This is a genomic window from Cellulophaga omnivescoria, assembly GCF_001999725.1.
Taxonomy (GTDB): Bacteria; Bacteroidota; Bacteroidia; order Flavobacteriales; family Flavobacteriaceae; genus Cellulophaga; species Cellulophaga omnivescoria.
Genome location: NZ_MDDP01000024.1, coordinates 1 through 57,671, shown reverse-complemented (window position 1 = coordinate 57,671; position 57,671 = coordinate 1). Strand labels below are relative to the sequence as shown.

Here is a 57,671-nt window from a genome sequence, read left to right as displayed (position 1 = left end):
AATATGTGCAAAATCTGCTAATTGTCTGTTTTTATTAAGTAAGTTATCTGTTAGGACTTCTAATCTCTCTTTTGCTTTTAATATTTTATATTCGGAGTGTTTTTGTTCTGTAATATCTCTTATAGCAACAGAAATAAGTAATCCTTCTTCTGTTTCTAGCGGAGACAAGCTTATTTGTATAGGTATTTTTTCGCCATTTTTGTGTAACGCATACAATTCTTTACTTTTTTCAGTTTCACTCGTTTTAATATTAGTAAAAAAATTATTGTTGTTACTTTTGTATGTATGCATAAACTTCTCTGGTATAAGAAGTTCTACAGGTTTATTTTTTAGATCTATAGAAGGATAACCAAATAACTTTTCTGCTTGTTTATTGCTAATTTGTATAGTACCTTCTTCATCTACAATTAACATTGCGTCTGGAGCAGACTCTAGTAAGCCTCTAAATTTTATTTCGGCCATACGTAACTGCGTTACATCTTGGCAGGTACCAATCATTTCTATAGGTTCTCCCAGCTCATTGGTAATAAGTTCTCCTAATAAGTGTACTGTTTTAGTGGTGCCATCTTCTAATACAATACGGTGTAAAACATCTGTAAACTTATCTTCTTTTACTGTTATCTCAATAAAATTAGATACTTCTTTACGGTCTTCAGGATGTATATGATTAAAATAAGTGTCAAAAGTTACCTTTTTTAATATTTTAGGGTCTCTACCAAAAATATTATACATATTTGCAGACCAAATAATTTCATTACTAATCATATTCCAGCTCCAATTACCCATCATAGTAATTTGTTCTGCGTAATTTAAAAGCTGATTTTTTTTAAGTAGTTCTGCTTCTGCTTTTTTGCGGTCTGTTATATCATAAAAAATGCCTAAAATGCCTAAGTATTCATCTAAATCATTTTTTAATGGGGTTAATGATAGTTCTACAGGAAAAAGAGTTCCATTTTTTTTCCGAAATGTCCACTCTCTAGTATCTTTAATATCTTGTAAACCCAATTCATAAAAAGGGTTAAAATTTTGTATATGTTCTTTGTTAAATTTAGATGCAAATTCTTTACTGAAACTTGCTAATTCATCTTTCAATAAAATAGATGTTGGGGGTAAATTACCAATAACTTCTTCTGCTGAGAACCCTAAAAGTTTTTCTGCTCCAGAATTAAACTGCATCACATCTCCTTGTTTATCTATAGAAACAATAGAAACTGCACTGGAGTTTATTATAGACTTTAACTCACTATTTACGGAGTGTAGTTGGGTTTCTGTTTTTTTTATTTCGGTAATTTCCTGAAAAATTCCGTAGACACGGGTAATAATTCCATTTTCTTTATCTGCAAGTCCAATTTTACGTGCCCATATTTTTTTTCCTGTTATGGTTTCTAAAGCAACTTCTTCATCAAAACTATCACCATTATTAATAAGGTTAGTCATACACTCTTTTATATTTTTTCTATGAACTTTGTCTTTAAAAAGAGTAATGGTTTCCTTTAAGTTTATTTTATTTCTATTTTTTAAATCTAAAATATCACTAGTAATTTTATCTAAAGTATAATCTTTTGTGGTTAAGTTTAGTTCCCAAATACCAATACGCGCCACATTATTAATACGTTCTAGCGTATTTTTAATTTTAGGGTTTTCTTCAATTGCCTTATGCATTTTAAATTAATTTATAAACTTTTTAAGCGTTATTGCTATTCCTTTGGGGAGATTCAATATTCTAAAAATAGCTATTTTAATGAAATTAACACTTATTGTATCTAATAAATGTTTTTCTTTTTATGTTTTTTCGATAAAACACATTGTAATTTATTAGTTTATTTTACATATTATACATCTATTTTTATGTTCCATTAAAACTATAATTGCACTATTTTCTATTATCATATTAATAAAAAAAGTATAATGATAATTAAAAATATAAAAACTATTTGTTATTTTAGGGCTTAATTATCAGCTATTTACTTTTAATACTCCAAAAATTATGCAATGCCCTTGTTCTCCTACGCAACTTTATGAGAATTGTTGTAAAAAAGCCCATTTAGATATAACAAAAGTAGAAACCGCAGAACAGTTAATGCGTTCTAGATATAGTGCATTTGTGTTAGCTAATATTGATTATTTAAATAGGAGTCATTACAGTAAAACAAGGCCTAAAAAAAGAGAACAAAATGAAATTAAAGAGTGGGCAAACTCTGTGCATTGGATAAAATTGTCTGTGTTAGATTTAGAGAAAGGTACTAAAACAGATGCTACAGGAATAGTAGAGTTTAAAGCATATTATATGGAGGATTCTAGCATTATTATTTTACACGAAAAGTCTAATTTTTGTAAAGAAAATGGGCATTGGGTGTACGTAGATGGTAGGTAGTTTTATGCTATTTTTTTGTGTTTTACACTACGTAATATTTTCTGAATATCTAAATTATCTTTTTGAGGAATTAAGTAGTTTTCTAGTTGTTCATTACTTGTTATAATTTCAGTATTATTTATAAATCCATAGCCCATATAAGTGCCGTTTTTTAATAACACAAAAGCTTCTTCATCTTCTGTTCTTCCTTTTTCTTTATAGACTTCTATTTTTGCTATTTTATGTATATGTTGTATTGCATTATTAACTTTTATATTATATTCTTCAGGAGTTTCATTTTCTCTGCAAATACCGTTGCAAGCACTAATTTTATGGTGGTTACAGGCTTGTACGCCTTCTTGTAAATGGCAATATTTAGGACATAAATTGAATAAAAAACATAGTTCTTCTACATAAGCTCTGCATTGCCTTACGTTAGAAAAAACTTTTAAAGGGTTAGGGCTATTTTTTAGTGTATTATAAGCTAAATGTATTATACCTTTACGATCTGTATAGCAAAAAATAGCATAGTTTTTTAAATTTCTTTTGGCTAATTGGTTATACTCGGGATAATGTTGTTTTATAGCGGCATCCTCCATAAGTAATGCAATAAGTTCACTGCCAGATAGCTCAAAGTCTATATCTGCTGTTTCTCTACACATATCTAAAGCCTTTTGTGTTTTACTGTAAAAATGAGATAGGACCCTTTTTTTTAAATCAACAGCTTTACCTATGTATATAATTTTCCCTTTTTTATTTTTAAAATAGTAAATACCAGGAGTATTAGGTAACTTATTAAAAACCTCTGTTGGAAGGTGAGATGGAAGTGTCCCTTCTTTAGATGTCTTTTTTAAAAAACTATTAAAAACGGTTGTAGCATTTTCTTGTTGCAATAAAATTTTAAATAAAGTTACAGTAGCTTCAGCATCACCTCTAGCTCTGTGTCTGCCTTCTATGGTTATGTTTAAGTCTTTACATAATTTACCTAGGCTGAAGGATTTGTGACCGGCTAATAATTTCCTGGATAGCCTAACAGTACATAACTTCTTTCTTCTAAAATCCTTGTCTACAGCTTTAAACTCGTTACGAATAACATTATAATCAAAATTAACATTATGAGCCACAAATATGGTGTCTTCTGTAATATCTAATACTTGTTGGGCAATTTCTGCAAAGGTAGGAGCATTTGCAACCATTGCGTTGTCTATACCTGTTAGTGTAGTTATGTAATAAGGAATTACATCTTCTGGATTTACTAAAGACGTAAACTCATCTACAACCTTATCTCCATTAAACTTAAATATAGAAATTTCGGTAATTTTATTAGTTTGGCCGGTAGTTTCTACATCAATAATTGTGTACATCATTTTAAAGATTTTTCTAATGCTTTTAACTCTACACCAAGTGTATTAAACATTGTAATTATGCTACTTATTTTAAGCTCTTCTTCTGTATATTCTTGAGTGTTAATACTACAGGTAAATTCCCAAATCTCTAACACTTCATCAATAGCTACTTCATAAGGCTCATATGCGTTGTTGTCTGATACTAATTTTAGAGTATTGTTTTTTTCAATTTGATTATAGACTCTTTTGTAAACCATACCATCATTAAGTGTAACTAAAACATATGTTTTGCCACTGGTAATATCTCTTCTGTCTTCTATAAATTTGCCAATTACAAATGCGCCATTTTTCATAGGCAACATAGAGTCGCCCTTAATAGGAAAAGCTCTGTGTTTACCTGTGGGTAAAAAAGGAAGCTTAATTTTAGATAATTGCTCTATATACTCGGGATCATCATAGCCAGCTAAATAACCAGCAGAAGCGGCAACAGGTACAATTTCTATTAAATTTTCATTGCTATCATCTACTTGTATAGGAAAAAGTACACGTTGGTTGCCAATTTCTATAAAAGATGCGTCTGTAGCTTTGCTTAGATCATTACGTACCAAGACATCTATAGGTAACTTAAAATAGTCAGACAATTGTATAAGAGTTTCAATAGTAGGAGCAGAACGACCTTCTTCATAAGAACTTACACGGGCCCTTGTTATACCTAAATCTTTAGCTAAACCCTCTTGTGTAGCACCTTTTAAGCTTCTTAAATGGCGAATATTTGTAGCAATAAAAATCATAATGCTACAAATGTAAACAATAAATGCAATTAATTGTAGCTAAATTGTAAGCTAAAAAAGTTTATTTATAGTTAAATTATTTTAGTTGTTTGATTTTTAATGGCTTATATAATTTTGTTTTTTAATGTTCTCCGTAGCCAACATCATCCATTTTACCTTTAAAAACTTTGTATTGTATAACCATATAAATTGCAACTAGTACGGCAGCAATTGCAAACCAGTGAACACCTACAGAAAGTCCGTATTCATCTGCTGCAACATTATATAAAGTTAAATCTGGATTTATATTATTTGTAGATGGCAAAACCTTGGGAAATATTGAAGCTACAGTAGATGTTAATCCTCCAAATAAAAACAACGTAGAAAATACAAATCCCATTCCATGCTTTTTAAAATGTTTTACCTTAAATAAACCAAATAGGCCAATAAAAGCTATTAAAGGAAATATGCATAACAAAGGTTTGTCTATAAAATTATGAAAAGGATCTGGCTCTATAATGTGCCATACAGATATGGATATAATTACTAATGCAAGTAAAACTATATTTAAATTAAAAACTACTTTTTTTAGTTTTTCATTGATATCAGAATTAGTTTTAAATATAATCCAGTTTGCACCGTGTATTGTAAGCGCAACTACACCAATAATACCTAAAAGCAGGGTGAACCAATCTATAATACCTAGTTGTTCTGCGTGCGGACTAAAACTAGGGTTCCATAATGGTAAAAAGAAATAGTGTGCTTCATGCGTAGAAACACCATCTACAACATTGCCTAAATTTACGCCTCTAACAACATTACCCAATGCTACACCAAAAAAAAGTGCTAATAGTAAACTTGCAATTCCAAAAGCCTTATCCCATATAGTTTCCCATATTTTATTGTGTATTTGTCCCCGAAGTTCTAGTCCTATGGCTCTAAAAATAAGCAACCATAAAATTATAATTAATGGCAAATAAAACCCACTAAATGACGACGCATACAAAGTAGGGAAAGCAAAAAATAAAACACCACCAGAGGCAATTAGCCATACCTCATTAGCATCCCAAAAAGGACCTATTGCATTAGTTATTGCTTTTTTATCCTTTTCTTTTTTTGCAAAAAATAAATGTATAATTCCTGCCCCAAAATCATAACCATCTAAAATTACATAAATGGCAAGCATTGTCATTAGTATTATATACCAAAATAGTTCCATAATTAGTGGTTGTTTAGTTGTGGACCTTTATTTATAATTTTTCCTGCAAGCATTAAAAATAGCAAGCCAAGTAGTAAGTATAGGCCAATAAAGCCTAATAATGTAAAAAGTGTATTACCAGATGAAACTGTTGGCGAAGCCCCATCTGCGGTACGTAATAAATTGTATACAAGCCAAGGTTGCCTACCTAATTCAGCAGTGTACCAGCCTGTTGTATTGGCAATGTAAGGAAACGGCAACATAAACATTATAGACCATAATACCCATTTAGTTTTGTAAAGTTTTTTACGAAATAATTGTACAACAGCAACTAACATTAAACCAATAAAAATTGTGCCTAACCCTACCATAATATGGTAAGCATAATATAAGCTAGGTATGTTTGTAGGGTGCAAGTCTTTACTAAACTCATTTAATCCCTTAATTTCTGCATTCCAGTCTTGGTATGTTAAAAAGCTTAATATGTTGGGTACCGCAATTTTATTGTCTAATTTTTTTTCAAGCATATTGGGTTGTCCAATAAGAACAATTTCGGAGCCACCTTTTTCGGTTTCAAAAATACCTTCCATAGCGGCAAAAGTAACAGGCTGGTGTTTAGCCACATTTTTTGCAACTAAATCTCCTGTTGGGAAAGCTACCAATAGGCTAGATATTAAGCCAAAAATAACACCAGTTTTTAAAAATAACTTACCAAATTCATTGTGTTTATTATTTAATAGATAGAAAGCACCTATAGCAGCAACTACAAAAGAAGATGTTACTAATGATGCCGCTTGGTTATGTAGGTATGAAGGTAACAACCACGGGTTAGAAAAAAGCGCGCCAAAATTATTTAAAACAAACTTACCATTTTCTAAAATTTCATACCCAACAGGATATTGCATCCAGGAGTGCGTTGCAATTATTAAATAACCACTTGCCCAAGAGCCTAAAAACACAAGAAAACCAGTAACAAAATGCAGTTTATGACCTAAAAGTTTTTCACCAAAAATAAATAGGCCTAAAAAAGAAGATTCTAAAAAAAATGAAAACATACCTTCCATAGCTAAGGTTTGCCCAATAATACCACCTGTAAGCTCAGAAAACTTAGCCCAATTGGTGCCAAACTGAAATTCCATAGGAATACCAGTTACAACACCCATAGCAAAGTTAAGTGCAAAAATTTTCATCCAAAATTTAGCAGCTTCATTATATTTTAAAGTATTTGTTCTAAGAAATTTCCATTTAAAATAGACAATTATTAAGGATAAGCCCATTGTTAATTGCGGAAATAAATAATGAAATGTGATAGTAAACGCAAATTGCATTCTATCATAAAATAGCATGTCCTCCATATGCTTGTAAGTTTATGCTATAAAAATACAACACAGATGCTAAAAACTATGTAACATTTATTACAAATAAGTGTAAGAATTAAAAGTATTTATTTTTCTTTTTTTGTAATGATAAAAAACAATTCTTTCCCTGCTCTAGGTTTTATAGAATTGTAGGCTTCTTCCATAGTTTTAATCTTAAAATATGGAGTAAAATAAGTAAGATACTCTTCTTTAGAGCCACCAAAAGGAGGTTCGTTATCATTTAACGGTAGGTTAAAGAGTAACCCCGCAACTTTGCCATTTGTATTTAGTAAATTATAGGCTTTTAAAACGTATTTAGATCTTAAATTAGGGTTTATGGCGCAAAAAAAAGTTTGTTCAATAATTAAATCAAACTTTATGTCTAAATCAAAAAAATTAGAGTGGAGTAGGTGTTCTTTAGGAAAACTTGGTACTCTAGTGCTAAAATTATTTAATGCTGTTTTAGAAACATCTACAACATAAATATTTTTAAAATTGTTGTTATGTAAGTATTCTGCCTCATAACTATTTCCGCCACCAGGTATTAAAATACGTGTTTCTTTATTTTTTAATTGGTCAAAATAATTTTTTAAAGGTGTAGAAATTTCACCAATATCCCAACCAATATCGCTTTTTTTATACCTGTTGTCCCAATAATCTTCAGTAAGGTTCATTAGCTAGCTTGTGTAATAATAGATAGTAATTCGTTTTTTTGTAACACTCCAGACTGTCTCCAAACTTGTTTACCGTTTTTAAAAAGCACTAAAGTAGGCACGCCCTTTACTTGATATTTAGAGGCTAATGTTTGGTTTTTGTCAACATCAATTTTAATAATTGAAACCTGATCCTTTAAACTTTCTTTTACATCCTTTAAAATTGGGCTCATTGCTTTACAAGGGCCACACCATTCTGCATAAAAGTCTACTAAAACAGGGATGTCTTTATTTATGATTTCAGAAAATTTGCTCATACACAAAAGTTATAATGTTATGTAAGAGATAAAGTTACAATATGTCTAAAAATTACGTTAGTAATGAAGCTTAAAATTTTTATAAAAAAAAGCGATTTAGTGAAAACTAAATCGCTTTTTAGAGTTGTAGCGAGAACGAGAGTTGAACTCGTGACCTCCGGGTTATGAATCCGACGCTCTAACCAACTGAGCTACCTCGCCAGGTGTTTTTTTTAACGGGTGCAAATATATGTATCTTTTTTCTGTTTATCAAAATAAATTTTGATAAAAATATTATAGCTGTTTTAGTTTTATTATCATAAAGAAATATATATATTGCCTTTTCTAAACATTACGAGAATGAGCGATAAAATTAACTATGAACTAGAGTTTGTGATACAGTCCTCACCACAAATGCTTTACCAATATATATCTACACCATCAGGCTTATCTGAATGGTTTGCAGACAACGTTAACTCAAGAGGAGAAAAATTTACATTTATTTGGGACGGATCTGAAGAAGTTGCTAATTTGTTAAAGAAAAAAAGCGACGAATTTATTCGTTTTGCTTGGGAGGATGATGATGACGATTGTTATTTTGAACTTCGTATTAAGGTAGATGATATTACATCAGACGTTTCTTTATTTATTTCTGACTTTGCAGACGAAGATGAAGTAGAGGAAGGTAAATTATTATGGACAAATCAAATTTCTAGTTTAAAACAAGTCTTAGGATCTGCCTAGAAATTATGAAATAAACAATATCTTTGGCCTTGAATTTTTTTCAAGGCTTTTTTTTATGATAAATTTTAATGGAGAACTAGTAGAAAATAACACTTTATTTTTAAATGAAGAAAACAGAGGATTGCGTTATGGCGACTCATTGTTTGAAAGTATGCGTGTTGTAAATGGAAAAATTTATTTTTGGGAAGATCATTATTTACGCCTTATGGCTTCTATGCGAATTTTGCGTATGGAAATACCAATGAACTTTACAATGGAGTATTTAGAAGAGCAAATTTTAAATACTATTGAAGCTAGTAATTTGTTAAATGAAGCATTAAGAATAAGACTTACGGTTTTTAGAAACAATGGAGGTTTGTATTTGCCACAAACCAATAATGTTAGTTTTATTATAGAGACAAAAGTGTTAGAGAATGCATTTTATGTGCACTCTAATGAGCATTATGAGGTAGAACTTTTTAAAGATCATTATGTAAATACAGGTTTATTGTCTACATTAAAGTCTAACAACAAACTTATAAACGTTTTAGGAAGTATTTACGCTAAGGAAAATGGCTATAGCAACTGTTTGCTTTTAAATAACCAAAAACAAGTTGTAGAGGCTTTAAATGGTAATTTGTTTTTAGTTAAAGGAAATACAATAAAAACACCACCACTAAAGGATGGTTGTTTAAATGGTATTACACGTAAAAAATTAATTGCTAGTTTAGAGAAATTAGATAATTACACATTTAAAGAAGACTCTATTTCTCCTTTTGAATTGCAAAAGGCAGATGAGCTTTTTATAACTAATGCCATTACGGGTATACAGTCTATTACAAAATATAGAAAAAAGGAGTATTCTAATACAGTTGCAAAAGATTTACTAGGAAAGTTAAATGCAATAGCTAGATTATCTTAATTTAAGGCAGGGTTTTCTGGAGCATTAGACCATAAAAGATAATCACCACCTAATTGGTCCATTTTTTCTTTCCAAAGATTATTGGTGCATTTTTCTAAAATTTCGCTTTTTAATTCGTTTGTGGCTATAATCCAAGATTTAGAAGTTAGTTCATAATCTAATTGCATAGAATCCCAACCAGAATATCCTAAGAAAAAACGAATGTCCTTTTGGGTTATGATATTATTGTTTATGAGCCCAATTATTTTTTGAAAATCGCCACCCCAAAAAATACCATTAGATATTTCTATACTACCTTCTATAAGTTCTGGTACTTTGTGTATAAAGTATAAATTGTCTTGTTCTACGGGACCTCCGTTGTATACTTTAAAAGAAGGTTTAATGTCATCTACAAGGTCGTTAATGGTGTATTCTAGTGGTTTGTTTAAAATAAAACCTACAGAGCCATCATTATTATGTTCTGCTAATAATACTATAGACCTATTAAAAGACACATCACCTGTTAGTGAAGGTTCTGCTATAAGGAGGTTTCCTTTTTGGGGTTGGTTAATTGGCATATAATGGTGTTTATTCAATTAAATTAAATAAATTTTATGAGATATAAAAGATTACCACAAAAAAAAGCGCTTCTAACAAGTAGAAGCGCTTTTATATTTTACTAAAGTAAAGCTTAGTTTACAGAGTTGCTTAACTCAGTACCTGCTTTAAATTTAACAACGTTTTTAGCTGCAATTTTAATAGTTTTTCCAGTCTGTGGATTTCTACCATCTCTTGCCTCTCTTCTAGTTACAGACCAAGATCCAAAACCTACTAAAGAAACTCTACCACCTTTTTTAAGTGATCCTTCTACGTTTCCTAAAAAAGACTCTAATGCTTTTTTTGCTGCTGCTTTAGTGATGCCAGCGTCAGCTGCCATAGCATCGATTAATTCTGTTTTGTTCATAATTAAATTAAATTAATTGTTGTTTTTAATAACTTATATTCTTCTAACAAATTTATATGGATTTAACGTTAACGCAAGTAAATTGCAGGGAAATACATCATTTTGTTAATAACTAAGACTGTTTGTTAATAAAGTAGGGCTTTTTCTACGTGTTTTTATGCTCAAAATTGGCTTAGCTAGTCTAAATATGCGGTTTCTTTTAATTGTAAACCGTTTAAAACATCGCTTGTTTTCATTCTTTTCTTGCCAGAAAGTTGTATTTCTAACAGTTTTATGTAGCCATTAGGTACAGCAACTTTAATTGTTTTTTTATCAAAAACTAGTTTTCCCGGTTGTAAACTGTGTGTTTCTTCTATTAATTCTGTAGCGTAAATTTTTAAAACTGTTTTGCTGTTATCGTTATATAAGGTTGTCCAAGCTGCCGGATATGGGCTTAGACCTCTTATTAGGTTATAGGTTTTGGTAGCGTTTGCTGTCCAATCTATTTTACAAGTGTCTTTATGTATTTTGTAAGCCAGTTTTAAGTTGCTACTATCTTCTTGTTTTTTTGTAGTTACATTTTCATTTTCAATTAAGGCAACTGTTTCTATAACTAAATCCGCACCCAAATGCATTAACCTGTCATGTAATACGCCGGCGTTTTCTGTGGTAGAGATGTTTGTTTTTTTGTAAAGAATAGTTTCTCCTGTGTCTATTTTATCATCAATAAAGAAAGTGGTAACGCCTGTTTCTGTTTCTCCGTTTATAATTGCCCAGTTAATTGGAGCAGCACCACGGTATTGTGGTAATAAAGATGCGTGTAAGTTAAAGGTGCCATATTTTGGCATTTGCCATACAACTTTAGGGAGCATCCTAAATGCTACTACAATTTGTAGGTTAGCTTCAAGAGCTTTTAACTGTTCTACAAATGCAGGATTTTTTAAGTTAGTAGGCTGTAATATGTTAAGGTTATTTTTTTCTGCATATTGTTTTACCGCAGATGTATGTATTTTTCTACCACGTCCAGCTGGTTTGTCTGGAGCAGTAATTACACCAACCACATTGTATTTGTGTTGTATTAAACTATCTAATATGGTAACGGCAAAATCTGGCGTGCCCATAAAAACAATACGTAAATTGCTCATATTATTGTAATGTATATTTATTTTCTGTGTTTATATCTATTTTATCATCCTCTAATAAAAGTTGTAACGCTTCTATAATGGTCTCCTGTTTGTAAGGTAATAAATGTATTAATTCTCGTGAACTTAAAGTGGAGCTCTGTAATTTTTTAACTATATCTGTAGCTATAAGTTCTAAAACAGAACTGCTAGTACTAGGACCTTTGCTTAGGCAAACATCACACTTACCACATTTTTTCTTTTTTTCACCAAAATAGGCTAGTAGTTGTACATTTCTACAGATTCTATCATTATTAATATAATGTAGTATTGCTTCTATATTATTTATTTTAACCTGCTGTAATTCTTTTACTTTTTTAGAGAATGAATTTATGGTTTGGTCATCCTCTCTTGGTACTAAAAATGTAAGTTCCAAATCGCTATTTTGAGCGGTGTAATTAATAATTTCATCTTTTTTAAGCTTATCTAATGTATCAAGAATTGTAGATTCATTAATACTAGTTTTTTTTGCTAATAAAGATGTGTTTATTTTTATTGGGTACTCAAAAATACCACCATAGGTTCTTAAAAGTACTTGTATAATAGGAACAAGTTTATGGTGTGTACTTAAGTATTGGTTAAGTGTTGGTTTAGTGGCTATAAACTGTACTGTGGCTTGCTTATTATAGTTTTCTACTAAAGAAATTATAGAATGCTGATCTAATATTTTTAGTGCGTTATAAGTTAGCATTCCTTTTAGCTGATATGTATTGCAAAAATTATTAAAGTTTAATTGAAAAGTTTCTTGTGTATCCTCACCATATGATATTTGAAAATAGTTGTTTAATTTATTATAGAGTAGTTTTAAAAAGGCTATACTAGGTAAAACACTTAAAAACTGTTGTTTTACTTGGTTTTGGTCTTCTTTATTTAATAATAAAATAGCGTTAGCTTCTTGTTGGTCTCTGCCAGCTCTACCAGCTTCTTGGTAGTAATTTTCTATACTATCTGGTATTTGATAGTGTACAACCAATCGTACATCTGGTTTATCTATACCCATACCAAAGGCATTTGTTGCAACAATAATTTTAGTTTTATTGCTAAGCCAGTTGTTTAAAACTGTTTTTTTATCCTTTTTAGGTACTCCTCCGTGAAAAAAAGTAGTAGTAAAACCGTTTGTGTTTAAGTAGTTAGATATTTGTTCTGCTAAACGTCTTGTTCCAACATAAACAATAGCACTATTGTTAATTTGTGTGCAAAGTTGTTTTAATTGGTATAACTTATCTTCTGTCCATATAACTTTATAGGTAATATTGTCTCTAGAAAAAGAGTCTTTTATAGTTAATGAGTTCCTAAACTGAAGACTTTCTGTAATATCTAAAGCAACTTTTTTAGTAGCGGTAGCGGTTAAAGCAATAACAGGTACAATAGGAAAAATGTCTCTTAATACACTACAATTTTGGTATGCAGGTCTAAAGTCGTTTCCCCATTGAGATATACAATGAGCTTCATCAATAGCAATTAGGTTAACGTTCATTTGCTGTAACCGTTCCTTAACCAAATCTTGCTGTAAGCGTTCTGGAGACAAATACAAAAATTTGTAATTGCCAAATACACAATTGTCTAACAGGTTGTTTACTTCTTCAAAAGAAATACCTCCGGTAAGTGCTAGTGCTTTTATGCCTTTTTCTTTAAGGCTATTTACTTGGTCTTCAATTAAAGCAATTAAAGGAGAAACTACAATGCAAATACCATCTTGTAAAAGAGCAGGTATTTGGTAGCAAACAGATTTTCCTCCGCCGGTAGGTAAAAGTGCTAAAACATCTTTTTGTTCTAGAACTGCTTTAATAATTTTTTCTTGCGAGCCCCTAAAGCTGGTATAACCCCAGTATTGTTGTAAAATATCTTGCGGACTCTTCTGCACTAGCTAATATTTAGAGTTTTTAATATAAAATTAGTTCGTTCTTCCACAGTACCAGTAGGTACAATAATAGGGGAATAACCAAAATCTCTGTATGTTTTGTCTAACAAATTATGCAATCTTTTTGCCTCTTCAAAATCTTCATACCTTTCATTGTCGTTAGAGTGAATTTCTTCCCAAGGCGGAAAAATAAATACTACATCGTACTTGGTGTTTGTACAAGCTTGGTTGTAATTATCACCGTAAACAATATCAGTTCCGTTTAGGTATGCAACAACGTCTGGCACGCCTCTATCTAAAAAAACAATATCCTTGTCTAGTGCACTGGCACTATGGTATTGTTTTATACGTCCTTCTAATAACTTATCACTAAATAATAAAGGATTTGTTAAAAAAAGTTGTGTAATACCTTCTTCTCTGGCAGCCAGGGTTACATCTCTAGATATTTCGTGTAAACAAGTATACCCAAGAGCATCTATTTTATTAATAACTGTTGTTTTTCCCGTACTAGGACCGCCTGTAATAACTATTTTTTTTGGTTTCAATATGCTAAATTAATGTTACAAAGATAACTAAAATACGAACGACACAAAAAGTAGTATAAAATACAGTATTACATTATATTTGTAAAAAATAAAGTATGAACAAGGATAATCCAGAAGAATTTTATGCAAGGTTAAAAGAGCAGCTAGAGTTAAACAACAGTTGGCCATCTAATTACCTGTATAAATTTATTATTCCTACAGATGTAGAAAAGTTTAAACAAATAGAAGAAGTTTTTAATAATACAGGAGCAGTTATAGAGTCTAAAAAGTCTAAAAACGGCAAATATACTAGTGTTTCAATTACTGTTAATTTAAAAAATCCTGATGCTGTAATAGCCAAATACAAAGAAGTTGGTAAAATAAAAGGGGTAATATCTTTATAAAACCACCTATAAATGGTGTTTGTTTTATTTATTTTAGTACTTTGCAGAACCTAAGCGTATAACTTCACGTTTAGAATATAAATTAGCATAAATCTTTTTTAGTTTGAATTTAGTAGAAAACTTACAGTATAATACTGAGCGAGACCAGCTCATTATTCCAGAATATGGTCGTCATTTTCAAAAAATGGTAGACTACGCAGTATCTATAGAAGATGCCGAAGAACGTAACAAAGTGGCTAAAGCTATAATTAGCGTTATGGGTAATTTGCAGCCTCACCTTAGGGATGTGCCAGATTTTCAGCACAAGCTTTGGGATCAGTTGTTTATAATGTCAGATTTTAAACTAGATGTAGAATCTCCTTTTCCTATTACAACTAAGGAAATGTTGCAAGAGCGTCCGGAGCCATTAGAGTATCCACAAAATTTTCCGAAGTACAGATTTTATGGTAACAATATTAAACGTATGATAGATGTTGCTGTAGAATGGGAGAAAGGTGATATGAGAGACGGATTGGAGTATGCTATTGCTAACCATATGAAAAAATGTTACCTTAATTGGAACAAAGACGTAGTGGATGATAGCGCTATTTTTAATCATTTATATGAGTTAAGTGATGGTAGAATTGATTTAGCTGCAAAAAATGAAACACTAACTGATAGTGGACAGTTTTTAAAGAATAAAGTTGCAAAGTCTAATACAAGGTACACAAACGGAAAAAATAATCAGAGAAATAACAACAACCGAGGTAAAAAACGGTACTAAATAATATAGTCTTTAATGGGGACATTTAAAATTGAAGGCGGACAACGTCTACAAGGAGATATTACTCCGCAAGGAGCAAAAAATGAAGCTTTACAAATATTATGTGCGGTTTTATTAACACCAGAAGAGGTGCAAATTAATAATATACCAGATATAGTTGATGTAAATAAACTTATAGCTTTATTGGAAGATTTGGGTGTAAAAATCCAAAAAAGAGGAAAAGGTTCTTATACATTTAAGGCTGATGATGTAAACTTAGATTACCTCCAATCTGACCAATTTAAAGAAGATGGACGTGGTTTACGTGGATCTATAATGCTTGTTGGCCCTTTATTAGCTCGTTTTGGTAAGGGATATATTCCTAAGCCAGGAGGTGATAAAATTGGCCGTCGTAGATTAGATACTCACTTTGAAGGGTTTATTAACCTAGGGGCAAAATTTAGATATAATAAAGAAGAATATTTTTACGGTGTAGAAGCAGAGAAATTAAAGGGCACATATATGCTTTTAGATGAAGCTTCTGTAACCGGTACAGCTAATATTGTAATGGCAGCTGTTTTAGCAGAAGGTACTACAACAATATATAATGCAGCTTGTGAACCATATTTACAACAGTTGTGTAAAATGCTTAACCGCATGGGAGCAAAAATTACAGGTGTTGGTTCTAATCTTTTAGTTATTGAAGGTGTAGATGCATTAGGAGGTACAGAACACAGAATGTTACCAGATATGATTGAAATTGGTAGCTGGATTGGACTTGCTGCAATGACCAAAAGTGAGCTTACAATTAAAAATGTAAGTTGGGACGATTTAGGGCAAATACCTACTGTTTTTAGAAAATTAGGAATTACTTTAGAGCGCAGAGGTGATGATATTTTTATACCAGAACATAAAGATGGTTATGAGATACAAAATTACATAGACGGTTCTATTTTAACTATTGCAGATGCGCCTTGGCCTGGTTTAACTCCAGATTTGTTAAGTATAATACTAGTTGTAGCTACGCAAGCAAGAGGTGAGGTGTTAATACACCAGAAGATGTTTGAGAGCCGTTTGTTTTTTGTAGATAAATTATTAGATATGGGAGCCAAAGTTATTTTGTGTGATCCGCACAGAGCAACAGTTATTGGTCACGATTTTAAATCAACCTTAAAGGCAACTACAATGGTATCTCCAGATATTAGAGCAGGTGTATCTTTATTAATTGCGGCATTATCAGCCAAAGGAACGTCTACAATACACAATATAGAGCAAATAGATAGAGGTTACGAAAATATAGATGAACGTTTAAGAGCTATTGGAGCAAAAATTACAAGGGTTTAATTAGTAGTTAACCAAAACCCTGTGCGCTGCACGGTTCTAAAAATTGTCCAACCTAATAAGAGTGTTAAAATAATTACTCTTATTAGGTTGTTTTTTTTTATAGCTTGTTTGGCTTTTTCTAAAGATCCAACACCTTTTATTATGGTTGCGTGTTTAGTTTCTATAATTACGTAATGTTGTACCCATAATGCGCAAATAACAATAGAACTTGTAATAGTGTAAAGGTCTTGTTTATGCACCAACTGTATAATTACCGAAGTAAGGTGTACTGGGCCTAAAAGTAAGGCAAATAAGTATATCTGATCTCTTTTATCTCTGTACCACTTTATGAGCTCTGCTTTAGAGTAATAATTAAAAGATGGGTAAATAATAACTTGGAGCAAGCTAAAAACAATTAGGGAGCCAAACTCAAACATAAGTCTTACAATATCAATCATTTGGTGTAATTTAGGTTTGTAATTAGCTTATGCTTAAAATACTAAAAAAAAAGTAAAATACCCTGTGTTTTTTTAAAGCTTTACTATTTTTTTACTGTAAAGTACCAAATAAAGACTCTAATTTATCTTTTCGGTACTTAAATATTTCTTCTAATTTAGGTTTTACTAAAAAAGGATGAACCATTTGGCCTAAAATTCCAAAAGGAACTTTGTAGTCTATAATATCTTCCATTTCTACACCACCTTCTATTTCTTTAATAAAATGCTTATGGTGCCATAAAGCATACGGGCCAAAACGTTGCTCATCTACAAAATACTTATTTTTTACCATATGCGTAATTTCTGTAACCCATTTGGTTTTTATACCTAAAACTGGAGTAACAATATATTGTATTATTTGTCCTTGATACATTGGCCTATCTGCACCAGATAAAATAATAAACCCCATATAGTCTGGCGTTATAGTTTTTAAGTTTTCTGGTTTTGATAAAAACTCCCAGGCTTGGTCTATGGTAATAGGTAGTTTTTGTTTTTTATGTAAAGTATATATTTTCATATTTAGTTATAAATTAAAATATATGCATTTAATGATGTAGCTATACACAACCAAATAATATATGGTAAAATTAATATTGATATATTTTTAACAATAGACTTGTACTTGTAAAACATATAAATTACTAGTAAAGTTAATGCTGTAATTAGTACTAAACCTATACTTATGTAATGTTGATTAAAAAATGCAAAATTCCATCCAACGTTTAAAAACCATTGTATGGCGAATAGTAAAATAAACTTAAAGTTTTTGCTGTGTTTGGCTAAAAAACCTAAGTAAACTGCAAAACAAAGCATAATAATGGTCCAAGCAGTACCAAAAACCCAACCTGGAGGTGTCCAAGGAGCTTTATTTAGTTGTACGTACCAATTAGATTGTGCTCCGTTATCCATTAATAAAACACCTAATGCTAAAGCACTAAAATTTAGTATTAAAAATAAAACAATATGTTTAATTAGTTTCATGTTTATCTTTTAATAACAGTGCTATTTTATCTTGTATAGCTTCGGCTTCTGCAAATTTAGCATCACTAGCACTACGGTTACTTGCAGAAAGTACATGACATTCTTTCATAAGTTTTTTGTATTGCTCTTGTAATTTCTCTAATTGAGATTTCTTTTTAAATAGTCCAAACATAATTATTTAGTTAAATGTTTAGTTATTTTTTTACTCAAAGGATTTGTGGTAGAGTAGTAGTAGTCTACAAACATACCTTCTTCATCAATCAAATATTTTTGAAAATTCCATTTTACGGTGGTGCTGGTATTCCCGTTTATGTCTTTATTTGTAAGCCAAGCATAAAGTGGGTGTTGGTTAGCACCTTTTACATCTAATTTTTCTGTCATTACAAATGATACGCCATAATTTCTCTGGCAAAAAGTTTTAATTTCTTCCTCAGTACCAGATTCTTGGCTACCAAATTGATTGCAGGGCGCACCTATAATCATAAGGTTTTCTTTGTAAGTGTCATAAAGCTCTTGTAATTCTTTATACTGACCGGTAAAACCGCATTTAGATGCTACATTTACAAATAGTATTTTTTTACCCTTATAGTCTCCTAAATTAATTGGTTTACCTTCTAGGCCAGTAACTTTAATGTCATAAATGCTGAAACTTGGCTTAACTTTTTGTTTAGATGAGCAAGAAGAAAATATAGTAAGTAATGTAATCATAACTAATAGTTTCATTTAAAGTTTAAAATTTACAATTCCACAGTCAACCTCCATAATTTGGCCTGAAATGCTCTGTGTTTTTTCACTAATTAAAAAACTGGCCATATGTGCAACGTCAGTTGGGTCTAAAAAACGTTTTAAAGGATGCCTTTCTTTAATATTTTCAATCATTTTTTCATTACGTAATAATTTTGCAGCTAAATCTGTGTCTGTTACAGTTGGCGCAATAGCATTGACACGTATTGTGGGTGCAAGTTCTGCTCCCAGAGATTTAACCAAGCCCTCTACACCGGCTTTAGCGGTAGCAATACTTGCATGATATGGCATACCTAACTTTGTAGCTACAGTACTAAAAAGTAATATGGTGGGTTGCTGCCCTTTTTTTAAAGCTGTTAAATAATGTTTAATAGTTTTTACTGCACCTATAACATTAATTTCAAAATCTTCTTTAAAATCTTCAATACTTAAACGGCCTATGGGCTTAAGATTAATACTTCCAGGGCAATATATTAGGTTGTCTATAGCCTCCAAATTAGGTAAATTATCTGTGAGAATATCACAGCTAAAATGTGTTAGGTTTTGATGCTCTAACTCTGGTGCAGTTCTGCTAATAACAATAATTTTTTGTGTGTTAATAAGCTCTTTAGTAATGGCAAATCCTATTCCTTTGCTACCACCAACAATAACAGTAGTTTTCATTAATATTATTTTAAATTAGAGCAAAGGAATACCTGTTGGACAAGTATAATTTGCCAATTATTTTTAGATATTTTAAGGTGTTTTATGGTAGCAACACTATGGTAGAGGCTGCATATTTAGCCTTTTCTCTACTTTACGTTTTATTGCAGTAAGACGCTTCATTAAATCCATAATTTCTTCGTCCTTATTTTCTTTATAAATAGTATTTAGTTCAAGAATAAGGGATTTAGCTTCACGAGAAATTTCAACTCTTTCGCTGTTAGATAATGACTTCATCTTTCTCTTCTCAAACTCTAATGCTTTATCTATAATCTCCATATTGTTAATGTTTTAAATAGTTTTGTATTTCTGTTATTTTTGTGGCGCTGTTAAACTCACCACCGTAAAAAGCAGTTACTGTTGTAGATGTATCATCTTTTACACCTCTAGATGCTACGCACAAATGTTTTGCATCTATAATTACAGCAACGTCTTCTGTTTTTAATATTTTTTGGAGCTCCACGCCAATTTGGTTGGTTAAGCGCTCTTGTACTTGTGGTCTTTTAGCGTAGTATTGTACAATTCTGTTTAGTTTAGATAAACCTATTACTTTACCAGAAGATTTGTACGCTACGTGTGCTTTACCTATAATAGGAACAAAATGATGCTCGCAATTAGAGTAAAATGTAATGTTTTTTTCAACAAGTATTTGGTTATATTGGTATTTATTTTCAAATAAAGCAATTTTTGGCTTATTTTTTGGGTTTAAACCACAAAAAATTTCATCTATATACATTTTTGCAACACGTTTTGGTGTTCCTTGCAAAGAGTCATCTGTTAAATCTAACCCTATTACATCCATAATTTGTCCAAATAGTTTTTCTATTTTCTCTTTTTTCTCTTCATCAGAAAGGACAAAGGCGTCTGGTTTTAGAGGTGTTTCTAAACCTGTAAATAAATGATCATCTCCTATATCTTCTACAGATATGTTGTTGGCTATGTTTGCTAAATTTATGGTATTTATACTCATTATATTTTATAATAATTATGGCAATAAACTACTTATTATTTATATAAAACAGTTTATTCAATATCTTTTACTTATAGTGTTATTTGTAATTTGTTTTTGTCTACTACATTTAAAACGTCCGCTAACAAATGTTCTCAGTTTTGCGTGTTTTGTTTTACGTCCCTGCACCCTTTTTCGCCACATTTTAAAACTGCTTGGTTTCATTTCTGTCCGCATTAGAGTAATAACTTCTTTTTCAGTTAATCCAAATTGAAATTTAATTGCATCAAAAGTAGTTCTGTCTTCCCAAGCCATTTCAATTATTCGGTCTATTTGTTGTATGGTTAAACTCATTTTTATGCAACTAATTTGTTAATCATTCCATTAAAAATAAACATATGAAAAGGAAGTACACTATACCAATACAGCCTACCTGCCAAACCTCGTGGTCTAAAAGTAGCAGTTTGTTTTAATATGTTTTCTTCAATCTTAAACTCAAGCCAAGCTTCGCCGGGTAACTTCATTTCTGCATAAAGGAGTAATTTTTGTTGTTCTTTGTCTGCAAATATTACCCTCCAAAAGTCTAATGCATCGCCAGAGCTTAAATCTGTAGCGCTTGTTCTTCCTCTTCGTAAGCCTATGCCTCCAAAAAGTTTGTCTAAATACCCTCTAAATTTCCATAATATTGTACCGTAATACCAGCCCGTAGGACCGCCTATAGCCCAAATTTTATTAATAGTCTTAATTTTGTTTGTAACCTTACGCTCTTTATAATCGGTAAAGCAACCATATTTTGGTACGTTTACGTATTTATGTAAATTGGCTTTTAATCTACCACTGCTAACAATAGAATCTTTCCAGCTAGATACAATGCTATTTTGTTCTATCTTCTCAAAAGCTAATTCTACGGCCTTCTTATAACTAATAGGCTCTATGTTTAAAATAGAATTAATATTGCTTGGTTTACCTATAATTTCTACCCCCATACTTTTAACAAGTGTAGATGCTAGTTTATATGATGTAGATGTTACAAAGTACAACCAGTATGATGATAATTTGGGAGTCATTACAGGTACTGTAACTATTGTTCTTTTAAGGCCTCTAACCTTTGCAAACTGTAATAGCATTTGCTTGTAGGTAAGTACATTAGGTCCAAAAATATCTATCCCTTTATTATAAACTTCCTTTTTTAATAGAGCTTTGGATAAAAATAAAAGAACATCCCTAACAGCTAAAGGTTGTGTTTTGGTATTTAGCCATTTAGGAGCAACCATTACCGGTAATTTTTCTACCAAATCTCTTATAATTTCAAAAGAAGAACTACCAGATCCCACAATAATACCAGCTCTAAATGTAGTAAGAGCATATTTGTTAGATGCAAGTGTTTCTTCTACTAACTTTCTAGAAGATAAATGCATAGATAGTTTAGGGTCATTAGTAATTCCGCTTAAATAAATTACTTGCTCTGTGTTGGTTTGTTCAATGTAATTTTTAAAATTAATGGCGCACTGTTCTTCTAACGATTTAAAATTGGTAGCAGAGTTAGACATAGAATGCATTAGGTAGTAAGCTACATCAATATCTTTAGGAATGGCTTGTAATGAACTCTTTTTTAAAAAATCTGCCTCTACAACAGTAATTAAAGGTTCGTTTTTATACCATTCTTCAGCTCTTAATTTGTCTCTAACAACACATACAACATTGTGGCCCTCTTCAATTAAAAGGGGCACTAGTCTTTTGCCTATGTAGCCTGTTGTACCTGTTACTAGTATTTTCATTTATTTTGGTCTTTGGTATTCAAATCTTATGTTTGTTTCTGGCACTGCATAAGCATCTAAACCATTAATGGCTGCCACTTTACCTTTAGATAAATCTATTAATCCATCTTGTTGTAAAAGATCTTCCTTTACATATAAATTGATAATTTCTCCTATAACCAAAATTGTATCGTTAGCAACAATATTCATTTCTTCTATAAATTTTAACTCTAATTGTACAGGAGCATTTTTTACAAAAGGGGCAGTGCAGTTACCTATATATTCTGGCTGTAAATTGGTTTTGTTAAATTCAGATATGTTCTCTGGGTATTTAGCAGATGTATGGTGTGCATCTTCTAAAATATCTTGGTGTATGTGGTTAATTGTATATGTTTTGGTTTCTATTATATTTTTGTAAGTATGTCTAGGTACTGTTGTTGGCCTACAAATAAAACCTAACAATGCGGGGTTAGAACCCAAATGTACAACAGAACTAAAAACAGCAACATTCTCTTGTCCGTTTACAGATTTAGTGCCAATTAAGTTGGCAGATTTGTAACCAGTTGCACTGTTTATTAAGTTAATTTTAAACAAATGTTCTAGTTCTTTTATGTTATTGGTGTTGTATTTTATCATTGTTTTAGAGCAATAAATAGTTGTTTATTTTAATGTCTTTAGATTTTAAATCAAACATTAAATTATAAAGTCCAAAAAATGTTCTGTTTATATAAATAAAGTGTTTAGAGCCTCTATTTCCGTTCATTTTACGCAGTTCTGTACTTTTGCTATACTTTTCTCCTAATTCTGCAATTTGATTAAAGAAAACAGGGTCCGAAAAATCAAACGTTTCATTATGGAATGGTTTTGTAAATAAACTTAACATTTCATAAAAAAGATCAGAGAAAAAAGCTATTTCTTCTTTAGTATCCTCTTCTTTTAATATTTCTAATTGATGCATTCTTTGTGAAAACAAAACATGATTATTAATAATTTCTGGTTTTGCCAATTCAAAATAGGGTATGTAAAAGTCTGTTGGCACTTCTTTTATACATCCAAAATCTAAAGCAATTAATTCTCCTTTGTTAGATATTAAAAAATTGCCAGGATGTGGGTCTGCGTGTACTTTACGTAGAGCGTGCATTTGATACATATAAAAATCCCAAAGGGCTTGTCCAATTACATTGGCTTTCTTTTGATCGCTATTATGGGCAGTAAATTCACTTAGGTGTTCTCCTTTCATCCAGTCCATTGTAATTATGCGCTCCGATGAAAATTGCTCATAATACTCTGGGAATTTTAAATTTGGTATATGCTTACAGGCTTTGGCCATTTCTTTACTTTGCTTAATTTCTAGCAAATAATTTGTTTCTTCTATAAGCTTATTTTCTACTTCCGAAAAATATTTATCGGAGTCCTTTCCTTTAATATTAAACATTTTTATGGCTATAGGCTTTACCATAGCTAAATCTGTAGATATACTATCTGCAACACCTGGATACTGAATTTTAACTGCTAGTTTTTTGCCATTGGCCTCTGCGTAATGCACCTGTCCAATACTAGCTGCGTTTACAGAGTTTACATTAAACGTATCAAAAATTTCGTTTGGAGTTTTTCCAAAATATTTTTTAAATGTTTTTTGCACCAGAGGAGCAGATAACGGAGGAACGGAAAATTGAGCAAGAGAAAATTTTTCTACATACGCCTGTGGCAGTATGCTTTTCTCCATACTTAACATTTGTGCCACTTTTAAAGCGCTACCTTTAAGCTGCTTTAAACTGTCATAAATATCTTCTGCGTTATTTTTGTTCAATCGCTCCTTGGCTTCAGTTTCAGTCTTGGTTAATTTATCTCCATAATATTTTAAATAATTAACACCAACTTTAGCTCCTGTTGTAACTAGTTTACTAGCACGTTGTATTTTAGATGTAGGTATTGTATCTATAGTTTTCATAGGCTTACAAGTTCATATTAACTTTTTCTTTATAAATAAACTTTCCTAAGTCTATAATGCTTTGCAAAGGTTTAGTGTCTAGCAAATCAAACGTAGTATTAACGCTTTTTTCAATAAAAATATCGGTTTTTTCAAAAGATGAAGAAGTATCATCTAACCAAAATTTAAGAGTAATTAATAACTGCAACCAAGCAGATTCAGTAATTGTTTTTTGCTGAATTTTTTCTAACTTTTCTTGTTTAAGGTCAATAGTCTCAATTTCTAAGGATGTAATGTATGTAGCAAAACTCTTTTTAAGTGTAGATAACATACTTACATTTTTTAGTTTGTTTTTATGTTTACTAAGTGCATAAACAACATAACTTCTATTAGCTGTAAGCATCTCAAAAAAAGTATAGTAAAAGCTTAGTAACTTAGTACGGCTATTAAAATCTTCATAAGCTTTGTCTGCCTTTAAAGCTCTTATTGTGTGGTTGTAAAACGCATTAAATACTTCTTTTTCTAATGTCTCAAAAGAATTGAAGAAATTATAAAAAATAGCTTCATCAAAATTATTGGACTTAGAGAACTTGTATACAGAAGACGGTTGCTTTTCGTTTTCTAATACATAATCCATATAAAAACTGATAATATCCTCTGCTGATATGTTCTTTTTTTTTGCCATAATTTTTGTTTTTCTTAAACAAAGATACAAAAATGTCTAACTAATTATTAAAAAGATTAGACAAAAATTTACTTATCCTGGTTTTACTGACGTTTTGAGCATTAAAATGTTATGTTTTACTTAAAAGTATTTATGGTTTTATAACTTACACTTAGTTTTGTAGCTAATTGTAAACTAAGTATTTATTGATGAAGATTAAAATAGTATTCTTATATATTTCTGCTCTGTCCTTGGGTGTGCTTTTTGGACAATTAAGTAGCACTTTGGTAGGCGTTTTGCCCGATGCTGTTTCCGAGTCTTCAGGTTTACTTTATTATGATGATATGTTAATTACTCATAATGATTCTGGTAATGCACCAATTTTATATCAATTAAATAATAAAACACTTAAGATAGAAAAAGAAATAGAGGTTGTAAATGCTAAAAATATAGACTGGGAAGATTTAGCGCAGGACCTAAATTATATTTATGTAGGTGACTTTGGTAATTATTGGGGAGATAGAGAAGACTTAGTTGTTTATAAAATTTCTAAAGAGGCTATAAAAACATCTAAAAAAGTTTCTGCTGAAAAAATTTTCTATAGTTATCCAGATAAAAAAGACAATAAGCGTAAGGGTAGTAATGACTTTGATGCAGAAGCTATGTTTTATAAAAATAATGAACTTTATATTTTAACAAAGCAGTGGAGAGGTAAAAAAACAGCCGCTTATAAAATACCTGTAAAACCAGGAAAATATATAGCAACAAAAGTAGGGGAATACAATACTAAAGGCTTGGTAACAGGGGCAACATATAATACCAAAAGTAATAAAGTAGTTTTGGTTGGCTACAATATGTTTATGATGCCATTTGTGGTAGAAGTAAACAATAGCACAAATACTAATTTGTTTGCCGGAGTTACAAAAAGAACACAATTAGATATTGGTTTTGTACAAATGGAAGGGATTGCTACCTTACCTAATGGTGGCTACTATATGTCTTCTGAGTCCTTTACAAAATTGGGAGCTAGTGCCAGTATTTACAAGTTAGATGGCAAATAGTTGTTATTTTAGTAGCAGTTTTTACTTTATAAAATTTAAGGTTTTGTTAACATTTAAAGGCTTGGGTGTGCCTTAATTTTGAAGAAACTTAAAAAACTATAAATCAAATGAAAAAAATTGCATTACTATTGGTAGCTGTATTTGCCTTAACAGGAGTACAAGCACAAATTGAAACACCACAACCTAGTCCGTTTACTAAAATAGAACAAAAAGTAGGTTTAACAGATGTTACTTTAGAGTACTCTAGACCATCTATGAGAGGAAGAGAAGTTTTTGGTAACCTAGTACCTTATTCTAAATTATGGAGAACAGGAGCAAATAAAAATACAATAATTACATTTAGTAACAATGTAACTATTGGCGGTAAAGAAGTAAAGGCTGGTTCTTATGCAGTATTTACTAAACCAGGAGAAAATACTTGGGAAGTTATTTTTTATGCAGATACAAATAATTGGGGTACACCAAGAGCTTGGGATGAGTCTAAGGTTGCTGCAACAATAAACGCAGAAGTTGTAAAAATGCCTATGAAAATTGAAACATTTACTATGACTTTTGATGACTTAACATCTAACTCTGCTGTTTTAGGTATTTTATGGGAAGATGTTTATGTAGGAGCTAAGTTTGAAGTACCAACAGATAAAACAGTTACTGATGCAATTGCAAAAACAATGAATGGCCCAAGTGCACAAGACTACTATGCTGCTGCGGTTTATTATAAAGAAGCTGGTAAAGATATTAACCAAGCAAAAACTTGGATGGAAAAAGCTATAGGTATGATGGAGAAACCTGCTTTTTACCAGTTAAGACAGCTGTCTTTAATTTATGCTAAAGCTGGAGACAAGAAAAAAGCTATAGAAACTGCTAAAAAGTCTTTAGCTGGTTCTAAAGAAGCAGGTAATGCAGATTATATTAAAATGAATGAAGACTCTTTAAAAGAGTGGGGAGTTAAATAATTTTGATCCTTAGAATATATAACCCGTAAAGCTAAATGTTTTACGGGTTTTTTTAAATTAGAAACCTAAATAAGTTAATTTTCTAAATATCTAAATCAGCATTAGTTTTCATCATTCTATCAAAACCTTCTAGCATTGTAGCAATAGAAATTACTAAAGCACAACCAAAAGCATTTAGCCATAAATAAGACATCCAGTCAAAAGCCCAGCCAAATATTACAATAACTTGTGTAATAATTGCAGCTACAAATACCGCATTTCCTTTAACATATTTAAAAAAGAATGCTAGTAAAAATATGCCTAATACGTTGCCGTAAAAAATAGAACCTATAATGTTTACCAATTGTATTAAATTATCAAACAAGCTAGCTACACAGGCAATTAATATGGCTAAAATACCCCAAATTAGTGTTAGTACTTTAGATGCTTTAACGTAGTGTTCTTCTGTTTCTCCTTGTTTAATGCTCCTTTTGTAGATATCTAAAGCGCTAATAGTACCCAAAGCATTAAGTTCTGATGCTGTAGAAGACATAGCGGCAGACAATATTACAGCCAGTAAAAGTCCTATAATTCCTTGTGGTAAATAATTTAGTATAAAGTGAATAAATACATAATCTGTATCATTTGTTTCTACAGAATCATCTGCTTGTTTAATTAAATTTTTACCAGCGTCTCTCCCTAATTTTTCTTGTGCATTTAAAGCTATTATTTCTTGCTTAGCTTTTTTTTGAGCGCTACTGTTATTTTGGTCTATTGCTACAGATAATTTATTTTGGGCAACTATTTTTTGCTCTGTTATGTACTTGTGTTCTTCCTGTAAAAGTTTGTAGTCTTCTGCGTGAATAGAGTTTTCTACTTTAGCAGTAGCAGCAGGATTAAAGTTTAAGGGAGATACGTTGTATTGATAAAATACGAATACCATTACACCAACCAATAAAATAAAAAATTGCATTGGAATTTTTAAAATACCATTAAATATTAAGCCAAGCTGACTCTCTCTTACAGATTTACCAGATAAATACCTCTGTACTTGACTTTGATCTGTACCAAAATAAGACATAAACAGGAAAAATCCACCAGTTAATCCGCTCCAAACAGTGTACCTACTTTGTGTGTCTAAACTAAAGTCTAAAATATTTAATTTATCACTTGCACTTGCAACCTTTAAGGCTTTGCTAAATGTTATATCGTCTGGTAAATAATCTAAAATAAAATAAAAAGCTACAAACATACCCAGCATAATAATAAACATTTGCTGTTTTTGGGTAACGCTAACTGCCTTTGTGCCGCCAGATACGGTGTAAATTATAACCAGAATGCCAATTAAAATATTCAAAATTCTTAAATCCCAACCAAGTACTGCAGATAAAATAATAGAAGGAGCGTAAATGGTTATACCAGCAGCTAAGCCACGCTGAATTAGAAATAAAAACGCAGCAAGTGTTCTGGTTTTAACGTCAAACCTGTTTTCTAAAAACTCATAAGCAGTGTATACCTTTAGTTTGTGATATAATGGTACAAAAACCATACATATTACTACCATAGCTAATGGTAAACCAAAGTAAAATTGCACAAAGCCCATTCCTGAGTTATAGGCTTGTCCTGGTGTAGATAAAAATGTTATTGCACTAGCTTGTGTAGCCATTACAGACAACCCAATTGTCCACCACTTAGACTGGTTGCCGCCTAAAACATAATCGTTTACATTTTTACTTCCTTTTGTTTTGTATACGCCAAAACCTACAATAAATAACAGTGTTCCTATAAGTAAATACCAATCTATTTCTGCCATACTAATTGTAAATTTTCATTATTATAAAAAAAACAATGGCATACATTAAGTTTAAAAGTAACACCCAAGAATATTCTTTTTTCCAAATAAATTTATCTTTCATAGTGTTTTATTCTTTTTTAGGAAGTGATAATAAATTGGCAAATAATTTATATGCCCCTGGTACACCGGCAGGTAATTCTCTAAAAAAACTAATTCCCGTATATACGTAATTTCCTTTTCCATAAGCAGCAATTAAAATACTACCTTTTTTTGCCTCTTCTCCTTTATCTGCCATTGCTAAAATAGGAGTAAATTCTTTACCCCATTTGTTAGGAAAGTATAAACCACGTTCTTGTACCCAATTGTTAAAATCTTTTGCAGTAATTTTATTTGGAGTGTTTACCACAGGATGATCTTTTGCTAAAATGGTAACTTCTGCAAACTCATTAGTAACTCTGTCTCTAGATAGCTCTAATGGGTAAGGAGCAAGGTTATCTACTCCTAATTTGCTGCGGCCGGCTGTATTGTATTGAATAACTAAATTACCGCCGTTTTTAACATAGTCTAATAAAAAGTGTTGTTTAAATTTTAATTCATCTACCACGTTGTATGCTCTAATACCAACTACAATGGCATCAAAACCTTTTAATGAAGCAGTGTTGATGCTGTTAGGGTCTATGGTAGAAACATTGTAGCCAATTTGCTCTAAACTCTCAGGAATTTTATCTCCTGCACCAGTAATGTATCCAATGTTTTTTCCTGTTTTTTTAATGTCTAAACGTACTACTTTGGCTTCAGACGGTAATAAAACAGATTGTGTAGGTATATGATCATAAGATATGACTACAAGCTCTTTATTCAGTTCTTTACCATTAATTTTTACAACCGGTAAAATAGAACCTTCAGATTCGCTATTTGGAGGCGTAACAGTAAATGTAATTGTTTTTGAGTCTCCGCGTTTTTTAATATTAAAATTTTGCTTTGCATTAGCTACTTTCCACCCTTTAGAAAAAGTTAATTCTATTTCGCCAGAAATATCATTTGCTAAAGCCTTAACTCTTACTGGTATTTGTTTTGAAGATTCATCAGAAAAAATAATAACTTTATCTTTTATACCAACACTAGCTTCCGGTAAAACTTCAAAAGGTCTGTACAATTCTCCTTTGTCTGGTTTAGAGTAGTGATAAACAACAGGTTTAGTAATAGTTAAAGTGTAATTGTTAATACTAAGTTCAAAATCTGCATTAAAAGCTCTTGGTGTCTCTGGTTTGCCTATTAGTTTTTTATCTTTTACAGTGTACATACCTAGTGTACCTTTTTCCATTAACCAATAAGGGCTAGTGTATTTTGTATCTGCTGGTACAGCAACATCTAAAGTTAGGTTTTGCTTTGTGTTGTTTTCTAACAAAATATTAGGTGTTAGGGTAGTATCACCAACGTTTACAGATTTTAAAACAATGTTTGCAGTGCTTCTATTTAATGCTTCTATAGATACCTTAAAGTTGCCACCAGGTGTGCTATTAGTATTATTTGCATTAGCTTCTAAATACAAACCAGCTACGGCTGTAATTATATCTTCTAGCTCTTTTGTTTTAATATTTTTCCAATGTGTATCTTTAGATTTTTGTAAAAGGTTATAGGCTTCTATAAGTTGTGGTAAATGTGCAGAGGGATTTTTAAAGTTAAAGTTTTCTTCAACCTTTTTTAGTATTTTTCCAATAGCAACGCCGCCATCTATTCTAGACCAAGTTGTATTAACACCTTCAAAAATATCATCGCTTTTAGGCATATCGCCTTTTAAAAGTTCTATATACTCATCTTGGCTTCCTCTGGTAGACACTCTACCAAAACCTTGGCATAAATGTTGACTGCTAGCAAGTGCAGCAATTTCATTATTAGATACGCCCAGTATTGGGTAAAAGACACCAACATCTAATTTCATTAGTTTGCTTTTGTCAGCTTTGTTAAAAGCTTCTTCACTACCATAAAACCACCAAGATGTATTAAAAAACATACGTTTTGGTTGCCAAGTTTCTGTTAGTTTTAATTGTTCTGGGTAGGCTTTAGGGTCATTAACCAAATCAAAAGCTTCTACACTTAACATTGCAGATGTAGTGTGGTGACCGTGTGTGGTACCAGGAGTTCTGTGGTTAAATCTATTAATAATTACATCTGGTTTATATTGCCTAATAATTTGTACAACATCTCCTAAAACTTCTTCTTTATTCCAAATAGCTAATGTTTCTTCTGGGTGTTTAGAGTAACCAAAATCATTTGCTCTAGAGAAAAATTGTTCTCCGCCATCTTTACTACGTGCACCAAGTAATTCTTGCGTGCGTAATACACCTAATTGTTCTCTAATTTCTGGTCCAATTAGGTTTTGTCCGCCATCTCCGCGAGTTAAAGATAAATATGCTGTTTTGGCTTTTACGTTGTTAGATAGGTAAGATATTAACCTGGTATTTTCATCATCTGGATGAGCAGCAATGTACAACGCAGAACCTAAAAAGTTTAGCTTTTGTAAAGAGTGATAAATTTCTGTAGACGATTTTTTTTTAGGAGCTTGAGAAAATCCTAAGTTAATGCATAATGTAAAAATTACGCAAGATACCAGTATTTGGCGCATAAATGTTAATTTTGGTTGATGCTCAAATATAACAAGTTCTACGCTTAAGAAAGTTAATTTTAAAGGTTCTTTAACACCATATTTTAACTATTTTTTGTTATTTATAGTGTCTGTTAATGATTTAAGAAAACCATTTTTTTCTTTTAATAAAAAAAATAGACACCAAAGACACCAAAACCATTACACCCAATAGGATAAAATAACCGTATTCTGTTTGTAATTCTGGCATATTTTTAAAGTTCATACCATAAATACCAGCTAAAAAGGTAAGCGGAATAAAAATTACAGAAAATATAGTTAAGGTTTTCATTACCTCATTAAGTCTATGGTTTTGTATGCTAAACATAAGGTTTAAAGAACTGTCTAATTGGTTTAAGTTAAAGTCAATTTCATCACTCATTAATCCAATTTGCTCTTTAATTTCAATAAAATATTTAATATCAAACTCAAAACAATCAATATTTTCTAGTTGATTTATAGCATCTTTAATACTAATAGTCATCCTTTTAATTTGGTTTAATTGTCTTTTGTTATTTTCAACTTTTAGTGCAAATTCTGGTGTAGGTTTGGTTTCATTTAAATTATCTAAACCAATATTAGCTTCGGTAAGTTTATCATAAGCAATATAATAATTATCTATTATAGCTTCCATTAATAGGTAAAAAAGGTAATCTGCACCTTTTTTTCTAATAATTCCTAAATTTTTTTCAATACGCTCTCTTAAATGCTGAAAATGATCTCCTTCTACCTCTTGTATGCTCCAAACGTAGGTTTCACCAACAACAAAAACCATTTGCTCAAACATTGTTTCATTACTTTCTACAGAATAATAAGGAGATTTTAATGTTAAAAAAAAGCAATCGTCTAATTCTATAACCTTATTCCTGTGGTTGTTATCTATGACAAGGTTTATTAAAAACTCGTCCATATTATTATCTGCAATTATTTTGCGTACAGCTTGTGAATGCTGAAAACCATAAATATTTAACCAAGAAATAACTGATGTATCTTTTGTGATAGATATTTCTTTTAAATCTTCTCCTTTTAATAAACTGTAGCTTTCTTTAGAATAATTAATTAAAGATGAGTTTGCTAAAAACGCTTCAATATTAAACGTTTTTTTATCAGAATAAGGATTTACTTTACGTCTGTTTTTTCTTTTCATACAGTTGCTTATTTAAATATAATCACCCTCTGTGGTATCATCATTATTATCATCTTTATTAATAATTACAACACCTTTTTGTAAAAGTAAATTATTAGGATAGGTAAGAAGTTCACCATTATCTTTTTTTAAATAAATATGATAAGCTTTAATATCTAAAATATCTACTTCCTCTGCAAAATCTCCATCTAGTATTTTTATACGGTCTCCTATTTTAAAAGGAAAAGAGAAAAACAATATTACACCAGCTGTAATATTGCTAAGTATAGACCAAGATGCAAATAATGCTACCCCTAAAACAGCAAATACAGAAGAAAATATTATACCAAGATCTTCAAAATTTACTTGCCAGATATACACAAGTGCTATAAAGCTTATGGCCATATAAAGTATGGTGATATACCTAATAATTAACTTTGTGCGTACTTTATTTATATCGCTTATTCTTCCTATTTTACGAATTGCTTTTGCTGTAACAAACCGTAAAAACAAAAAAGCTAAAACACAAATTAAGCTGTTTATTAATTGATTTTGATGTGCATCTATAAATTCATTCATAATCCTAAACTATCTCTAAAATGTAAGTCTTTATTTCTGTTTTGTTGCCAATAGGCCGTTTGTATTCTTTTGTTTAATGTTGCTTTTGTGGTTAGCATTTTTTTATTAGCACCAAAACCACTAGCGTGTGTTTCTGTAAAGCTTTCTATAGTATGCGGAAAAGCGGTGGTAAATGTAATGCTTAAATTGCGTTGTAACTCTGGATAATTTATACTGTACACTGTTAAATTATCATTATTAGTTACCGTGGCAGTAGCATTGTAAGCTTTTAGTTGCTTGTGAGAAAACCTAATGTACTGAAAAGAAGGAATAATAGTTAGTTTGCCCTTTGGTAAGGCATTTGGGTTTATTCTAATTTTTGCCCAAAGATCGTTTTCTAATATATCTTTTTTTAGAGTCAATTTTTCATCTCCTTCACTTTCAAAATAAGAATAAGAAGAAACCTCAAAATTTTCTTTATTGTTTAACTGAGAAAATACTTGTCCGCACCATTCTTGTACAGTATTTGTAATTTTTAATGAAGCAGAATTATCACCAACCGGATAAAAAGTGCTAGACATTACAGAGTACGGGTAAATACCTGTATTAAATTTTTTAGTGCTGTTTAACTTTAAAACAGGAACGCTTGTTTTGTCCGGTTTATCTGCTTTTACTTGTTTTGTAGCATTAAAAGGTTCTGTAACAAAAACCATAACAGCAGAACCTTGTCTTAATTCGCCATACCTAGCTTGTTGTAAATTGTACGATGTTATTTCTGCAGTACCATTGTACCAATACTTTTTAAATTGATTAGACAGCGGTTTTGGTTCTTTTTTTTCAATAACCTTTTCAGGAGTAACAGCAGCAACATCTAGAGTTTGTATTTTTTCTTTACACGCATTAGATACTAATAGCGTAGCGGCTATTATACCTAGTTCAACTAATTTTTTCATAACAAATACATTTTAAGTAAAATTACTTAAAATGTTATGTATTTGCTATAGTTAACAAAGTTTTATAAACTAAATGCGTAGGTAAGCCAACAACGTTAGGGTAGGAGCCAATAATTTCTTCAATAGCAATTAAGCCAATCCACTCTTGTATACCGTAAGCACCAGCTTTATCTAATGGCTTGTAGTTTTCTACGTAATATGTAATTTCTTCTAAGCTAAGAGCTTTAAATTTTACTTTAGTAATATGACTTTCTGTAATTTGTTTGTTTTTAGATGTAAAACATACAGATGTTGCTACTTGGTGCCAAGAGTTAGATAGTTTTGTAAGCATTTTAATAGCATCTGCAGCATCTTTTGGTTTTCCTAATTGCTCATTATTATGCCAAACAATGGTGTCTGATGTTATTAAAATATCTTTTTCTTGTAGAGATGCCTTAAAAGGCTCAGCTTTTAGTGCAGCTAAATAATTTGTAATTTCTTCGGCTTTTAAATGATTAGGAAAAACCTCTTCAATAGGTCTAACATCAACCTTAAAGTTAATATCTAATTCTTTAAAAAACTGATGCCTTCTAGGAGAGCCAGAAGCCAATATAATGTTGTAATCTTTTAGTTTTTCAGAAAGCATTTAGTCGTTTTTAGCGCTATAATTATCATTCCACTTGCCTTGTACTTTTAAAACCTGCTCAATAACATCTCTGGCACAACCATTACCTCCGTTTTTTTGAGATATATACTTACTAACGGCTTTAATTTCAGGTATAGCATCTTGCGGGCAAGTAGGCATACCAACAAGTTTCATAGGAGGAACATCTGGCATATCATCACCCATATACAAAACATTTGTAGGATCTATGTTATTAGTAGATAAGTACTCTTTTATAGGTTCTATTTTTAGGTGAGCGCCTAAGTAAATATCTTTAACGCCTAAACCTTTAAATCTAGTACGTACACCCTCGCTTGTTCCGCCAGAAATGATACAAACATTAAAGCCTTTTTGTATTGCAGTTTTAAGTGCGTAACCATCTTTAACATTCATTTTACGTAGTAATTCTCCGTTTTCTGTAATAAGTACAGATCCGTCTGTAAAAACGCCATCTACATCAAAAACAAAAGTGGTAATATTATGTAGGTATTCTTTATAACTTTTTTCCATAAGTATTGGTAATAGATTTGCTTATAACGCTGTATATTTCTTTATGCGTATTATTTGTTAGTTCAGTTATATGACGTTGCATAGTACCAATATCATTACGTTTTGCAGGTCCAGTTTGTGCATTGTAAGGAGATAAGGTATTTAGTTTTGCAACGGTTTCTTGTATTAAAGGTGATAAAATTGAGAAAGGTACCTTGTTTGCTTCACAAATTTCTTGCCCAATTTGATACATATGATTGCTAAAATTATTTACAAAAACTGCAGCCAAATGTATGGATTTTCGTTGTTCCGATGATATTTTATGTACACTGTTAGAAACACTTTCTGCCAGTTGAAGAAGTAAAGCTTCATCAGTCTTGTTTTCTGCTTCTATACAAATAGGTATACGCGCAAAATCTACTACTGCTTCTTTACTAAACGTTTGTAATGGGTAAAAAGATCCTTTTCTATTTTTATCATCTAAAACAGATATAGGTACGCTACCAGAAGTATGTACAACTAGTTTGTTTTGTAGTTTTAGCGCAGTAGATAGTGAAGTAATATTATCATCAGAAATTGCAATTATGTACACATCTGCATCTGGTAAGTTATTTATGTTAGTAGTTGTATTTACACTATTTTTAAAAGGCAGTAATGCAGTTTCTGTACGGTTGTACAGCATTGCAATAGATACATTGTTTAACGCACTAAATGCATTGTATAAGTGTGTGCCAATATTTCCTAACCCTATAATAACTACCCTAATCATACTACAAAAGTACAGCTAATCTACTTAAAACTATTATTCTTTACAACCAATTGTTACTGCGTGTGTGTGCCCTGCATTGGTACTTGCAGCTATAGTAATTGCATTATTGGTTTTTAAAGTTGCAAAATCTTCTGCTGTTATAGTAAGCATATGTTCGTGACCGGTTGCGCCAATTAATGTGTATACTTTTGTGGCACCGCTAATTATATCTGCCGTAGCAATTTCTAAAGTATGATTGTGATTACCTACTATGGTAATTTTAGCACCATTTTCTATGCAATTTCCTTTTGGTTCATCTTCCACATTATTGGTAGAATCATCATCACTAGAACAACTAATATTACAAGTTAATAACACCAAAAAAAGGGTGTGATAAATATACTTTTTAAGAGGTGTACTATTAAACATAATTCTACTTTTTTAACTGTTATTAAGGCTTTGTTGTTTAGTTTTGTAACTAATACAGGCTTAATTATTTGCTAATGTATTAAATAGTATTTGTAATATGAAAAAACTTGAGCTCACAACCAAAGAGAATGTATTTTTATTAGTTTCATCTTTTTATGATAAAATACGCAAAGATGAAACTTTAGGTCCTATTTTTAATGGTATAATTAAAGATTGGGACCACCATTTACTACACCTTACCAATTTTTGGAGTAATCAGTTATTTATAGAGCGTGGCACTTATAAAGGTAACCCTATAGCGGTACACAATAAAGTGGATAATTACACTAATAATACTATTAATGAGATGCATTTTGGTATTTGGTTAAATTATTGGTTAGAAACGTTAGATGAACTTTTTGAAGGAGACAATGTTACTATAGCCAAAAATAGAGCTCGTAATATGGGGTCTAATATTCACATTCATATTTTTAAAGCTAGACAAAACTTTAGTTCATAAACAGATTAAACATTAGGTTTTCATTAACACATTTATTGTTGTTTTAGGTATAAAAAAACACAAAAAGGGCGTATTTTTGCAAACCAATTCATTTACTATTATCCAAGATGATAAATTTAATTAAGAAGTTCTTTTTTTCTACACGTTTAATGTCATTTTTATTTATAGCATTTGCAACCGCAATGGCTTTTGGGACATTTATTGAAAGCTGGTACAGCACTGATACAGCAAGAATATGGATTTACAACACTGTTTGGTTTGAGGCTATTATGGTCTTTTTTGTAATTAATTTTATAGGAAACATAGCTAGATACAATTTGTTGCGTAAAGAAAAATGGGCGGTTTTATTACTACACCTTTCTTGGATTTTTATTATTATAGGTGCTTTTGTAACTAGGTATATTAGTTATGAAGGAATGATGCCAATACGTGAAGGAGAAACAGCAAACGTATTCTTTTCAGATAAAACATATATCTCTACAATTGTATATGGTAAAAAAGATGGTGTAAAAATGCAGAAAAAGCAAGAGTATCCTATTCTAGTTACTGCAGAAGCATTAAAATCTAATTTGCCTATACATACAAATTTTGATAAGACTGAATACACTATAGCATATGCTGGTTTTATAGATGGTGCTAAAGAAGGTTTAATAATTGGAGATGAAGGAAAAAACTTTTTAAAAATAGTAGAATCTAGTAGTGGTGGTCGTCATGATCATTATTTAGAAGAAGGTGTAGTGCAAAGTATACACAATGTATTGTTTGCTTTAAATAAACCTACAGAAGGAGCTATTAATATTACCGCAACAGACTCTAGCTATACCATACAATCACCTTTTGAAGGAACATTTATGCGTATGGCAGATAGGTTACAAGGTGGTGTTAAAAAAGATACCGTACAAAAACTACAATTGCGTTCTTTATACCAAATGGCAAATATGCAGTTTGTTATGCCAGATTCTTTGGTAAAGGGTAAAAACGGAATTATACGTATTCCAGATGAGGAACGTACAGAAAATATGCCAGATGCCTTAATTTTAGATATTACAGTAAACGGCAAAACGGTACGTAAAAAACTTTTAGGTTCTAAAGGAATGATGCAGTATTCTGATCCGTTTAAAATTGGTGATTTAGAATTTAGAATGGCTTACGGATCTAAAATTCATGAGTTGCCTTTTGCTATTAAATTAAATGACTTTATAGCAGAAAAGTATCCTGGTACAGAAAAAGGTTATGCGTCTTTTATGAGTAAAGTTACTATTGAAGATGAAAAACCTTTTGATTATGATATTTTTATGAATCATATATTAGATCACAGAGGCTACCGTTTTTTTCAAGCCAGTTTTGATCCAGATGAGCTAGGTACAAGATTATCTGTTAATCACGATTTTTGGGGTACTTGGATTACCTATATTGGTTATTTTATGTTATATGCTGGTTTAATGGGGATTATGTTTTTTGGTAAAACTAGGTTTAAAGACTTGGCTGTTTCATTGGATAAAATAAAAGCGAAAAAGGCAAAACTTACCACAATCATTCTTTTAGGGTGTTTATTAAATGTTACGGCACAGACAAAAACTACAGATAGTCATAATCACGCTCAAGAGCACAGTCCAGGAGATGGGCATAACCACGCAGAACTACCTAGTCAAGAGGTTATAGACTCTATAATTTTAGCTACAGCAGTATCTAAAGAGCACGCAGAGGAGTTTGGTAAATTGGTTATACAGGATGAGGGTGGACGTATGAAGCCCATAAACACCTTTACATCTGAATTGCTGCGTAAATTAAGTTTAAAGGATAAATATTTAGGTTTAACATCGGACCAAGTGTTTATATCTATGATGTCTAACCAACAATTATGGGCTAATGCACACATTATTGCCATAGATAAAAAAGGATACAATGATAGTATACGTAAAGTTATAGGAGTACCATCTGGACAGCGTTATGCAACGTTAATGGACTTTTTTGATGAAAAACAAAGCTACAAGTTAGATCCGTTTTTGGTTGAAGCTACAGCCACTAACAATCCAAACAAATTTCAGCAAGATTATAAAGATGTTAACATTAGATTAGGGCTTTTAAATAGAGCATTGAGTGGAGAAATTTTAAAGATTTTTCCTTTACTAAATGTAGATAATAATAAGTGGATATCTGCTTTAGAATACAGAAGTAATAGCGGAGAGTTTCCACCGCAAGAAGAATTGTATGATAATTTTATAAAAAACTCTATACCTTATTATTTAATAGCACTACAAAAAGCAAGAGAATCTGGAGATTATACAGAAGCTAATAAAATGTTAACTGGTTTAAAAAAGAACCAGTTAAACCATGGAGAAGAAATTTTACCCTCAGAAACTAAAATAAATACAGAGGTTATATACAATAAGCTAAACATTTTTAATGTGCTGTATAAAGCTTATGCGGTTGTGGGCTTGTTTTTGTTCTTAATTCTTATTTTTCAAATATTTAAAGACCGTAGTATTTGGCGCGTTGCAGTTTACTTTTTTAAAGGCACAATATATTTATTATTCTTATGGCATACAGCAGGTTTAATATTACGTTGGTACATATCTGGGCACGCACCTTGGAGTGATGCTTACGAGAGTATTATATATGTAGCTTGGGCTACTTTGGGTATGGGCTTACTGTTTGCTCGTAAAAGTAATTTAACCATAGCAGCAGCTACGTTTGTTACAGCTATGTTATTGTGGATAGCTCACCAGAATTGGGTAGACCCATCTATATCTAACCTGGTACCTGTTTTAGATAGTTATTGGTTAATGATACACGTTGCGGTAATTGTTGGTAGTTACGGACCTTTAACTGTGGGGATGATTCTTGGTGTTACATCATTAATTTTAATAATGCTAACAAATAAAAAGAACAAAGCTCGTATGGATCTTAACCTAAAAGAGTTAACCATAATTAACGAGCTTGTTTTAACCACAGGGTTAGTAATGCTTACTATTGGAAACTTTTTAGGAGGTATGTGGGCTAATGAAAGTTGGGGTCGTTATTGGGGTTGGGACCCTAAGGAAACGTGGGCATTAATATCTATTATGATTTACGCTTTTGTTGTGCATATGAGAATTGTACCTGGTTTACGTAGTAAGTGGTTATTTAACTTTACAAGTATAGTAGCTTTTGCTAGTATAATGATGACATATTTTGGAGTAAACTTCTATTTAGCTGGTTTACATAGTTATGCAAGTGGCGCGCAAGTAATTACACCTATGTTTATATGGTATACAGCTGCAGGTGTAGTAATACTTGGAGCTATTAGCTATTGGAGGTTTAAAGTAAACTATTCTAAATAGTTTACTTTCCGCCATTAGCTTGTAAATCTGCAATACATTGCGCATCCAAAGTGGGTATTTTACCTTCGGTAATGGAGTTTAAAAGTCCTTCGCCAGTTTCTGCAGTCCAATACATTAAGCAGTTTTCTACGTTACAATGTTTACCGTGTGCAGTATCTTGGTGACTGGTTTGCATTGTAGATCCATTATTTACCAAACCAAGTAAATGTCCAAATTCATGATTTAGCACAGTAGAAGATAGTACTGTTCTGCTTGGTGCCAATGGTTTATTGCTAAATTCTTTTACAGTATTCTCAAAAACAGCAAAAGATGTGTTTTGGTAAGCAATACCTAAAACAGATCCTTCTTCTGTGTTATTAGCATATTCTGCATCTAAATAAATACCAAAAACTGCTATTTTATCATCTGTATTGTATTGGGTGCGCAGGTTGTTTTCCATTGCAATAATATCATCTGCAGTGTAGGATGTTTTTGCAGGAACCGTTATTTCTTCTAACCTTAATTCCCAACCTTTAGACTTGTTTAGCCTTTCAGTAATAAAATTTTTAAAATTTTCTATAGTTTCATCAGTTGGCTTAAAATCTTTTACATAAAATATTTCAATAACTGTAGATTTATAAGTTGTATTAGATAATAGGTCATTAGCAGAAGAACCAACGTTTTTTCTGTTTCTTTCTTTAATTTCGTCTGTTATAATTTCATTATTATCATTTGTAAAAGAAGGAGTAGATTCGCTATCTGTAGAGCAGGCAATAAAAGAACTACATATTAAAATACTGTATACTATAGTTTTAAATGTCATTTGTTGGTATTTATTCAATTTTTTATACTGTTGTTATATTTATATACGGTGTGTAATGGAAAATAGATTTGTTAGGTTGTTTAGGTTCTAAATTTGTAACTTTGATAGACCAACTAAAAAAGAACTAAAACAACTAAAATGAAGCAATCTAAGGCAGGTTTAAATACAATTTGTACTCACACAGGAGAAGTAGAAGATAAACAATTTAAAGGGGCTGTGTCTCCATTATATATGAGTTCTTCTTACGCTTTTGAAGGTGTAGATGTAAAAAGGTATCCAAGATATTTTAATACGCCAAACCAAGAGGCCTTGTGTAAAAAAGTTGCTGCATTAGAGCATACAGAGGCTGGCTTAATTTTTGGTAGTGGTATGGCGGCAGTAAGCACTGCCTTAATGGCGTTTTTACACGCGGGAGACCATGTTGTTTTACAAAAAACATTATACGGTGGCACTTATAATTTAATACAAGAAGAGTTTTCTAAATTTGGAATAGAATACTCTTTAACAGATGGATTAAAAGCAGAAGATTTTGAAGCCAAAATAAAAGAAAATACTAAGGTTATTTATATAGAAACACCATCTAACCCTTTACTAACCATAACCGATTTAAAAGCGGTTGCTACTTTGGCTAAAAAGCACAATTTGGTTTCTATGATAGATAATACTTTTGCTAGTCCTGTAAACCAGAATCCAATAGATTTTGGAATTGATATTGTAATACATAGTGCAACTAAATATATGGGTGGACATTCCGATATTTGTGCAGGTGCTGTAGCATCATCAGCTAAAAATATAGATAAGATTTTTCAGCTAGCTAAAAATTTTGGAGGTAGTTTAAGTGATTACACCGTTTGGTTGTTAGAGCGTAGTATGAAAACTATGGGTATAAGAGTAAAGGCTCAGAATGAAAATGCCCAAAAAATGGCAGAATATTTACATCAAAATAAAGATGTAGAAGTTGTGTATTATCCTGGTTTAGAGTCGCATCCAGACCACGAACTAGCAAAGTCACAAATGAAAGGTTTTGGAGGTATGTTATCTTTTGAGCTTAAGGACGACATAAATGCTATGAACTTTCAAAATGCATTAGAACTTATAAAACCATCTATGAGTTTGGCAGGGGTAGAAAGTACTGTTTTGTCGCCAACGCAAACATCTCATTCTCTATTAAGTGCAGAAGAAAGAGAAAAACAAGGTATTAAGGATGGTTTAATTCGTTTTTCTGTTGGTATAGAAGAAGTAGAAGATTTAATAGCTGATATAGAACAAGCATTAGCTAAGGTAAAATAGATTAGAATAAAATGAAGTTAGATATATTAGTTTTTGGGGCGCACCCAGATGATGCAGAGCTGGGAGCAGGAGCTACAATAGCAAAAGAAATTGCAAATGGTAAAAAAGTTGGTATTGTAGATTTAACCAGAGGTGAATTGGGTACTAGAGGTACGGCCAAAACTAGAGATGCAGAGGCAACAGCTGCCGCTAAAATTTTAGGTGTTAGCATACGAGAAAATTTAGCTTTTGAAGATGGTTTTTTTGTTAATGATAAAGCGCATCAATTGCAAATAATTAAAATGATACGTAAATACCAACCAGAGATTGTGTTGTGTAATGCTATTGATGATAGGCATATAGACCACGGTAAAGGAAGTAAATTAGTTAGTGATGCTTGTTTTTTAAGTGGTTTGTTAAAAATAGAAACAGATTTTGAAGGTAAGCCGCAGGAAAAATGGAGGCCAAAACACGTTTATCATTACATACAATGGAAAAATATTAAACCAGATTTTGTTGTAGATGTTAGTGGTTTTATACAAACCAAAGTAAAATCTGTTTTGGCATACAAAACACAATTTTATGATACAAATAGCACAGCTCCGCAAACACCAATTACAAGTCAGAATTTTTTAGAAAGTGTTACATATAGAGCGCAAGACTTAGGGCGTTTAATAGGAGTAGACCACGCAGAAGGTTTTACAGTAGAGCGTTATGTAGCAGTGAGTAGTCTAGATAAGTTAATTTAGTTAGCTACCAGTTTTAGGAAGTTCAAAATAAAATATACTACCTTCACCCAAGGTGCTTTCTACCCAAATAGTACCTTGGTTGTTTGTTATCATCTCTTTACACAATGGTAGGCCTAAACCGGTTCCTTTTTCGTTATTTGTACCATATGATACTGCAATTGCATTATCACTAGAAAATAACTCATCTATTAACTCTGGCTTTATACCTATACCAGAATCTTGTACACTAGTTATCCAGCTGTTTTCTGTTTCTGTAGCTGTAATTGTTATGTTTCCACCGGTTTTGGTAAATTTTATAGCATTGCTTAATAAATTACGCACAACTACACTCATTTGGTTTTTATCTGCCCAAACAATAGTGTTACTTGGTATAGAATTGGTAATTTTAATGTTTTTATTTTCTGCTAATTCAGATAGTAAATTAATGTTATTATGTGCTAAATTGTACATTTTAGCATTACTAGGAGTGGTAGAACCACCATTCATTTGTGTTCTACTCCAAGAAAGTAAGTTTGTTAAAGTAAAAAATAACGCATCTACATCACTTTTTAATTTAGGTATAAAACTTAAAAAATCTTCAGTTTCAACATCTTTTGAAACAAACATATCTAGTAAACTTTGTAGTGCGGCAATTGGGTTTCTTAAATCGTGACCAATTATAGAAAATAGCTTGTCTTTAGTCTTGTTAATATTTTCAAGCTCATTTTCTCTCTTTTTTAAAACTTCTGTTTGCTCTATAAGCTGGTTGTAAAGTTTCTTTCTTGTGTTGGCTTGTATTTTTATAAGTAGTAAAATAAAGCTAAGTACAATTAATGCGGCAATTGCAAGAAAAAGATAATTCTGGTGCTTATCTATTTCTTTTTTAGCTTCGGCTTCGGTATCTCTTTTTTGTCTTTCGTATTCTGTTCTAGTTTTAAAAGCACCTAAGCTGTTGCTATTTTCTCTTCTTAAGATTGAATCTGATGTTTTTTTAAATAACTCTAAACTTTTAAGAGCTAAATCTGAATCATTATTTTTTTTATGTATTAAATATAAAGTTTCATAAGCTTCTTCTAGCTCTTCTAATAAATTAAACCTAGAGCCAATTTCTATAGCTTTGTTTACAGAAGTTTCTGCTTTTTCGGTATTGTTTAAACCTAAATAGGCTTTAGCCTTTGCATTTTCTAATGATATTATAGTTCTATCATCTGTTAAATCTTTTAAAATATTTTCACTAATATCTAACCATTTAAGTGCAAATTCTGGTTGGTTTTGCTTTATTAAAATTCTGGCTTTGTTAATGTAGCAATAAGATAGCCACTCTTTATCATTTTCTTTCTCAAAAGTAGCAATGCTATTGTCAATATATTCGGTTGCTAAGTCTAATTGATTTGTTCTAATATATATGTCAGACATATTAGAGTATGTTTCTGCAATATATATAGGGTTGCCAATTTCTTTATTAAGTTTATTAACCTCTTCGTAAAGAGCAATACTTTGTGCATAGTCTTTTTGAGTGGCGTATAAACTTGCCGTATTGTCTTTTATAAAGGAAAGTAGTACCTTATTGTTGTTGGCTTCAGCAATATCTGCACCTTCTAAGTAAGCTTTTAATGCCTCACTATTTTTACCAACATACGCATTTTCAGAACCTATTTGGTTTAAAATATTTATTTGGCCTCTAACGTAATTAGCTTCTTTGGCTAATTTTAAAGCTTCATTTAACTGTTCTATTGCTAAGTCTGAGTTTCCTTGGTAAGAGTTGTAATAAGCTAAATGAGCTATAGCATCTGCTTTACCTTTCTTGTAATTTAAATTATTACTTAATTTATAGACTTTATCTGATATTGATTTTAAACTGTCTATATTGTCGTAGGTATAGTGACTTGCTAAAGAAGTGAGCAAATCTATATACTGTTTTTTGTCTTCTTTAGTTTTTAAATTTTTGGATGCATTTTCAACTAAGGCGGTAATACTATCTATTTTTGTCTGAGAATTTACTGTAAAAGCTAAAATAAATACAATAGTAAACAGGAAGATATTTTTATGTAAATATTTATGTAAACCTATGTTCATGCTCTAGTAAAAAATGGGTAAAAATGCCTAGCAATATATTGATTACTAATGAGTTTAGCAAGTGTTTTAATCTAAAAATATAATTAACATATTAATTGTTAGTGTACATTATGAATTTAAAAAAATAGAACAGTTTTATAATGTATATTGATAATTGTCTTCTCCTTTTGGAACAGTAAAATAAAATATGGTTCCTTTTCCTAACTTACTTTTTGCCCATAAATTTCCTCCATTGTTTTCTACCATTTCTTTACTTAATGATATGCCCAAACCGGTACCTTTTTCATTGTCTGTTCCAAATGTGGTATGGCTCTGGTTAGGTGCAAAAACTTTGCTTAAATCTTCTTCACTCATACCAATACCTGTATCTTTTATAGTTACTTCTATAAATTGATACTTTTCTTGAGCATCTATAGTTATTTTACCACCTTTTGGTGTAAATTTTAGAGCATTGCTAATAATATTTCTAATAACAATGTCTATTTGGTTAGGATCAGAAAAAATTATAGTATTATCTGGAATCTCGTTAATTAAGGTAATATTTTTCTTTTTTGCTGTTTCTGCCAGTAAATTAATGTTGTTTTCTGCTAACGTATTTAATTCTGCTAATGTGGTATTTGTTGTTGCACCGTTCATTTGTGTTTGTCCCCATGACAATAAGTTGTTTAGGGTAAATGAAATATGGTCTACATCTTTAATTAATTTAGGTACAAAATCTCTAAACTCTGTTATAGCTAAGTCTCCAGATTTCATCATTTTTAGTACATCTAATAAAGCACCAATTGGTCCTCTTAAATCGTGTGCAATTATAGAAAATAGTTTGTCTTTGGTTTCATTTATTTCTTGCAGTTCTTCTTCTCTGTTTTCTAAAACTACTTGTTTTAACTGCAGTTCTGTATTTAATTTTTTGTGTGCTTTTCTACTTCTAGACATCATAAAAGTAATAATAGCCCAAATTACTAATATAGATGTACCTATATAAATAGCACTCCTAAGTTTGGCGTTTTCTAGCTTGTCTTCAACCTCTTTAGTTTCCTTTTGTTTATCTCTTTCTATTTTAGTTTGTAACATTAATAAGCTACGCTTATTTTCATTTCTAGATAGCGAGTCTGTTACCTTCTCGTACAGCTCATGAAAGTAAAGTGATTTTTCAAAATCTTTTTTATGTTTATTTATTTTGTACAGTATATCTGCTGCACTTTCTATATTTTTAATAGAGTTAAGTTCTTTAGCATTTTCGTAGGCTGTTAATGCATAAAGTTCTGCGGTATCTGTATTTTTATTGCCAAAATGGGCATAAGCTAGACCGCTTAGCAGGTTTAACTTGTCTCTATTGTTTTTAATTTGGTCGTATAAGTGAAAACTTTGGTCATACCAGCGTATAGCCCACTCATATTTCTTTTGCTTTAAGTATATATCGCCTTTAACTCTATAAGATTTAGCAATCCACCTAATATTATTGTATTCCTCAAAAATGCTTATACTTTTATTAATGTTAAACATTGCATTATTAATGTTGCCTATTTCACTTTGTAAATAAGCGTAGTTACACAATGTTTTTGCAGAATTAAAATCGTTTTTAAGTGTTAAATTAAGTTTTAAAGATTTTTTTAAAAATAATAAAGCTTGGTCATAATCTTTTTGAGCAGAGTAGAGGTTAGCAATATTTTCATTCATAACAGAAAGCATTCTGTTATTGTTGTTTTTTTCTGCTAATTCTACACCTTCTAAGTAAATAGCCAACGAGCTAGCATAGTCCCCAAAGTAATAATGAGACTGTGCAAAGTTGTTCATTATAGAAAGTTGTAAATGGCTATCATTTATTTTTTTGCTCTCTAGCAGCGCTTTGTTGTATAATATATTTGCTTTTTTGCTATTACCGGCATCAGAATAATAATTAGCAGTATGTAATAAGGCATTGCTTATACCGTAAGTGTACTCTAGCTCTTCACTTAATTTTAATGCTTTATTTGCTAAAATTAATAGGCTATCAGAATTGTAAAAGCGTAACCTTTTGGCTTTACTATTTAATGTATTTATGTATATAGTATCCTTAGGTACTATATCATTACTAACTGTAAGAATCTTACTTTTACTGGCAATTATTGTATTGCTAAAAAATAGAATACAACTAAAAACTAGCGTAAAGTATAGCTTTTTGTTAATTAAAAAATACACTTTGTTTTTAAATTCTGAAGGCATTAATTTTTTAAATAATCTTAGTGTTATAACTTAAACGTGAATTTATATGTAAGCATATGCTTTGACTAATTTATGTTGTGAAATGTCATTTTTTGTGTGTTTGAACCGTTTTTTTTAACCTATTGTCGACTTGGTAAAAATAAAGAACAGGGGTAAAATTACGATAAATATTGATAATTAGCACGTTACAATCTAATTTTTAAAATAGTGAAAATATGATGCAAAATTGTTTGATAGATAAAATAAAAAAAATTATCTTTGCATCCGCTTACAAATGGTGGATGTAGCTCAGCTGGTTAGAGTATCGGTTTGTGGTACCGAGGGTCGCCGGTTCGAACCCGGTCTTCCACCCAAAAGCAAAGCCTTGTTAATATTAACAAGGCTTTTTTGTTTTTAATTGTTACAATAAATGATACAAAAAAACCTCTACTTAATTTAGTAGAGGTTTTTTTAATTTATGTTTTATTACTTATTCAGTAGCTTTGTCTACAACTAATTTATTTGCTCTGTTAGCAATTTCCCATGCTGTATAAAAAACTAATCTGGTTCTGTTTTCTAGCAAATCGTAATTAATTTTATCTGGTGTGTCTGATGGTTGGTGATAATCATCATGAGTACCATTAAAATAAAAGATGATTGGAATGTTGTTTTTAGCAAAGTTGTAATGATCACTTCTATAGTAAAAACGGTTAGGGTCGTTTTCGTCATTATAAGTGTAATCTAAAACAACATTTGTATACTTTTTGTTTACTTCTTCAGATAAGTTATGTAATTCTGAGCTTAATTTATCAGAACCAATAAGGTAAATGTAGTTTCTATCTCCTTCACGTTTAGGGTCAATTCTACCTACCATATCAATATTAAGATTGGCAACTGTATTTTCTAAAGGAAAAATTGGGTCTACATCTGTGTAGTGTTGTGATCCTAATAAGCCTTTTTCTTCACCGGTAACGTGTAAAAATACAACAGAACGTTTTGGTCCATTACCATCTAATTCTGCTTTTCTAAATGCTTCAGCAATTTCTAATAAAGCAACAGTACCAGAACCGTCATCATCTGCACCATTATTTATTTGTCCGTCTGCAGATACACCAATATGGTCTAAGTGAGAAGATATTACAAGGTATTCATTTGGTTTTTCAGAACCTTTAATATAAGCTACAACATTTTCAGATTTTACATCTTTGTTTCCGCTTTTTAAATCTATGTTTAAAGCAGTGCTAACAACCTTTGGAGTGTTATCTGTAGCAATATCTTTTACAATTGCATTGGCCAATGTAGTATTTACTAATATAGTAGCAAATTTGTTTGGTGTAGCTGGTTTTGGAGAAATTCTTTCTCTACCACTTTTTAACATTTGTGCAAAATACTGTTGGTATCTTGGGTAATTATTTTCATCATAAAAAATAATACCTTTAGCTCCTTTTTTCTGAGCAGCTTCAACTCTTTTAGCTAAAGCTTCAGATGGGTTACCCCATGAAGATTTTTCAGTTGATCCAGACACAACATAAGTACCGTCTTCATTTTTTGGTTCGCCAACTTTGGCTACAACAATTTTATTAGTAACATCTAAGTTTTTGTAATCAGAGTAGTTTTCTTCATCAATACCAAAACCTATATAAACTACATCTGTAAAATCACCAGTTGCAGCAGTAGTGGCAACGTAATCCTCTCCAAGCTTATACTCCTTGCCATTTACACTAAGTGAACCTGTAGGAAGTTTAGAAATCTCTAAAGGAACATCCTGAAAATAGTTTCCGTCTGCTTTTGCTGGCTTAATACCTAAACCAACATATTCTTTTTTTATATATTCAATAGCTTTTTTTTGTCCTGGCTTACCTGTTTCACGGCCTTCAAATTCGTCTGATGCGTAAGTGTATAAATGAGCTTTTAGCTCGGCTTCTGTAATGGTTTTACCGTAAGTTTCCGGATTTACTTCTGTTGCTTTTTCAGACTTTTTTTCTCCTGTAGTTTTCTGAGTAGAATTACAGCTTATAGCCAAAGCTAGGGCTATAAATGCTAGTTTTTTCATATTTGGATTTTTAATTGTTCTTGTAATCTGAAAAGTACTAAAAAAAGGGGATATAGCTATACTTGTTATGTTGTTTGTTAAAAAAGTAATTTTATTGGGTTTTAATTGTGTTTTAAATTTAATTTTTATCCTTTTATAAACGTATTTTTATTTTTATTATTAAAGTTATGTGAATTAAATAATGTATGTGTGTTTGCGTAAACTGCTTTTTTTAATAGATTTTGGCATTAAATTTCCTTTTCACCTAAAAGCGAAACAATTTGTTAATCATTAGTGTTCCTTTTTAACTTTTACATTAACATTTAGTTAAGAAATTTACCTTTAGTGCAATAACTTTCTAATAAAACTGTTATTTTAACTTAAATAGTTATTTGATTTACAAATGCTTATAAAACTGTATTATAACTGGTAAGAACTAAAAAATACTTTTAAAAATAGTGTAAAATATTGTTTTTTAGAGTTTTATCTATTTTTAATTGTAAAGGTAAACTTTAGGTTCTAAATAGGTATAGTAGAGGTTTTTTTGATGAGGAAGATTATGCGGTTTTTGCAGTAAAATGAATTAAAATTAATAGCTGAAACAAAAGTTAACCAAATTTTTAAAACGTATAACCAACCTTTATTTATGAAAAACTCTTTTTCTGAACGTTTAAATTACAAAGCAGAACGTTTTTTAAGCAAAGGAGGCTCATCAATCTTTAAGAGCCTTTTAATTATATTTATTATTGTATTTGTATTTCTTGTAGGTTTACGCTTATTACTAATAAATCTTTTTCCTAGTTTAGACTATACTGGTAATATTTTTAGAGATATTTGGGTTACTTTTTTAGAAATGACCGATCCTGGTAATATGAACCAAGATAATGATGCGCCTACTTTTTTAAAGGTCTTAACTGTATTATCTGGTTTAACTGGTGTTATATTGTTATCTATGCTAATTGGTTTTATTACAACAGCTTTAGATACTATGTTGTATGATTTTAGAAAAGGTAGAGGTAAAGTTATAGAAAATAACCATACCATTATTTTGGGTTGGAATGAGCGTGTTGTGGACGTAATTAGAGAATTAATTTTAGCAAATGAAAGCGAGTCTAAAGCGTCTGTAGTTATTTTATCTAATACAGATAAAGAAGAAATGGATAACTTAATTACAAAGCGTTTGCCAGATATGATGACAACGGAAGTAATTACTACACAAGGAGATTATGCTAATATTAACGAACTTAAACGTATAAACTTAGAGTCTGCAAGATCTATTATTATACTTGCTAGTTGTTCAGAGAGTGCCACGTTAAGCAAAAAGAAAGCTAGTGATGTACAATCTGTTAAATCTATATTAGCTATAACGGCTTGCCAAAACGGAAAAAATGAACTGCCAATAATTGCCGAGATTTTTACAAAAGAAAAAAGAGATATTATAAGCTTTTTTGAAGACGATAATATTATTGCTATTGATAGCTGGAATATTATGGGGAAATTATTAATACAAACATCTTTAACAAGTGGTTTAGACTCTGTGTATAAAGAGATTTTGTCTTTTGATGGTTGTGAAATTTATTTTTATGAAGATAATTGGAACAAAGTACCTTTTGGGGAGTTAAGTTACTATTTAAAAGATGGTATTCCGCTAGGAATTTACACTAAAGAACAAGGTTTGGTGTTAAGACCTCCGGTAGATACAGTGCTTAATAATGGAGATTCTGTAGTAATTTTAGCAGAAGATGACTCTACTATATCTTTTGAAGGTAAACAGCATTTTTTTCCTAAAAAAGATAAAAAAATAATAAATGTACGTTTAGAGCAAAAGAAAAAACGAATTTTAATATTAGGTTGGCATAAAGTAGCCGAGGTTTTTATAGAAGAAGCTACAGATTATTTATTAGAAGGCTCTGATTTTGATATTTTATTTGATGAACCTACAGATGAATTAACGGCAGTAGTCACAGAAATTAGAGATTTATATCCAGACTTTAATATTAATTTACACAACTCTAATCCTTTAGATCTGCACAAGCTAGAGGAAATTAATCCTGCAAGTTATGATACCGTTGTAATTTTGTCTCAGAGTATGGAAGAGCAATCTGCAGATAAAATAGATTCTGATACTTTAATTATTTTGTTACTATTACGAAAACTTGTAGAAAGTGCAGATGGTTTACATATTATAACGCAAGTTTTAAACTCAGAAAATCAAGAAATTATTACACAAACTAATGTAGACGATTTTATAATTAGTAATAAGCTAATTACAATGATTTTAGCGCAGTTAAGCGAAGAGGCTTTAATGAAAACTTTTTATGATGATATTTTCTCTGAAGATGGTAGTGAGATTTATGTAAAACCTGCAACGCTTTATTTTGATACCTTTCCTCAAAAATTAAGTTTTGCAGATGCTATATTTTGCGCGCAGCAGAGAGATGAAATTTGTTTAGGTGTTAGAAAAGGTGATTTAAGCAAGCGTTTAAGTGATAATTTTGGTATTACACTAAACTTATCAAAAGACACAGAAATAGAACTGCAAGAAAACGACTTCTTAATTGTTTTGTCTGAAGACGAATTGTAAAAGAAGTAGTTTTAATATACAAAAGAGGAGTTTATTCTATAAAATAAACTCCTCTTTTTTGTTGTGCTTAGTCTTAAATAATACTTGTAAACCAGTGTGATATGTGAGACAAACCATTAGAAACTTCATTAATTAAAGGTATGTCATAACTCAAGCCTTTGCCTACAGAATATATTACAAATAACATATACAGTAGTAATAGTAACTTTGCGTGTATACCTTTTATCCCTTTTTTAGATAAAATGAAGATAAAAAACACAATAACTGTTAAAATAAGGAGTAAAACGCGTAGCTGACCAATATTTTCTATGGTTTCTGCACTCATTTCTATTGGTCCGTATATTAAGGTAAATAAGAATAGCGGAAATCCTAAAGCAAAGCAAACATCAAATATATTGCTACCCAAAGCGTTTGCAACAGCATCATCATAATTACCTTTCATAGCATCTTTGTATGAAATTATTGTATCAGGTACACTTGTAGCTGCAGATGCTAAAACAACAGAAACAAAGTAAATAGGCATACCTGTTGCTGCGCCAAACTCTTGGCAAGCTTCTACCAACCAAAAACAAGCTAAACCAATAAATAAAACAGATATTAATAATAATAAAATAGCTTTAAGTTGGTTAATTTTAGAATCTCCTAAAACTACAGTTGCTAAATCTCCTTTAAATAAAGCAACCGCTCTGTTACCGCCATCGGCTTCTTCTTCGTAATCGTTTTCTACTTCTCCAGGTCCTTGACTAAGTAGCATATAACCAACGTAAACAAAATAAAGTGCCATTAAAATTAAGCCGTGTATCCAATTTAAAGAGGTTCCGCTTATTACAAAAATTAAGGCAAGTTCTGCTAAAATTAAAGAAATACCATCTCTGTATATCACTTTTTTAGAAACCTCAATTTTAGAGGTTATTTTTTTGCCAATAACAACTAAAATTACAACTGCAGGTATAATCATAGCGTTAAACACTGCACTTCCAGCGGTTGTTCCTATTCCTCCAGAAAAACCGTCTTTATCTTTTAAAACAAATAAAAAAAATAGTGTGGTAAAAAGTTCTGGCAAACTACTTCCTATTGCGTTTATAGTAGCACCTTTAATGCCTTCTTTCATATTTCGTCCAAGGTAATTAGAAGCCATTTCAAAACCATCACAGGCTCTCCAAATTATAATACACGTAATTAAAATGAGTCCTAGTGAAGTTAAAATTGCCATAAATAGTTTGTTGGTTTTGGGTAAATTTAAATAAATTAAATAGAAAATGTTAAAAAATATTTTGGGTAACCGTTAACAGCCGGTTAATATGTAACTAATGTTGCAGAGTGTTTGTTAGAAAATATAGATATTTACGACTCTTATTTTTGTTATGAATAATTATTTAGAAGCTTTTACAAATGCATTTTCAGGATCATTAAGTTGGACTTGGAAGTCTATAATTTTTGATGTGCCTTGGTATACCAATTATTTTTGGGGCTTATTGTTAATTTCGTTGCTTGTTTGGAGCTTAGAAATTTTGTTTCCTTGGCGTAAAAACCAATCAATTTTTAGAAAAGATTTTTGGTTAGATTTTTTCTATATGTTTTTTAACTTCTTTGTTTTTTCAATTGTTATTAGCGGGTTTTATAAGGTTTTAGAGTTATTTTTTGATTCTTTTGGTGTTACAGTAAAAAGCTTGGCTCTTGTAGATATTTCTAAATGGAGTATGGGATTACAGTTGTTGGTGTTTTTTATTGTTTTGGATTTTGTGCAATGGTTTACACACCTTTTACTACATAAGTTTCCTGTATTTTGGAATTTTCATAAAGTACACCATAGTGTTAAAGAAATGGGTTTTGCTGCTCATTTGCGTTACCATTGGATGGAAAACGTATTATATAAACCATTAAAGACCTTTGGTGTTTTAATTTTAGGCGGTTTTGAACCGGAGCAGGCTTTTATAGTCCATTTTTTTGCTATAACAATTGGTCATTTTAACCATTCTAACATAAAAATCACGTGGGGACCATTAAAATATATATTTAATAATCCTGTAATGCACTTATACCACCACGCCTATACAATACCAGAAGGCTCTTATGGTGTTAATTTTGGAATTAGTTTAAGCCTATGGGATTATATTTTTAAAACAAACTACATACCAGAAGATAGTGGTACTATACGTTTGGGTTTTGAGGGTGATGAGCATTTTCCTAAAGGATTTGTAAAGCAAAATTTATACGGTTTTACAAAAGATAAAAATGTAGAGTAGTGTTTATTGATTTTTATAGTTTAATTAAATTGTAATTGTCTATAAAAAAACCTTTTTTACATAAATACTAATACGTAAAAAAGGTTTGCTTGTGATTTTTAAAATCTTACTTTACCCAAAGGCTGTCTGTAAAATAGTGTTTGCAATCTAAAAAGTTGGTTACAACAGTGTAGTTTGTTTTTAGTGCTAACTCTTCAATCTCAGTAAGATCATATTTTTTAGATAACTCTGTCCAAATAAGTTCATTTTGGTTAAAGTCTATTACTTTATTAAGTTTTTTTAAGTAAACTTGCTGTTTTTTAAGGCTTACAATATAACTCTTAACCTCTCCGTTAGTTGGGTTGTAGTGACAATAAAAATCAAAATCATCAATTTTAAAATCGGCCTCTAGTTCTCTGTTAATTCGCAATAAAAGGTTAAGGTTAAACCGTTTGGTAATTCCGTCTTTATCAAAATACGCATTGTGTATGGTAATAGGGTTCTTTTTTAGATCTATACCAATTAATAACTTATCATTAGGCTTCATATTCTTATTAAAAAGCTGTAGTAGTTCTGTAGCTTCATCATAAGCATAGTTCCCTATATTACTTCCTAAAAATAGTAGTAAGCTAGGTGTGGTATCTTGTTTAAGCTCTTTAAGCATTTTAAAATAGTCGCCAATTTTTGGCTTAATAGATACATTTGGCAAACGCTCTTTTAGCTTTTTTGTAAGCATATCTATAGCTTCTTTGCTAATATCTATTGGTATGTAATGAAAAGCTATATTATTTTGCTCCAAGTACTCTAAGAGTTTAAATGTTTTAAAACCGTCACCAGCACCAAATTCTATAATGTTAAACGGTACATTAAACTCTAATGCATCTACAATTTGTTTTGCTTGAAGCGATAAGATTTCAAATTCACTATCTGTTAAGTAGTATGATTGCATGTGCATAATTTCCTGAAAAATTCTGCTTCCAGCATCATCATAAAAGTATTTAGAAGATAGGTGTTTCTTGGGCGCAGTTAGGCCATCTAGTATATCTTTATCAAAAGTATAGTCCATATTATTGTGCAAGTCTTATTCCAGAAAATAACCAGCGCATATCTGCCTGAAAAAAGTTTCTGTATGTTTTTCTACTGTGGTTTTCTGGTGTTGCTATAGAGGCTCCTCTAAGCACGTGTTGATTAATCATAAACTTACCATTGTATTCACCTAAAGCACCAGGGGCTTTAGAAAAATTTGGGTAAGGCAAGTAAGCACTATTGGTCCATTCCCAAAGTTCACCGTAATTTAGGTGTTCCGCGGCAACTTCCCACTCAAACTCTGTAGGTAAGCGCATTTGTTTCCATTCCGCATAGGCATAGGCTTCATACATACTAATGTGGGTAACCGGCTTGTTTGGTTCTACAGGCTTAAAACCATTTAATGTATAGTAGTGCCAAACGCCTTTAACTTTGTGCCAGTATAAAGGAGCAATAATGTTGTTTTTGGTAATAAAATCCCAGCCTTCTGCGTGCCAAAGGTTAAAATTGGTGTAGCCACCGGCTTCTATAAATGCAATATACTCTGCATTAGTAGTTAAATTGTTGCTAATTTTAAATTGATGAAGATATGTTTTGTGTACGCCCAATTCATTGTCAAAACTAAAACCAGAAGTGCTATGTCCAATTTGGTATACGCCCTCTTTAATAGTAGTAAACTCTTGCTTTTGTGTTATGTCGTTTAATGCTATACTATTTTTAAGGGTAGGGAAGGTAGGCTGATTACCAAAAATGTATTTAATGTCATAATAAAATAACTCTTGGTGTTGCTGCTCATGGTTTATGCCTAGTTCTATAATTTCTATGGCTTTTTTAGATGGGTTAGTATCTAAAAAGTCTATCATTTTACTGTCTACATAATTTCTATAAGCGTAAACTTCATCCACAGTTGGGCGTGTCATTAGGCCTCTGTTTGGGCGTAAAACGCGTTCGCCAGCATTGTTATAGTAGCTATTAAAAAGATAAGCAAAATCGTCATTATAAACGGTATATTCTGCACTAAACTCTTTTAAAATAAACTGCTCAAAAAACCAAGTGGTATGTGCCAAATGCCATTTAGGAGGCGACACAAACTCTGCCGGTTGAACAGAATAATCTTCGGTTTTAAGGTCTTTACAAATTTTAATAAAACGGTTACGGGTATTTAAATATGCGTCTTTTATATTAGTCATTTACTATTGTTGTATCTATAATAATATCACTTTGTAATGTTCTGTGAACAGGGCATTTAGATGCTATCTCTTTAAGTCTTAGTTTTTGTTTGTCATCTAGATTGCCCACAAACTTTAATTTCTTAGAAAGATGGTCGTATTTAGTTGGTTTGTCTACATCCAACATTAAATCTGCGCTGTGTTTTTTAGCATACGTAATATAAACAAAAACTTCTTGTAAATCCCATTTTTTGCGTTGCGCATACATTTTTAATGTCATTACAGTGCAAGCAGCTAAACCAGCACTTAAAAAATCGTAAGGAGACGGACCAAAATCATCTCCAATACCTTCTGGCTCATCTGCAATTAAGGTGTGATTTTTAGTCTGTATGGTTGTTGTAAAATTATCATCCAATAAGTTAAGGTGTCCAACCAATTGTTCGCCTTCTGTAGAGAGCATTTCATTTTCTTTTGGCTCAAAATAACGTTGTACCCAAGTACCAATAACATTACCAGCATAAATACTGTCGGTTGAGTTTGTTAGTAGGTGATCTGCTTGATCCAAACTAACAAAGCTTTTAGGGTGGTGTGCGTTTAAATAAAGCTCCTGAGCGTTATCTACACCAACAATGGTGTCTATAGGTGAATGTAGAATTAAAATGGGCTTACGGAGCTCTTTTGTTATTTTTGGTAAGTCTGTTTTGCTAAAGTCCTCTGCAAACTCCTTGTTTATTTTAAAAGGTCTGCCACCAATGTTAACTTCTACGTTTCCTTTTTCTGGAATACTGCTAATATCGTGGGTAAATAAATGTGTTACGTGACTAGCAGTAGAAGGTGCGCCAATAGTAGCAACAGCTTTAATATTTGCTAGTTTAGACGCTGCAACAATAACTGCTGCACCACCTAGAGAATGCCCTACTAATAGGGAGGGAGCACTATAGTTTTTAGTTAAGTAATTGTTTACCGCAATTAAGTCATCTACATTTGCTGAAAAATGACTGTCTGCAAACTCACCTTCACTGCGTCCAAGTCCTGTAAAATCGAACCTAAGAACCCCAAAACCGTGCGTTGTAAGAGACCTGCTAATGTTTTTTACAGCTGTTAATGTGCTGCTACAAGTAAAACAATGTGCAAAAATGGCAAAGTAGTTTGGTTTTTGGTTGGCAGGTAGCTCTAAGTAGGCTTGTAGCTGTAAACCATTTTTATTCTTTATATGTAATCTAGTGCTCTTCATTCATTAATTTTTTAGTGTTTATGTGCTTAGAAAAATTGTAATAAAAGCAATTGTAATTTTGATAGAATTTAGGTTTTGTAAAAAGGTTTTTCAATATTTAAGTTAAGGTAATTTTTATACTCTTTTTGTAATGGTATAAGTGCTAAAAACTGATAAGTAAGTATGAATTGTAATTTTTTATAATTTAAACTTGTATAGCTTTTTTAATGCTATCTACATTTTGTACTTTTATTCTGTTTAAAAACACGCTATATACTTATTGGTATTTTTTTTAAAACGCATTATTTTGATAGTTTAAATATAAATTAAGTTCTTGTTATCCAGTTTTTTATTATTTTTTGATTA

General features: G+C 31.1%; 56 protein-coding genes and 2 tRNA genes (1 of these 58 running past the window's edge). 15 read left to right on the top strand and 43 right to left on the bottom strand.

Going from position 1 to position 57,671, the window contains the following annotated elements:
• Window positions 1–1,662 carry the 5' portion of a PAS domain-containing sensor histidine kinase gene (locus BFJ87_RS11685; protein WP_077404610.1) on the bottom strand. Its footprint begins 633 nt before the window's first position, so the window shows 1,662 of its 2,295 coding nt (coding positions 1–1,662); its start codon is at window positions 1,660–1,662; its stop codon lies beyond the left edge, outside the window.
• Window positions 1,663–1,987: 325 nt separating this feature from the next.
• Between BFJ87_RS11685 and BFJ87_RS11680 the strand changes: the two genes are divergently transcribed.
• Window positions 1,988–2,374: a YchJ family protein gene (locus BFJ87_RS11680; protein WP_077404607.1), complete on the top strand. Its 387-nt coding sequence runs from the start codon at window positions 1,988–1,990 to the stop codon at window positions 2,372–2,374.
• Between the two features lie 2 nt (window positions 2,375–2,376).
• On the opposite strand, the gene BFJ87_RS11675 is transcribed toward BFJ87_RS11680, so the two are convergent.
• The 7 genes from BFJ87_RS11675 to BFJ87_RS11645 all read right to left on the bottom strand — a co-directional run bounded on the left by BFJ87_RS11675 (window position 2,377) and on the right by BFJ87_RS11645 (window position 8,196).
• Window positions 2,377–3,720 carry an exonuclease domain-containing protein gene (locus tag BFJ87_RS11675; RefSeq protein WP_077404604.1) on the bottom strand — a complete coding sequence of 448 codons (1,344 nt, stop codon included), beginning with the start codon at window positions 3,718–3,720 and terminating at the stop codon, window positions 2,377–2,379.
• A complete protein-coding gene (locus tag BFJ87_RS11670; RefSeq protein ID WP_077404600.1) occupies window positions 3,717–4,490 on the bottom strand; it encodes an XRE family transcriptional regulator in 774 nt (257 codons plus the stop codon). The genes BFJ87_RS11675 and BFJ87_RS11670 overlap by 4 nt, the downstream gene beginning before the upstream one ends.
• Window positions 4,491–4,611: 121 nt before the next feature.
• The gene (gene cydB, locus BFJ87_RS11665) at window positions 4,612–5,688 is read right to left on the bottom strand and encodes a cytochrome d ubiquinol oxidase subunit II (RefSeq protein WP_077404597.1); all 1,077 of its coding nucleotides are present in this window, start codon (window positions 5,686–5,688) and stop codon (window positions 4,612–4,614) included.
• A gap of 2 nt (window positions 5,689–5,690) precedes the next feature.
• Window positions 5,691–7,022 (bottom strand): cytochrome ubiquinol oxidase subunit I, encoded by a 1,332-nt coding sequence (locus BFJ87_RS11660; RefSeq protein ID WP_077404594.1) that lies wholly within the window; start codon window positions 7,020–7,022, stop codon window positions 5,691–5,693.
• An 89-nt stretch (window positions 7,023–7,111) separates the two neighbouring features.
• Entirely contained in the window at window positions 7,112–7,699 is a 588-nt protein-coding gene (locus BFJ87_RS11655; protein WP_077404589.1) for a class I SAM-dependent methyltransferase, read from the bottom strand.
• Window positions 7,699–7,995 carry a thioredoxin gene (gene trxA / locus BFJ87_RS11650; RefSeq protein ID WP_077404586.1) on the bottom strand — a complete coding sequence of 99 codons (297 nt, stop codon included), beginning with the start codon at window positions 7,993–7,995 and terminating at the stop codon, window positions 7,699–7,701. The genes BFJ87_RS11655 and trxA overlap by 1 nt, the downstream gene beginning before the upstream one ends.
• A gap of 127 nt (window positions 7,996–8,122) precedes the next feature.
• Window positions 8,123–8,196, bottom strand: a tRNA-Met gene (locus BFJ87_RS11645).
• A 138-nt stretch (window positions 8,197–8,334) separates the two neighbouring features.
• Here BFJ87_RS11645 and BFJ87_RS11640 point away from each other — a divergent pair.
• Window positions 8,335–8,718: an START-like domain-containing protein gene (locus BFJ87_RS11640; RefSeq protein ID WP_077404583.1), complete on the top strand. Its 384-nt coding sequence runs from the start codon at window positions 8,335–8,337 to the stop codon at window positions 8,716–8,718.
• 55 nt (window positions 8,719–8,773) lie between these two features.
• A complete protein-coding gene (locus BFJ87_RS11635; RefSeq protein ID WP_077404580.1) occupies window positions 8,774–9,619 on the top strand; it encodes an aminotransferase class IV in 846 nt (281 codons plus the stop codon).
• Here the strand turns inward: BFJ87_RS11635 and BFJ87_RS11630 are convergent.
• The 5 genes from BFJ87_RS11630 to BFJ87_RS11610 form a co-directional block, all read right to left on the bottom strand.
• The gene (locus BFJ87_RS11630; RefSeq protein ID WP_077404577.1) at window positions 9,616–10,176 is read right to left on the bottom strand and encodes a YqgE/AlgH family protein; all 561 of its coding nucleotides are present in this window, start codon (window positions 10,174–10,176) and stop codon (window positions 9,616–9,618) included. The two genes, BFJ87_RS11635 and BFJ87_RS11630, sit on opposite strands and share 4 nt — an antisense overlap.
• Before the next feature lie 113 nt (window positions 10,177–10,289).
• On the bottom strand, window positions 10,290–10,562 hold the full coding sequence (locus BFJ87_RS11625) for an HU family DNA-binding protein (RefSeq protein ID WP_072302490.1): 273 nt from the start codon (window positions 10,560–10,562) through the stop codon (window positions 10,290–10,292).
• Window positions 10,563–10,738: 176 nt separating this feature from the next.
• A complete protein-coding gene (gene fmt / locus BFJ87_RS11620) occupies window positions 10,739–11,686 on the bottom strand; it encodes a methionyl-tRNA formyltransferase (RefSeq protein ID WP_077404574.1) in 948 nt (315 codons plus the stop codon).
• Window position 11,687: 1 nt separating this feature from the next.
• Window positions 11,688–13,586: a RecQ family ATP-dependent DNA helicase gene (locus BFJ87_RS11615; protein WP_077404571.1), complete on the bottom strand. Its 1,899-nt coding sequence runs from the start codon at window positions 13,584–13,586 to the stop codon at window positions 11,688–11,690.
• On the bottom strand, window positions 13,586–14,128 hold the full coding sequence (locus tag BFJ87_RS11610; protein ID WP_077404568.1) for an AAA family ATPase: 543 nt from the start codon (window positions 14,126–14,128) through the stop codon (window positions 13,586–13,588). The genes BFJ87_RS11615 and BFJ87_RS11610 overlap by 1 nt, the downstream gene beginning before the upstream one ends.
• A gap of 95 nt (window positions 14,129–14,223) precedes the next feature.
• Here BFJ87_RS11610 and BFJ87_RS11605 point away from each other — a divergent pair, with 95 nt between their 5' ends.
• The 3 genes from BFJ87_RS11605 (at window position 14,224) to murA (ending at window position 16,597) form a co-directional block, all read left to right on the top strand.
• A complete protein-coding gene (locus BFJ87_RS11605) occupies window positions 14,224–14,511 on the top strand; it encodes a DUF493 family protein (protein WP_077404565.1) in 288 nt (95 codons plus the stop codon).
• A gap of 103 nt (window positions 14,512–14,614) precedes the next feature.
• Complete coding sequence (locus tag BFJ87_RS11600) at window positions 14,615–15,274, top strand: DUF4290 domain-containing protein (RefSeq protein WP_077404562.1); 660 nt, start codon at window positions 14,615–14,617, stop codon at window positions 15,272–15,274.
• Window positions 15,275–15,289: 15 nt separating this feature from the next.
• Window positions 15,290–16,597 (top strand): UDP-N-acetylglucosamine 1-carboxyvinyltransferase, encoded by a 1,308-nt coding sequence (murA, locus tag BFJ87_RS11595; RefSeq protein ID WP_077404558.1) that lies wholly within the window; start codon window positions 15,290–15,292, stop codon window positions 16,595–16,597.
• Here murA and BFJ87_RS11590 read toward each other — a convergent pair.
• The 13 genes from BFJ87_RS11590 to BFJ87_RS11530 all read right to left on the bottom strand — a co-directional run bounded on the left by BFJ87_RS11590 (window position 16,594) and on the right by BFJ87_RS11530 (window position 24,821).
• Window positions 16,594–17,034, bottom strand: a complete 441-nt coding sequence (locus BFJ87_RS11590; protein ID WP_077404555.1) for a hypothetical protein — start codon at window positions 17,032–17,034, stop codon at window positions 16,594–16,596. The genes murA and BFJ87_RS11590 overlap by 4 nt on opposite strands.
• Before the next feature lie 91 nt (window positions 17,035–17,125).
• Window positions 17,126–17,590, bottom strand: coding sequence for an SRPBCC family protein (locus tag BFJ87_RS11585; RefSeq protein ID WP_077404552.1), 465 nt, complete (start codon window positions 17,588–17,590; stop codon window positions 17,126–17,128).
• 2 nt (window positions 17,591–17,592) lie between these two features.
• On the bottom strand, window positions 17,593–18,054 hold the full coding sequence (locus BFJ87_RS11580) for a TspO/MBR family protein (RefSeq protein ID WP_077404549.1): 462 nt from the start codon (window positions 18,052–18,054) through the stop codon (window positions 17,593–17,595).
• Window positions 18,041–18,226, bottom strand: coding sequence for a Lacal_2735 family protein (locus tag BFJ87_RS11575; protein WP_077404546.1), 186 nt, complete (start codon window positions 18,224–18,226; stop codon window positions 18,041–18,043). The genes BFJ87_RS11580 and BFJ87_RS11575 overlap by 14 nt, the downstream gene beginning before the upstream one ends.
• Before the next feature lie 2 nt (window positions 18,227–18,228).
• Window positions 18,229–18,762 carry a glutathione peroxidase gene (locus tag BFJ87_RS11570; RefSeq protein ID WP_245799630.1) on the bottom strand — a complete coding sequence of 178 codons (534 nt, stop codon included), beginning with the start codon at window positions 18,760–18,762 and terminating at the stop codon, window positions 18,229–18,231.
• A 15-nt stretch (window positions 18,763–18,777) separates the two neighbouring features.
• Complete coding sequence (locus BFJ87_RS11565; RefSeq protein ID WP_077404540.1) at window positions 18,778–19,461, bottom strand: SDR family NAD(P)-dependent oxidoreductase; 684 nt, start codon at window positions 19,459–19,461, stop codon at window positions 18,778–18,780.
• Window positions 19,462–19,557: 96 nt separating this feature from the next.
• Entirely contained in the window at window positions 19,558–19,779 is a 222-nt protein-coding gene (locus tag BFJ87_RS11560) for a hypothetical protein (protein ID WP_013622727.1), read from the bottom strand.
• A 4-nt stretch (window positions 19,780–19,783) separates the two neighbouring features.
• Window positions 19,784–20,470: a GTP cyclohydrolase I FolE gene (folE, locus tag BFJ87_RS11555; RefSeq protein WP_077404537.1), complete on the bottom strand. Its 687-nt coding sequence runs from the start codon at window positions 20,468–20,470 to the stop codon at window positions 19,784–19,786.
• A gap of 57 nt (window positions 20,471–20,527) precedes the next feature.
• Window positions 20,528–20,803, bottom strand: coding sequence for a TIGR03643 family protein (locus tag BFJ87_RS11550; RefSeq protein ID WP_077404534.1), 276 nt, complete (start codon window positions 20,801–20,803; stop codon window positions 20,528–20,530).
• Window positions 20,804–20,805: 2 nt separating this feature from the next.
• The gene (locus tag BFJ87_RS11545) at window positions 20,806–22,227 is read right to left on the bottom strand and encodes an SDR family oxidoreductase (RefSeq protein ID WP_077404531.1); all 1,422 of its coding nucleotides are present in this window, start codon (window positions 22,225–22,227) and stop codon (window positions 20,806–20,808) included.
• A complete protein-coding gene (locus BFJ87_RS11540) occupies window positions 22,228–22,842 on the bottom strand; it encodes a flavin reductase family protein (RefSeq protein ID WP_077404527.1) in 615 nt (204 codons plus the stop codon).
• 4 nt (window positions 22,843–22,846) lie between these two features.
• Window positions 22,847–24,157, bottom strand: coding sequence for an ABC1 kinase family protein (locus BFJ87_RS11535; protein ID WP_077404524.1), 1,311 nt, complete (start codon window positions 24,155–24,157; stop codon window positions 22,847–22,849).
• A 4-nt stretch (window positions 24,158–24,161) separates the two neighbouring features.
• Entirely contained in the window at window positions 24,162–24,821 is a 660-nt protein-coding gene (locus BFJ87_RS11530; RefSeq protein WP_077404521.1) for a TetR family transcriptional regulator C-terminal domain-containing protein, read from the bottom strand.
• Between the two features lie 188 nt (window positions 24,822–25,009).
• Between BFJ87_RS11530 and BFJ87_RS11525 the strand changes: the two genes are divergently transcribed.
• Together BFJ87_RS11525 and BFJ87_RS11520 are read left to right on the top strand one after the other, a co-directional pair.
• Complete coding sequence (locus BFJ87_RS11525) at window positions 25,010–25,861, top strand: hypothetical protein (protein ID WP_139344237.1); 852 nt, start codon at window positions 25,010–25,012, stop codon at window positions 25,859–25,861.
• A 107-nt stretch (window positions 25,862–25,968) separates the two neighbouring features.
• Window positions 25,969–26,814 (top strand): DUF2911 domain-containing protein, encoded by an 846-nt coding sequence (locus tag BFJ87_RS11520; RefSeq protein ID WP_077404515.1) that lies wholly within the window; start codon window positions 25,969–25,971, stop codon window positions 26,812–26,814.
• 82 nt (window positions 26,815–26,896) lie between these two features.
• On the opposite strand, the gene BFJ87_RS11515 is transcribed toward BFJ87_RS11520, so the two are convergent.
• From BFJ87_RS11515 to BFJ87_RS11475, 9 genes are all read right to left on the bottom strand, one after another.
• Window positions 26,897–28,606, bottom strand: a complete 1,710-nt coding sequence (locus BFJ87_RS11515; protein ID WP_077404512.1) for a sodium:solute symporter family protein — start codon at window positions 28,604–28,606, stop codon at window positions 26,897–26,899.
• Between the two features lie 109 nt (window positions 28,607–28,715).
• On the bottom strand, window positions 28,716–31,214 hold the full coding sequence (locus BFJ87_RS11510) for a PIG-L family deacetylase (protein WP_077404509.1): 2,499 nt from the start codon (window positions 31,212–31,214) through the stop codon (window positions 28,716–28,718).
• Window positions 31,215–31,335: 121 nt separating this feature from the next.
• Window positions 31,336–32,379: a magnesium and cobalt transport protein CorA gene (locus tag BFJ87_RS11505; RefSeq protein WP_077404506.1), complete on the bottom strand. Its 1,044-nt coding sequence runs from the start codon at window positions 32,377–32,379 to the stop codon at window positions 31,336–31,338.
• Window positions 32,380–32,391: 12 nt separating this feature from the next.
• A complete protein-coding gene (locus tag BFJ87_RS11500; RefSeq protein WP_077404503.1) occupies window positions 32,392–32,937 on the bottom strand; it encodes a mechanosensitive ion channel domain-containing protein in 546 nt (181 codons plus the stop codon).
• Window positions 32,934–33,869: a septum formation inhibitor Maf gene (locus BFJ87_RS11495; RefSeq protein ID WP_077404500.1), complete on the bottom strand. Its 936-nt coding sequence runs from the start codon at window positions 33,867–33,869 to the stop codon at window positions 32,934–32,936. The genes BFJ87_RS11500 and BFJ87_RS11495 overlap by 4 nt, the downstream gene beginning before the upstream one ends.
• Window positions 33,870–33,903: 34 nt before the next feature.
• Complete coding sequence (locus BFJ87_RS11490; protein ID WP_077404497.1) at window positions 33,904–34,494, bottom strand: Maf-like protein; 591 nt, start codon at window positions 34,492–34,494, stop codon at window positions 33,904–33,906.
• Window positions 34,495–35,022 (bottom strand): KdsC family phosphatase, encoded by a 528-nt coding sequence (locus tag BFJ87_RS11485; RefSeq protein ID WP_077404493.1) that lies wholly within the window; start codon window positions 35,020–35,022, stop codon window positions 34,495–34,497. It lies immediately after the preceding gene.
• Entirely contained in the window at window positions 35,006–35,770 is a 765-nt protein-coding gene (locus tag BFJ87_RS11480) for a Rossmann-like and DUF2520 domain-containing protein (protein ID WP_077404490.1), read from the bottom strand. The genes BFJ87_RS11485 and BFJ87_RS11480 overlap by 17 nt, the downstream gene beginning before the upstream one ends.
• A gap of 33 nt (window positions 35,771–35,803) precedes the next feature.
• Window positions 35,804–36,178, bottom strand: a complete 375-nt coding sequence (locus BFJ87_RS11475) for a hypothetical protein (RefSeq protein WP_077404487.1) — start codon at window positions 36,176–36,178, stop codon at window positions 35,804–35,806.
• 97 nt (window positions 36,179–36,275) lie between these two features.
• Here BFJ87_RS11475 and BFJ87_RS11470 point away from each other — a divergent pair, with 97 nt between their 5' ends.
• Together BFJ87_RS11470 and BFJ87_RS11465 are read left to right on the top strand one after the other, a co-directional pair.
• Entirely contained in the window at window positions 36,276–36,677 is a 402-nt protein-coding gene (locus BFJ87_RS11470; RefSeq protein ID WP_077404484.1) for a group III truncated hemoglobin, read from the top strand.
• A gap of 107 nt (window positions 36,678–36,784) precedes the next feature.
• Window positions 36,785–40,000: a cytochrome c biogenesis protein CcsA gene (locus BFJ87_RS11465; protein WP_171974507.1), complete on the top strand. Its 3,216-nt coding sequence runs from the start codon at window positions 36,785–36,787 to the stop codon at window positions 39,998–40,000.
• Window position 40,001: 1 nt separating this feature from the next.
• On the opposite strand, the gene BFJ87_RS11460 is transcribed toward BFJ87_RS11465, so the two are convergent.
• Window positions 40,002–40,802, bottom strand: coding sequence for a zinc metalloprotease (locus BFJ87_RS11460; RefSeq protein ID WP_077404481.1), 801 nt, complete (start codon window positions 40,800–40,802; stop codon window positions 40,002–40,004).
• A 138-nt stretch (window positions 40,803–40,940) separates the two neighbouring features.
• Here BFJ87_RS11460 and BFJ87_RS11455 point away from each other — a divergent pair, with 138 nt between their 5' ends.
• The gene (locus BFJ87_RS11455) at window positions 40,941–42,092 is read left to right on the top strand and encodes a trans-sulfuration enzyme family protein (RefSeq protein ID WP_077404478.1); all 1,152 of its coding nucleotides are present in this window, start codon (window positions 40,941–40,943) and stop codon (window positions 42,090–42,092) included.
• A gap of 11 nt (window positions 42,093–42,103) precedes the next feature.
• A complete protein-coding gene (gene bshB1 / locus BFJ87_RS11450; RefSeq protein ID WP_077404475.1) occupies window positions 42,104–42,820 on the top strand; it encodes a bacillithiol biosynthesis deacetylase BshB1 in 717 nt (238 codons plus the stop codon).
• Here the strand turns inward: bshB1 and BFJ87_RS11445 are convergent, their stop codons facing one another.
• Both BFJ87_RS11445 and BFJ87_RS11440 read right to left on the bottom strand, forming a co-directional pair.
• Complete coding sequence (locus BFJ87_RS11445) at window positions 42,821–44,875, bottom strand: tetratricopeptide repeat-containing sensor histidine kinase (RefSeq protein ID WP_077404471.1); 2,055 nt, start codon at window positions 44,873–44,875, stop codon at window positions 42,821–42,823.
• Window positions 44,876–45,010: 135 nt separating this feature from the next.
• Entirely contained in the window at window positions 45,011–47,077 is a 2,067-nt protein-coding gene (locus tag BFJ87_RS11440) for a tetratricopeptide repeat-containing sensor histidine kinase (RefSeq protein WP_077404468.1), read from the bottom strand.
• A gap of 276 nt (window positions 47,078–47,353) precedes the next feature.
• On the opposite strand from BFJ87_RS11440, the gene BFJ87_RS11435 reads away from it, so the two are divergent.
• Window positions 47,354–47,429 (top strand) — tRNA-His (locus BFJ87_RS11435).
• Window positions 47,430–47,546: 117 nt separating this feature from the next.
• Here BFJ87_RS11435 and BFJ87_RS11430 read toward each other — a convergent pair.
• Window positions 47,547–49,109 (bottom strand): M28 family peptidase, encoded by a 1,563-nt coding sequence (locus BFJ87_RS11430; RefSeq protein WP_077404465.1) that lies wholly within the window; start codon window positions 49,107–49,109, stop codon window positions 47,547–47,549.
• A gap of 625 nt (window positions 49,110–49,734) precedes the next feature.
• Between BFJ87_RS11430 and BFJ87_RS11425 the strand changes: the two genes are divergently transcribed.
• Entirely contained in the window at window positions 49,735–51,672 is a 1,938-nt protein-coding gene (locus BFJ87_RS11425) for a CASTOR/POLLUX-related putative ion channel (RefSeq protein WP_077404462.1), read from the top strand.
• A gap of 73 nt (window positions 51,673–51,745) precedes the next feature.
• On the opposite strand, the gene BFJ87_RS11420 is transcribed toward BFJ87_RS11425, so the two are convergent.
• Window positions 51,746–52,885: a sodium:calcium antiporter gene (locus tag BFJ87_RS11420; protein ID WP_077404459.1), complete on the bottom strand. Its 1,140-nt coding sequence runs from the start codon at window positions 52,883–52,885 to the stop codon at window positions 51,746–51,748.
• 151 nt (window positions 52,886–53,036) lie between these two features.
• Here BFJ87_RS11420 and BFJ87_RS11415 point away from each other — a divergent pair, with 151 nt between their 5' ends.
• Window positions 53,037–53,918 (top strand): sterol desaturase family protein, encoded by an 882-nt coding sequence (locus BFJ87_RS11415; protein ID WP_077404456.1) that lies wholly within the window; start codon window positions 53,037–53,039, stop codon window positions 53,916–53,918.
• Between the two features lie 106 nt (window positions 53,919–54,024).
• Here the strand turns inward: BFJ87_RS11415 and BFJ87_RS11410 are convergent, their stop codons facing one another.
• The 3 genes from BFJ87_RS11410 to BFJ87_RS11400 are packed head-to-tail and all read right to left on the bottom strand — an operon-like array spanning window position 54,025 to window position 57,326.
• Complete coding sequence (locus BFJ87_RS11410; protein WP_077404453.1) at window positions 54,025–54,963, bottom strand: L-histidine N(alpha)-methyltransferase; 939 nt, start codon at window positions 54,961–54,963, stop codon at window positions 54,025–54,027.
• A 1-nt stretch (window position 54,964) separates the two neighbouring features.
• The gene (egtB, locus tag BFJ87_RS11405) at window positions 54,965–56,113 is read right to left on the bottom strand and encodes an ergothioneine biosynthesis protein EgtB (RefSeq protein ID WP_077404450.1); all 1,149 of its coding nucleotides are present in this window, start codon (window positions 56,111–56,113) and stop codon (window positions 54,965–54,967) included.
• Window positions 56,106–57,326, bottom strand: a complete 1,221-nt coding sequence (locus tag BFJ87_RS11400) for a bifunctional alpha/beta hydrolase/OsmC family protein (RefSeq protein WP_077404447.1) — start codon at window positions 57,324–57,326, stop codon at window positions 56,106–56,108. Before BFJ87_RS11400 ends, egtB begins: the two co-directional genes overlap by 8 nt.
• Window positions 57,327–57,671 lie beyond the last annotated feature (345 nt).

Coding starts and splice junctions, on each gene's coding strand:
- BFJ87_RS11445 (WP_077404471.1), bottom strand. CDS start 44,875: ATGAACATAGGTTTACATAAATATTTACATAAAAATATCTTCCTGTTT.
- BFJ87_RS11585 (WP_077404552.1), bottom strand. CDS start 17,590: ATGAAAATATATACTTTACATAAAAAACAAAAACTACCTATTACCATA.
- BFJ87_RS11670 (WP_077404600.1), bottom strand. CDS start 4,490: ATGATTTTTATTGCTACAAATATTCGCCATTTAAGAAGCTTAAAAGGT.
- BFJ87_RS11495 (WP_077404500.1), bottom strand. CDS start 33,869: ATGAAAAAATTAGTTGAACTAGGTATAATAGCCGCTACGCTATTAGTA.
- murA (WP_077404558.1), top strand. CDS start 15,290: ATGGGGACATTTAAAATTGAAGGCGGACAACGTCTACAAGGAGATATT.
- BFJ87_RS11560 (WP_013622727.1), bottom strand. CDS start 19,779: ATGGAGATTATAGATAAAGCATTAGAGTTTGAGAAGAGAAAGATGAAG.
- BFJ87_RS11640 (WP_077404583.1), top strand. CDS start 8,335: ATGAGCGATAAAATTAACTATGAACTAGAGTTTGTGATACAGTCCTCA.
- BFJ87_RS11455 (WP_077404478.1), top strand. CDS start 40,941: ATGAAGCAATCTAAGGCAGGTTTAAATACAATTTGTACTCACACAGGA.
- BFJ87_RS11515 (WP_077404512.1), bottom strand. CDS start 28,606: ATGGCAGAAATAGATTGGTATTTACTTATAGGAACACTGTTATTTATT.
- BFJ87_RS11425 (WP_077404462.1), top strand. CDS start 49,735: ATGAAAAACTCTTTTTCTGAACGTTTAAATTACAAAGCAGAACGTTTT.
- folE (WP_077404537.1), bottom strand. CDS start 20,470: ATGAGTATAAATACCATAAATTTAGCAAACATAGCCAACAACATATCT.
- cydB (WP_077404597.1), bottom strand. CDS start 5,688: ATGGAACTATTTTGGTATATAATACTAATGACAATGCTTGCCATTTAT.
- BFJ87_RS11480 (WP_077404490.1), bottom strand. CDS start 35,770: ATGATTAGGGTAGTTATTATAGGGTTAGGAAATATTGGCACACACTTA.
- BFJ87_RS11490 (WP_077404497.1), bottom strand. CDS start 34,494: ATGCTTTCTGAAAAACTAAAAGATTACAACATTATATTGGCTTCTGGC.
- BFJ87_RS11660 (WP_077404594.1), bottom strand. CDS start 7,022: ATGGAGGACATGCTATTTTATGATAGAATGCAATTTGCGTTTACTATC.
- BFJ87_RS11485 (WP_077404493.1), bottom strand. CDS start 35,022: ATGGAAAAAAGTTATAAAGAATACCTACATAATATTACCACTTTTGTT.
- BFJ87_RS11465 (WP_171974507.1), top strand. CDS start 36,785: ATGATAAATTTAATTAAGAAGTTCTTTTTTTCTACACGTTTAATGTCA.
- BFJ87_RS11655 (WP_077404589.1), bottom strand. CDS start 7,699: ATGAACCTTACTGAAGATTATTGGGACAACAGGTATAAAAAAAGCGAT.
- BFJ87_RS11635 (WP_077404580.1), top strand. CDS start 8,774: ATGATAAATTTTAATGGAGAACTAGTAGAAAATAACACTTTATTTTTA.
- BFJ87_RS11680 (WP_077404607.1), top strand. CDS start 1,988: ATGCAATGCCCTTGTTCTCCTACGCAACTTTATGAGAATTGTTGTAAA.
- BFJ87_RS11630 (WP_077404577.1), bottom strand. CDS start 10,176: ATGCCAATTAACCAACCCCAAAAAGGAAACCTCCTTATAGCAGAACCT.
- BFJ87_RS11570 (WP_245799630.1), bottom strand. CDS start 18,762: ATGATTACATTACTTACTATATTTTCTTCTTGCTCATCTAAACAAAAA.
- BFJ87_RS11460 (WP_077404481.1), bottom strand. CDS start 40,802: ATGACATTTAAAACTATAGTATACAGTATTTTAATATGTAGTTCTTTT.
- BFJ87_RS11535 (WP_077404524.1), bottom strand. CDS start 24,157: ATGAAAACTATAGATACAATACCTACATCTAAAATACAACGTGCTAGT.
- BFJ87_RS11575 (WP_077404546.1), bottom strand. CDS start 18,226: ATGTTTGGACTATTTAAAAAGAAATCTCAATTAGAGAAATTACAAGAG.
- BFJ87_RS11410 (WP_077404453.1), bottom strand. CDS start 54,963: ATGGACTATACTTTTGATAAAGATATACTAGATGGCCTAACTGCGCCC.
- BFJ87_RS11590 (WP_077404555.1), bottom strand. CDS start 17,034: ATGATTGATATTGTAAGACTTATGTTTGAGTTTGGCTCCCTAATTGTT.
- BFJ87_RS11440 (WP_077404468.1), bottom strand. CDS start 47,077: ATGCCTTCAGAATTTAAAAACAAAGTGTATTTTTTAATTAACAAAAAG.
- BFJ87_RS11505 (WP_077404506.1), bottom strand. CDS start 32,379: ATGAAAAGAAAAAACAGACGTAAAGTAAATCCTTATTCTGATAAAAAA.
- BFJ87_RS11400 (WP_077404447.1), bottom strand. CDS start 57,326: ATGAAGAGCACTAGATTACATATAAAGAATAAAAATGGTTTACAGCTA.
- BFJ87_RS11430 (WP_077404465.1), bottom strand. CDS start 49,109: ATGAAAAAACTAGCATTTATAGCCCTAGCTTTGGCTATAAGCTGTAAT.
- BFJ87_RS11530 (WP_077404521.1), bottom strand. CDS start 24,821: ATGGCAAAAAAAAAGAACATATCAGCAGAGGATATTATCAGTTTTTAT.
- bshB1 (WP_077404475.1), top strand. CDS start 42,104: ATGAAGTTAGATATATTAGTTTTTGGGGCGCACCCAGATGATGCAGAG.
- BFJ87_RS11475 (WP_077404487.1), bottom strand. CDS start 36,178: ATGTTTAATAGTACACCTCTTAAAAAGTATATTTATCACACCCTTTTT.
- BFJ87_RS11565 (WP_077404540.1), bottom strand. CDS start 19,461: ATGAAAACTACTGTTATTGTTGGTGGTAGCAAAGGAATAGGATTTGCC.
- BFJ87_RS11550 (WP_077404534.1), bottom strand. CDS start 20,803: ATGAGTTTAACCATACAACAAATAGACCGAATAATTGAAATGGCTTGG.
- fmt (WP_077404574.1), bottom strand. CDS start 11,686: ATGAGCAATTTACGTATTGTTTTTATGGGCACGCCAGATTTTGCCGTT.
- BFJ87_RS11470 (WP_077404484.1), top strand. CDS start 36,276: ATGAAAAAACTTGAGCTCACAACCAAAGAGAATGTATTTTTATTAGTT.
- BFJ87_RS11625 (WP_072302490.1), bottom strand. CDS start 10,562: ATGAACAAAACAGAATTAATCGATGCTATGGCAGCTGACGCTGGCATC.
- egtB (WP_077404450.1), bottom strand. CDS start 56,113: ATGACTAATATAAAAGACGCATATTTAAATACCCGTAACCGTTTTATT.
- BFJ87_RS11540 (WP_077404527.1), bottom strand. CDS start 22,842: ATGATAAAATACAACACCAATAACATAAAAGAACTAGAACATTTGTTT.
- BFJ87_RS11520 (WP_077404515.1), top strand. CDS start 25,969: ATGAAAAAAATTGCATTACTATTGGTAGCTGTATTTGCCTTAACAGGA.
- BFJ87_RS11420 (WP_077404459.1), bottom strand. CDS start 52,885: ATGGCAATTTTAACTTCACTAGGACTCATTTTAATTACGTGTATTATA.
- BFJ87_RS11415 (WP_077404456.1), top strand. CDS start 53,037: ATGAATAATTATTTAGAAGCTTTTACAAATGCATTTTCAGGATCATTA.
- BFJ87_RS11525 (WP_139344237.1), top strand. CDS start 25,010: ATGAAGATTAAAATAGTATTCTTATATATTTCTGCTCTGTCCTTGGGT.
- trxA (WP_077404586.1), bottom strand. CDS start 7,995: ATGAGCAAATTTTCTGAAATCATAAATAAAGACATCCCTGTTTTAGTA.
- BFJ87_RS11510 (WP_077404509.1), bottom strand. CDS start 31,214: ATGCGCCAAATACTGGTATCTTGCGTAATTTTTACATTATGCATTAAC.
- BFJ87_RS11675 (WP_077404604.1), bottom strand. CDS start 3,720: ATGATGTACACAATTATTGATGTAGAAACTACCGGCCAAACTAATAAA.
- BFJ87_RS11500 (WP_077404503.1), bottom strand. CDS start 32,937: ATGAATGAATTTATAGATGCACATCAAAATCAATTAATAAACAGCTTA.
- BFJ87_RS11545 (WP_077404531.1), bottom strand. CDS start 22,227: ATGAAAATACTAGTAACAGGTACAACAGGCTACATAGGCAAAAGACTA.
- BFJ87_RS11580 (WP_077404549.1), bottom strand. CDS start 18,054: ATGAAACTAATTAAACATATTGTTTTATTTTTAATACTAAATTTTAGT.
- BFJ87_RS11605 (WP_077404565.1), top strand. CDS start 14,224: ATGAACAAGGATAATCCAGAAGAATTTTATGCAAGGTTAAAAGAGCAG.